36 protein-coding genes and 4 pseudogenes (1 of these 40 cut by a window edge) are annotated in these 40,846 nt (G+C 34.2%); 23 read left to right on the top strand and 17 right to left on the bottom strand.

The window, feature by feature from the left end:
- Positions 1-28: 28 nt before the first annotated feature.
- On the bottom strand, positions 29-736 hold the full coding sequence (locus MHH66_RS28490; RefSeq protein WP_340868115.1) for an IS6 family transposase: 708 nt from the start codon (positions 734-736) through the stop codon (positions 29-31).
- Positions 737-1,249: 513 nt separating this feature from the next.
- Here MHH66_RS28490 and MHH66_RS28485 point away from each other — a divergent pair.
- The 7 genes from MHH66_RS28485 (at position 1,250) to MHH66_RS28455 (ending at position 6,228) form a co-directional block, all read left to right on the top strand.
- Positions 1,250-3,070 carry a VirD4-like conjugal transfer protein, CD1115 family gene (locus tag MHH66_RS28485; RefSeq protein ID WP_078185995.1) on the top strand — a complete coding sequence of 607 codons (1,821 nt, stop codon included), beginning with the start codon at positions 1,250-1,252 and terminating at the stop codon, positions 3,068-3,070.
- Positions 3,071-3,309: 239 nt separating this feature from the next.
- The gene (locus tag MHH66_RS28480) at positions 3,310-3,837 is read left to right on the top strand and encodes a hypothetical protein (RefSeq protein WP_078185994.1); all 528 of its coding nucleotides are present in this window, start codon (positions 3,310-3,312) and stop codon (positions 3,835-3,837) included.
- Positions 3,838-3,889: 52 nt separating this feature from the next.
- Positions 3,890-4,183, top strand: coding sequence for a hypothetical protein (locus tag MHH66_RS28475; RefSeq protein WP_234803765.1), 294 nt, complete (start codon positions 3,890-3,892; stop codon positions 4,181-4,183).
- Positions 4,184-4,245: 62 nt separating this feature from the next.
- Positions 4,246-4,416, top strand: coding sequence for a hypothetical protein (locus MHH66_RS28470; protein WP_165689487.1), 171 nt, complete (start codon positions 4,246-4,248; stop codon positions 4,414-4,416).
- 14 nt (positions 4,417-4,430) lie between these two features.
- A complete protein-coding gene (locus tag MHH66_RS28465; protein WP_078185993.1) occupies positions 4,431-4,685 on the top strand; it encodes a hypothetical protein in 255 nt (84 codons plus the stop codon).
- A 176-nt stretch (positions 4,686-4,861) separates the two neighbouring features.
- Positions 4,862-5,725: an ArdC family protein gene (locus MHH66_RS28460; RefSeq protein ID WP_078185992.1), complete on the top strand. Its 864-nt coding sequence runs from the start codon at positions 4,862-4,864 to the stop codon at positions 5,723-5,725.
- 254 nt (positions 5,726-5,979) lie between these two features.
- Complete coding sequence (locus MHH66_RS28455) at positions 5,980-6,228, top strand: hypothetical protein (RefSeq protein ID WP_078185991.1); 249 nt, start codon at positions 5,980-5,982, stop codon at positions 6,226-6,228.
- Between the two features lie 454 nt (positions 6,229-6,682).
- On the opposite strand, the gene MHH66_RS28450 is transcribed toward MHH66_RS28455, so the two are convergent.
- Positions 6,683-6,853 carry a hypothetical protein gene (locus tag MHH66_RS28450; protein ID WP_234803764.1) on the bottom strand — a complete coding sequence of 57 codons (171 nt, stop codon included), beginning with the start codon at positions 6,851-6,853 and terminating at the stop codon, positions 6,683-6,685.
- A 185-nt stretch (positions 6,854-7,038) separates the two neighbouring features.
- On the opposite strand from MHH66_RS28450, the gene MHH66_RS28445 reads away from it, so the two are divergent.
- Together MHH66_RS28445 and hfq are read left to right on the top strand one after the other, a co-directional pair.
- Positions 7,039-7,320, top strand: coding sequence for an AbrB/MazE/SpoVT family DNA-binding domain-containing protein (locus MHH66_RS28445; RefSeq protein WP_078185990.1), 282 nt, complete (start codon positions 7,039-7,041; stop codon positions 7,318-7,320).
- A gap of 21 nt (positions 7,321-7,341) precedes the next feature.
- Positions 7,342-7,575 carry an RNA chaperone Hfq gene (hfq, locus tag MHH66_RS28440; protein WP_078185989.1) on the top strand — a complete coding sequence of 78 codons (234 nt, stop codon included), beginning with the start codon at positions 7,342-7,344 and terminating at the stop codon, positions 7,573-7,575.
- A gap of 52 nt (positions 7,576-7,627) precedes the next feature.
- On the opposite strand, the gene MHH66_RS28435 is transcribed toward hfq, so the two are convergent.
- A complete protein-coding gene (locus MHH66_RS28435) occupies positions 7,628-7,906 on the bottom strand; it encodes an HU family DNA-binding protein (protein ID WP_001043043.1) in 279 nt (92 codons plus the stop codon).
- A gap of 150 nt (positions 7,907-8,056) precedes the next feature.
- Between MHH66_RS28435 and MHH66_RS28430 the strand changes: the two genes are divergently transcribed.
- From MHH66_RS28430 to MHH66_RS28420, 3 genes are all read left to right on the top strand, one after another.
- Positions 8,057-8,248: an ArsR/SmtB family transcription factor gene (locus tag MHH66_RS28430; protein ID WP_407060713.1), complete on the top strand. Its 192-nt coding sequence runs from the start codon at positions 8,057-8,059 to the stop codon at positions 8,246-8,248.
- Between the two features lie 69 nt (positions 8,249-8,317).
- Entirely contained in the window at positions 8,318-8,626 is a 309-nt protein-coding gene (locus MHH66_RS28425; protein WP_078185988.1) for a 50S ribosomal protein L7ae, read from the top strand.
- 367 nt (positions 8,627-8,993) lie between these two features.
- The gene (locus MHH66_RS28420; RefSeq protein WP_078185987.1) at positions 8,994-9,887 is read left to right on the top strand and encodes an Rpn family recombination-promoting nuclease/putative transposase; all 894 of its coding nucleotides are present in this window, start codon (positions 8,994-8,996) and stop codon (positions 9,885-9,887) included.
- 402 nt (positions 9,888-10,289) lie between these two features.
- Here the strand turns inward: MHH66_RS28420 and MHH66_RS28415 are convergent, their stop codons facing one another.
- Together MHH66_RS28415 and MHH66_RS28410 are read right to left on the bottom strand one after the other, a co-directional pair.
- Positions 10,290-11,252, bottom strand: a complete 963-nt coding sequence (locus MHH66_RS28415; protein WP_078185986.1) for a tyrosine-type recombinase/integrase — start codon at positions 11,250-11,252, stop codon at positions 10,290-10,292.
- A 48-nt stretch (positions 11,253-11,300) separates the two neighbouring features.
- Entirely contained in the window at positions 11,301-11,510 is a 210-nt protein-coding gene (locus MHH66_RS28410) for a hypothetical protein (RefSeq protein WP_078185985.1), read from the bottom strand.
- 416 nt (positions 11,511-11,926) lie between these two features.
- Between MHH66_RS28410 and MHH66_RS28405 the strand changes: the two genes are divergently transcribed.
- Positions 11,927-13,138, top strand: coding sequence for an ETX/MTX2 family pore-forming toxin (locus MHH66_RS28405; protein ID WP_078185377.1), 1,212 nt, complete (start codon positions 11,927-11,929; stop codon positions 13,136-13,138).
- 179 nt (positions 13,139-13,317) lie between these two features.
- Here MHH66_RS28405 and MHH66_RS28400 read toward each other — a convergent pair whose 3' ends face one another.
- Positions 13,318-13,926 carry a recombinase family protein gene (locus MHH66_RS28400; RefSeq protein ID WP_078185378.1) on the bottom strand — a complete coding sequence of 203 codons (609 nt, stop codon included), beginning with the start codon at positions 13,924-13,926 and terminating at the stop codon, positions 13,318-13,320.
- A gap of 188 nt (positions 13,927-14,114) precedes the next feature.
- Here MHH66_RS28400 and MHH66_RS28395 point away from each other — a divergent pair, with 188 nt between their 5' ends.
- The 3 genes and pseudogenes from MHH66_RS28395 to MHH66_RS28385 form a co-directional block, all read left to right on the top strand.
- Positions 14,115-17,063 carry a Tn3 family transposase gene (locus tag MHH66_RS28395; protein WP_078185379.1) on the top strand — a complete coding sequence of 983 codons (2,949 nt, stop codon included), beginning with the start codon at positions 14,115-14,117 and terminating at the stop codon, positions 17,061-17,063.
- Between the two features lie 305 nt (positions 17,064-17,368).
- The gene (locus MHH66_RS28390) at positions 17,369-18,076 is read left to right on the top strand and encodes an IS6 family transposase (protein WP_340868115.1); all 708 of its coding nucleotides are present in this window, start codon (positions 17,369-17,371) and stop codon (positions 18,074-18,076) included.
- A gap of 64 nt (positions 18,077-18,140) precedes the next feature.
- Positions 18,141-18,731, top strand: a pseudogene (locus MHH66_RS28385) (IS6 family transposase); the annotation flags it as partial.
- Between the two features lie 61 nt (positions 18,732-18,792).
- Here the strand turns inward: MHH66_RS28385 and MHH66_RS28380 are convergent.
- The 3 genes and pseudogenes from MHH66_RS28380 to MHH66_RS28370 form a co-directional block, all read right to left on the bottom strand.
- A pseudogene (locus MHH66_RS28380) lies at positions 18,793-18,918 on the bottom strand (IS6 family transposase); the annotation flags it as partial.
- 464 nt (positions 18,919-19,382) lie between these two features.
- A complete protein-coding gene (locus MHH66_RS28375; protein WP_078185954.1) occupies positions 19,383-20,252 on the bottom strand; it encodes a transposase in 870 nt (289 codons plus the stop codon).
- A 582-nt stretch (positions 20,253-20,834) separates the two neighbouring features.
- On the bottom strand, positions 20,835-22,649 hold the full coding sequence (locus MHH66_RS28370) for an acyltransferase family protein (RefSeq protein ID WP_078185953.1): 1,815 nt from the start codon (positions 22,647-22,649) through the stop codon (positions 20,835-20,837).
- Positions 22,650-23,497: 848 nt separating this feature from the next.
- Between MHH66_RS28370 and MHH66_RS28365 the strand changes: the two genes are divergently transcribed.
- Both MHH66_RS28365 and MHH66_RS28360 read left to right on the top strand, forming a co-directional pair.
- Positions 23,498-26,224 (top strand): collagenase, encoded by a 2,727-nt coding sequence (locus tag MHH66_RS28365; protein WP_078185952.1) that lies wholly within the window; start codon positions 23,498-23,500, stop codon positions 26,222-26,224.
- Between the two features lie 282 nt (positions 26,225-26,506).
- The gene (locus tag MHH66_RS28360; protein WP_078185951.1) at positions 26,507-26,932 is read left to right on the top strand and encodes a hypothetical protein; all 426 of its coding nucleotides are present in this window, start codon (positions 26,507-26,509) and stop codon (positions 26,930-26,932) included.
- Between the two features lie 552 nt (positions 26,933-27,484).
- On the opposite strand, the pseudogene MHH66_RS28355 reads toward MHH66_RS28360, so the two are convergent.
- Together MHH66_RS28355 and MHH66_RS28350 are read right to left on the bottom strand one after the other, a co-directional pair.
- Positions 27,485-28,582 (bottom strand): annotated as a pseudogene (locus MHH66_RS28355) (GerAB/ArcD/ProY family transporter).
- Positions 28,583-28,688: 106 nt separating this feature from the next.
- Positions 28,689-29,828 carry a Ger(x)C family spore germination protein gene (locus MHH66_RS28350; RefSeq protein WP_078185950.1) on the bottom strand — a complete coding sequence of 380 codons (1,140 nt, stop codon included), beginning with the start codon at positions 29,826-29,828 and terminating at the stop codon, positions 28,689-28,691.
- 751 nt (positions 29,829-30,579) lie between these two features.
- Here MHH66_RS28350 and MHH66_RS28345 point away from each other — a divergent pair.
- Positions 30,580-31,521, top strand: a complete 942-nt coding sequence (locus tag MHH66_RS28345; RefSeq protein WP_069356903.1) for an Rpn family recombination-promoting nuclease/putative transposase — start codon at positions 30,580-30,582, stop codon at positions 31,519-31,521.
- A gap of 300 nt (positions 31,522-31,821) precedes the next feature.
- On the top strand, positions 31,822-33,258 hold the full coding sequence (locus MHH66_RS28340) for an IS4 family transposase (protein ID WP_078185949.1): 1,437 nt from the start codon (positions 31,822-31,824) through the stop codon (positions 33,256-33,258).
- Between the two features lie 366 nt (positions 33,259-33,624).
- Here MHH66_RS28340 and MHH66_RS28335 read toward each other — a convergent pair whose 3' ends face one another.
- The 4 genes from MHH66_RS28335 to MHH66_RS28320 form a co-directional block, all read right to left on the bottom strand.
- A complete protein-coding gene (locus MHH66_RS28335) occupies positions 33,625-33,855 on the bottom strand; it encodes a hypothetical protein (RefSeq protein ID WP_232339790.1) in 231 nt (76 codons plus the stop codon).
- 140 nt (positions 33,856-33,995) lie between these two features.
- Entirely contained in the window at positions 33,996-34,331 is a 336-nt protein-coding gene (locus MHH66_RS28330) for a hypothetical protein (RefSeq protein ID WP_165689486.1), read from the bottom strand.
- Positions 34,332-34,731: 400 nt separating this feature from the next.
- Positions 34,732-35,433, bottom strand: a complete 702-nt coding sequence (locus tag MHH66_RS28325; RefSeq protein ID WP_078185947.1) for a DUF6060 domain-containing protein — start codon at positions 35,431-35,433, stop codon at positions 34,732-34,734.
- A 1,195-nt stretch (positions 35,434-36,628) separates the two neighbouring features.
- A complete protein-coding gene (locus tag MHH66_RS28320; protein WP_234803760.1) occupies positions 36,629-37,111 on the bottom strand; it encodes a recombinase family protein in 483 nt (160 codons plus the stop codon).
- A 37-nt stretch (positions 37,112-37,148) separates the two neighbouring features.
- Here MHH66_RS28320 and MHH66_RS28315 point away from each other — a divergent pair, with 37 nt between their 5' ends.
- The 3 genes and pseudogenes from MHH66_RS28315 (at position 37,149) to MHH66_RS28305 (ending at position 39,402) form a co-directional block, all read left to right on the top strand.
- Entirely contained in the window at positions 37,149-37,856 is a 708-nt protein-coding gene (locus tag MHH66_RS28315; protein ID WP_340868115.1) for an IS6 family transposase, read from the top strand.
- A 64-nt stretch (positions 37,857-37,920) separates the two neighbouring features.
- A pseudogene (locus tag MHH66_RS28310) lies at positions 37,921-38,547 on the top strand (IS6 family transposase); the annotation flags it as partial.
- Positions 38,548-38,772: 225 nt separating this feature from the next.
- Positions 38,773-39,402, top strand: a complete 630-nt coding sequence (locus MHH66_RS28305; protein ID WP_234803767.1) for a DUF2726 domain-containing protein — start codon at positions 38,773-38,775, stop codon at positions 39,400-39,402.
- Positions 39,403-39,689: 287 nt separating this feature from the next.
- Here MHH66_RS28305 and MHH66_RS28300 read toward each other — a convergent pair whose 3' ends face one another.
- Both MHH66_RS28300 and MHH66_RS28295 read right to left on the bottom strand, forming a co-directional pair.
- On the bottom strand, positions 39,690-40,559 hold the full coding sequence (locus tag MHH66_RS28300; protein WP_078186026.1) for a hypothetical protein: 870 nt from the start codon (positions 40,557-40,559) through the stop codon (positions 39,690-39,692).
- A 33-nt stretch (positions 40,560-40,592) separates the two neighbouring features.
- Positions 40,593-40,846, bottom strand: partial view of a hypothetical protein gene (locus tag MHH66_RS28295; RefSeq protein ID WP_078186027.1) — the 3' portion only. The gene runs 787 nt beyond the window's last position; 254 of the gene's 1,041 nt are visible here — the last part of the coding sequence; the start codon falls outside the window, past its right edge — the gene reads right to left on this strand; its stop codon occupies positions 40,593-40,595.

The raw sequence follows: 40,846 nt of genomic DNA, 5'->3' as shown, positions 1-40,846 counted from the left end.
CAATGAGGATTCCTACCGGAATCGTTCTTTACCCTGTTAATCCAAATAATTGATGAATGAATTGTTTTTGATTTTGAACAGACTGATCCCGTAAATCAATCTGTTCTTTTTTTATCATATGCATGGCTTCTACTCCTGCAAGAATCAATGTAGCTGTACGAAAAGATTTAAGTCCTAACATAGAGCGTATACGTTTTTTAATGAAACGATGATCTTGCTCTACGATGTTATTTAGATATTTTATCTGTCGGATTTGAATGCCTAACAGTATCTGTTTTTCTTTCTTTAACCCTGTGATAGCAATTGGATAAGCCGGGTTTTTATCAACTGTGATTGCACGAGGTTTTGAAGCATGAAAAGACCGCAAAGCTTTTTTGAAGAATCTCTTTGCAGCCTTATGATTTCTGGATTTACTTAGATAAAAATCAATCGTGTTTCCTTCAGAATCAACAGCACGATATAGGTACATCCATTGTCCTTTTACTTTTATGTACGTCTCATCTACTCTCCAGGAATCATTCGTTTGTTTGAGATGACGTCGAATTCGCTTATCTAATTCAGGCCCATATTGATGGACCCATCGCATAATCGTTGTATGAGCTAAGGATAGTCCTCTTTCCTCCATCATTTCTACCAAATCACGAAAACTGAGATTGTACCGCAGGTACCAGCGCACAGTTAACAAAATAATATCTGGCTGATAGTGCTTCCATTTAAACGAAGTTTCCTTTTTCATACTGATCACACACCTTTTTAAGAATAATAGTATCAGTATGTCCAAGTTTGAGAGATTATTTGCAAGTGGCCTGAAGTTTTTGCACCAGAACCTGAGATTGTACCGCAGGTACCAGCGCACAGTTAACAAAATAATATCTGGCTGATAGTGCTTCCATTTAAACGAAGTTTCCTTTTTCATACTGATCACACACCTTTTTAAGAATAATAGTATCAGTATGTCCAAGTTTGAGAGATTATTTGCAAGTGGCCTGAAGTTTTTGCACCAGAACCCTTGTTCCTTCATTAAAAAATTTATTTAGCTAAGTCAGAGTTAAACAAAAAAAGGGCGAGTAATTTTACACGCCCTTCCTTTATATATAAGATCCATAAAAGTAGGGGGGAAAACGCTCTATTAAGAACGTCAGAAAGGTTTTTTAACGCAGGTAAAGTCATTTGCATTCATATAGGATAACAACGATATAATAGGCGTTCAATACGGTATAATTCAAAATGGTAAAGAAGGAGTATCGAAATGGAAAAAATCAAGGAGAATAAAACTTATATTATTCTTGGTGTAATTGTATGTATTCTATTAAATTACCTTTTTTATTACTTTAGAGTGACTTTTGAAGGTAATACACTTGCAGCAATTGACTATTTGTTTTCAGAACCTCAATATCTTTTATACGCCTTTCCTTTGTCTTTCAACGTTATTGACTTGTTTGTTCCCCTGTTTACAGTAGTATTTGCTGTATTTGTTTTGATTGATAAGAAAAATAATAAAAAGAAGTACAAAAAAGGTATTGAACATGGTTCAGCACAGTGGGGTAACGTTCAAAAGGATTTGAAAGATATGTATGACGAAGAAGACAAATACAATAACATTATATTTTCACAAAATACAAAAATTAGACTAGATGATAAAGATGCTCCTTTCGTTGCAAGACGTAATAAAAATGTGCAAGTTGTTGGTGGGTCAGGTAGTTTAAAAACAAGAAGTATAGTTAAACCAAATATGTTACAAATGAATGCAAGTTATGTATGTACTGATCCCAAAGGTACGATTGTTAATGAAATAGGCATGGCGTTAAAAAATATAGGGAAGTATAAAATTAAGATATTTAACACCGTAAATTTTTTAAAAAGTATGGGATATAATGCATTAAAATATGTTCATAATGAACAAGATATTTTAAAACTTGTCCATACTATTATTGCAAACACAAGTGGGGAAGGACCAAAAGGAGATCCCTTTTGGGAAAAAGCAGAAAGTTTGTTATATCAAGCATATTTAAGTTTAATCGTTTCGAAATTTCCACAAGAAGAACAACATTTAGGAACATTAATGGATTTGATAATGTACTCAACAGTAAAAGAAGATGACGAGGATTATAAAAATCCTATGGACTACCTTTTTGAGGAATTAGAAAAAGAAGATAGTAATCACTTTGCTGTAAAACAATATAAATTATATAAACTAGCAGCTGGTAAAACAGCAAAAAGCATTTTAATCTCCTGTGGTGGAAGGTTATCTCCATTAAACATTCCTGCATTTCGAGATTTGATTTCAAAAGATGAATTAGAGCTTGATACACTTGGAGATAAAGGGCGTAAGACAGCACTATTTATAATAGTGCCTGATACTGATGAAACCTTTAATTTTATTGTTGCTATTATGTATTCACAACTTTTCAACATGCTATGTACAATTGCTGACGATAAATACAAGGGCGAGTTACCTACTCATGTTCGATTTATGTTAGATGAATTCGCTAATATTGGATTGATTCCAAGGTTTGAAAAGTTAATTTCAACAATCCGTTCACGTAACATTTCAGCAACTATTATTTTACAATCACTTTCGCAATTAAAAGCAATTTATAAAGAAAAAACGGATATAATAACGGGTAATTGTGATACCTCTGTATTTTTGGGTGGTAAAGAAAAAACAACAATAAAATCATTGAGTGAAGAACTTGGCAAAGAGACAATTAATGATTATAACGAAAGTAAAACGCGATCCAATAATGATAGTTACGGTCAAAATTATTCAAAATTAGGTAGAGAATTAATGACACAAGATGAACTATTAACAATGGAACGTGATGAGTGCATTGTCCAAATAATTGGTAAAAAACCATTCAAAGATAAAAAGTATGATTTAACTAGTCACCCAAGATATAAATTCCATTCGGACGGAAAAAAATATTGGTTTGATATTGAAAAGTACTTAGAAGCACTTAGAACGCCAAAAAATCAGCAAAAAAGAAACACAACGAAGAAACAGGAAAAACAAAGAGAAGAACTCAAGCTAATCCTAACAACGGTGCATGGTAGTCGAGAAATAACCTGAAAAGTGAATGGAATGGAAGTATGGTAACGAAAATGAATTTTAAAGTTAGAATAATAGGATTAAGTGATTTTATGGATTGAAGCCTTTTTCGAACAGGAAAACTCATTGTCTGTAGATATGTGATGAAAGTGAGATGGTTTTTTTTAGCAACGGAGGACAAGGAATAGAATTATCGGAAAAGTAATATCCATTCTTCTAAACAATCTAGAATATATAAAACGAAAGGTAGCGTGGTAATTGTGAACTGTCCATACTGTGCAACTCCCATACAAGTTGATAAGAATGGTGTTGTACAAGAGATTTGTGAATTCTGTGGTGGTAATATGCGGGAACAACAAACAGGTATGCTACAGATTTGTCAGAATGGTGAGCGTTTTGAATTTACAAAGATGCAACAGCATATCTTCTTGGAGCATATTAATCAGTCTGTAGGTGAGTTGAAACAGTATCACACGTACGATTTGTATTTGTTGCTAAAAGAAGTGAGAGAAGCGAGAAGCCAGACTTATTATGGTTTGCACTTGCTCAATAAAGCATCTAAAACAGAAAGAACCTTACAGGAAACTGCGAATGAAGCGGGTGGAGAATATGAGTATTACACAAGAAAATCGTGGGTGATTGAGAATATTCTTTTAGAACGTCAAGGATTCTTTCCAGAAAAGATTACAACTCGTGTTCTTCAATATTTGGAAGAACAAATTCAAAAATCGAAGAAGAAGACCATGAAGATATCAAAGGTACAACGACAGCATAGAAGAGAAGCTTGAGGAATCTTTATACAATTTGAATTTTATAGAGAAATGGCAAAGAGGTGAGAGAATGGAAATGAAAGATGCGCTAAAAAAAAGTGGAGAAGACAATCTTTTGAAATATAAAAAATTTAAAAAAGAAATATACCAAAAAGAGCGGTTATTAATCACATGCACATTGATCTCCTTTGTAACCCCTTTGGCTGTATATTGGTTAGACAAATATTTTGAATTAGGTAATTGGTTTTCTTATGGAGTTACTTTTGTAATTGTGTTGCCTTATTATTTGTATGTTCTGAATATCAATATCAAAGTGGCAATAAAGCGATATAAATACCACACCACTGGAAGAATCGAAGAGTAATTTATAATTAAAGCGTTAATGTAATACAATTTGAATTTTATTAAAAAATGGAGGAATGAATTATGAATATAGTAACTATTAAATTTGGTGAAGGTACAGAAGCGTGGAGAGATATGCAAGAGGTTGCTAAAGTTTTACAAGAGAAAGGGTATTCCGTTGAACCTTATGAAGAAATTGGAACGGTGAAATTAGTTAAGAAAATCAATGATGAAATAGAGGATAAAACAAATTAAAGGGGAAATGAAAGATGAATAAATTTCAAACTATGAAAGATTTGAAAGAAGAACTTAGGGATAATGTTTTATCTTCATTTTTTATTTCACTCGGTACACTAATCAGTATTATTTTTGGTCATTTAACTAAGAATCTGTTTGATACTAATCTATATGTGTGGGTATATATTATAGCATGTTATGTTGTGCCGTTTATTTTCATGTTATTAGGAATTTGGCTAGTTGTAAGAACGAAACGAATTGTTAAGGAAATAAGCAATTTACAATGAAAAATCATAGCAACATCTTGTTAAATAGAAAATTATTCAGGAAAGACTCTACTTAATTAGTAGGGTCTTTTTTGTCGAAAAGTAATTAAAAAAACAATCAAAAAGACTTGTAAGTCTAAGTTATTCATGAGATAATAGACTTGTAAGGTTAAATAATAACGAAAGGGGAAAATCAAATGACAAATAACGTTTATGAGATCGTAACAAACAAAATTATTGAGAAACTAGAACAAGGAACAGTGCCTTGGCAAAAGCCTTGGATAAACGGAAATGTAGCTGTAAACTGGAAAACTCAAAAGCCGTATAGAGGGATTAATACAATGCTTTTAGATTCAGGTGAGTATCTAACTTTCAAACAAGTACAGGAAGCAAAAGGAAAAGTCAAAAAAGGAGCAAAATCAGAAATTGTGGTCTTCTGGAAGTGGTTAGAAAAAGAAGACAAAGTATCTGGCGATGTTGAAAAGATTCCAATGTTGAGATATTACAGAGTCTTTAACATAAATCAGTGTGAAGGAATTGAAAGTAAACGAAAAGAGGAAGAGGCTTTCGAACATAATCCAATTGAAGAAGCGGAAAATATCGTAAAGGGATATATAAATTCACCGAGTCTCAGCTGGAATAGTGGAAGCGCATATTATCATCCAGTTTTGGAGTATGTAAATGTACCTCCAATGAAGGATTTTCCGAAAGTTGAAGGTTTCTATAGCACATTATTTCATGAATTAATTCACTCAACCGGTCATTTTAGCAGATTAAACAGGGATGAAATCACCTCAGCAAAAGCTCATTTCGGTTCTGAAGATTATTCAAAAGAGGAATTGGTTGCTGAAATTGGGGCCAGCATGTTAACTGGATTATCAGGGTTTGTAGATGTAACATTTGATAATTCAACGGCTTATATACAGTCCTGGTTACGAAATTTAAAAGACGATAAAACATTAATTGTTAAGGCAGCCAGTCAAGCGCAAAAGGCTATAGATTATATTTTAGGAGTTAGCTATAACGAAGAAAATAAAAATGAAAAAGCCATCCGCCGCTAAACGAATGACTAGGGTGTAAAAGAATCTCGAACATTCTTTTATACCCCCTTATTATAACATATAATGAAGGGGAGAAGAAAAATGAAAATAAATACACCAGAATGGCTTTCGCTAAGCCAAGATATTAAGATAAAGCTTATCAAATTAGCAATTTTAGAAAATAGATTCAAGCAATAAACTACATTGAAATTTAAAAGAAAAGGGATCGTCTTTTTTTCCCTTTTCTTACTTATAATATTAAAGGAGTAGTTACCATGAAAGAAATAGAAAAGTATATGACGCCTGCTGAAGCATCTCATAAATGGGGAATTAAGCGAGCTACTTTAAAAAATAAAATTAGTCCATCTACATTAAATGAAGAACAGAAAGAAGAGTTACACAAAATGATTGAGGAAGGGCTAATTAAGTTCTTTTTAGCTCCAAATGGTACAAGAAAAGAATGGATTATTTCCAGTGATTCTATGTTTGTATGGTTTGGAGAACCACGAATTTCTAAAGAATGAAACCTTCTTTTTAGATTTGGATGAAAAGGTTTTCCCTTGCCTTTTGGGATAGAGGTTGGCTCGTCGTGTGGGGACGAGGCCCCACGGTTTGAAACGTCTGGTGACGACGGATGAAAAACTAAATAGGAGGACGAAAGGCTAGCGGTTTGGCTCGTATACTGGAAAGATCAAGCCGATAGAGAAAACACTTGCTTTTGGGTATGTCGGCTTGGCGACGCCATTTCACGAGCCAAAAAAAGTTGGGCAAGGATTATTTTTACTGCAGTAACGGAGTGAAGCAGTAAAAATAAAAGGTGGAGATTTTCTGAAGCATAGCGAAAGAAAATACGACCTGTTCCTTGCGGAACTTTTAGCATTTAAGGGGAAATGTTATTTTGTTTATATTTTTAATATTTAAAAACGTAAGAATTATATTTATGCAGAAGTTTCTTTATTCAGCCCACATAAAGTCCAGTTATGGTAAAATATAGAGGACATATGTATAATGAGATTCCAATTCTATTGATGAATTGGAATCATTTTTTACATTTAACTGTTCGATGAGAGTAATCACGTACACGAATTGATCTAGTTCTTGGCTAGATGCAAGAACAATGGGATCTGTATATCCGTGTGCTTTTACCAACTGTCGCAGTGGTTTCTTTTTTATTCCATTTGTTTTTGTTAGTGGAGAACATCAGATGTAGACATGGGAAACCTCTCTATTTATACAGATTAAAATCAACTTTTTATAGTATATATAGTTTTTAAAAATGAAAACGGTCACATAAGATGTGAGATATTCTATGTGTACAAAAGGAGGGCATTTCTATGAGAGCGACAGGAATTGTACGCAAAGTAGATAATTTAGGACGGATTGTGATACCAAAAGAAACAAGACGAATTTTACAAGTAGATTCTGGAGACGCTCTAGAAATTTTTGTAGAAGAGGATGCTATAATTCTACAAAAATATACATCTCATGGTATGTGTCCTATCACGGGAGAAATATCTGCAAGGAATGTAAAACTGGCAGGTGGAAAGCTGACGCTGAGTCCAGAGGGTGTAAAACAACTGTTAGCTGAATTAGAACAATACAAAGTAACGGTATGAGAAGAATAGGGGGCGAACGCTTTGGAAACGAAATTACAAGCATTTCAAAAGGATAGAAGTAAGAACATGATATCTTTGCAGGAACAATTGTTACAAGAGGCGTTTCAAAAGAGGAAGGATATCACTTTAATTCTGTTAAAAGGATTGCATGTAAAAGGAATAATAAGAGGATTTGATACTTATTCTGTTTTAATAGAAGTTGAAGGAAAGCAACAGCTTGTATATAAACATGCGATCTCCACGATTCGATTCTAAAATAAAACAGTAGCATGAAATCCTTAGAATTCATGCTACTGTTAAAGATATATTATTTAGCTTTTACAGCTTCTTTTAATGCTTTCCCCGCTTTAAAGGCAGGTGTTTTTCCCGCAGGGATTGTAAGAGCTTCACCAGTATGTGGATTGCGTCCTTCACGGGCAGCACGTTCCCTTACTTCGAATGTGCCGAAGCCAAGTAGCTGTACATGTTCCCCATTTTGAAGAGCATGTTGAATAGATTCTAATACTGCATCTACAGCAAGACTCGCTTGTGGTTTTGTTAGTTCGGATTGTATTGCAACTTGTTTGATTAATTCTGATTTGTTCATAAGGCACCTCTTATTGTTATGTATACTTGTTTCAGTATAAAGGTGTAAATGAAATGGTGCAAGATAGTTTGTGAGATGTAAATTCTATAACAGAAAAATGTATTATACAGAGCGAATACTCTGTATAAAAGGAATGGGGGAGGAAAAAAGATGAAAAATGTCTTTTACACGAAGCCAAATGAATTACAACGGTATCTCGCCATACCACAACCCACTGTTTCACAACATCTTGGCAGGCTAAAATTACATAAAGTCGTAGCATATGAGCGAAAAGGATTAGAAGTATTTTATCGAGTGGACGATGAAAAAGTGAAACAAACGCTGAAGATACTGCTAGGCTAAACAAATAGCTTCGTTTATTTGTCTAGTCATGTGCGGATAAAAATAATGACCGAGGAGGGGTATTCTTCTATGAGCGGAAATTCACATTACAATTATATAACAATAAAAGAACTTATCTTTATCCATGCCTATGTAACAGGGGAAGAAATCCCTTCTTCACAAGCATTACAAATACTCAAACAGTTTGCTCCTGAAGAAATACCAGGTACAATCAGACAAGCGCGTCGGTATCGTATACGGAAAAATGGAGAAGAATTGTTTGGATACTATAGAAAGAAACATCCGAAATTATTTGATAAGCAAAAGTTATACACGTATGAAGAGTTGAAAAATCGAGCGGAGAATTATTGTTCGTCTCATTTGGTGATTCATCTCTAATCCAGATAGGTCACTATGTATGCATTATGTTCTGAAAAACAGATAGAACGCCTATTTTTCTGTGAAAAGTTTAAAAAAGACTGCTCATATTGATTTTTAAAGAAAGAAGACGAGCAAGATAATGCATTACTATGTAAAAAACGTTAAACGCTAAAAATAAGGTAATAAAGGCGTTTAACGTAATTAAGAAAAAACAAGCTGATTATGCAGGGATATATGCCTGTTTAAGTGGCAATACATATAATTTCATGTACCGTAAGGTTTAATAACTAATAATCACAAACAATCAATTTTCAAGGGTTGCGTCCTCTCTTCCGTATCCGCTACAATAGAGATAGAATACACACAAAGAAAGGTGACTCACTCTATGAATCAACCTTTAGTAAATTTACGAGTCGATTTTGCTTTTAAGCAATTATTTGGTGTACAAGGACAAGAGGAATTACTGATTTCTTTTTTAAATGCAATCTTGCATGAATCCTTATCTACACCGATTGTATCCTTAAAAATTGAAGACCCACATTTACATAAAGAATACGAAGAAGATAAATTATCCATACTAGATATATTAGCTACACTTCAAGATGAGACCAAGGTAAATGTGGAAATCCAGTTACGAAATACACAAGAGATAGTAAAACGTTCCCTGTATTATTGGAGTAAACTGTATACATCTCAATTAGAGCAAGGAATGCCCTATCGTTCTTTACGGAAAACGATTGCGATTAATCTATTAGATTTTGATCTCTTTCCTCAATATGATGATATGCATACAGTCGGACAATTTTGGAGTCAACAACACAAGGAAGTGTTACTCGAAGATTTGGAAATCCATTTTATTGAAATTCCGAAATTGCTACAGCAATGGAGAGAAGAAAAAATTAATCCGTGGGAAAATGAATTCGCTCGTTGGTTACTTTTACTACCAGCGCATGAAGATGAACATTTAACCCACACGTTGGAGGATATCGCCATGAAACAAGATCCAATGTTACAGAAGGCAATCCACAAATGGGAAAATATGAGTCAGAGTAGCTCTTTCCGTCTCGCATATGAAGCACGGGAAAAAGTGCTATTTGATGAACAAGCAAAATTGGCACATGCTCGTGAGATTGGTATAGAAGAAGGTATGGAAAAAGGGAAAGTAGCCGAAAGAGAGCAACTTATCCGAGGCATGCATAAAAATGGCATGGATATCGAAGATATTGCGAAGTTTACAAATATGGAACTGTCGGAAATACGCCATATTTTAGACAAGTAAAGTGTACCGTACACTTTTTCACAAGGTTAGATGATTCTTTAGGGCCATCTGAACCTGAAGAACTAATATCGAAAAATAAATTGAATATTCAGAAAAAATAGACCGAATGAATCCAGTTATGTTATAATTAGCGTAACCGATATACTGTACTACCTTTTGCTCCCTGATTTGTATAACAAGTCAGGGAGCTTTTCGTATGCTTTCATTTTCTACGATTCTTTTTTCAGTAGATTCCTATATAAAAGTAATATATTTAAAATACTGATATTTTTGGCATTTATATATATAAGGACTAATAGTGATGACGACTATTATTTCTCCATCACAAGAGATTCAATTGTTACATTTTTAAAGATAAACTTATATTATTTTAGTATGTCATAAAAAGGGATTCTTTTCAGATTATTTTCCATTTGAATATTGATTTGCATATTTGACATAACGCTTTACTGATAGATGAGAAAGGAATCCTGTTCTTTTTATGACTTCCTCTGTAGACATATTTCTTTCTAGACAGCGTAGAATATAGGTATTCCGTAAGTGCTGTGCTGAAATTCCTTTTCTCAGTTGCGCTCTGGCTACTTCTAATCGAATCATCTTTTGTACAGCAATGGCTGTTAGTGCTTTCGGAGCATCATTGTCATACACCCAACGAAATGTCCCCCGTTTAAAATCAAATGCAACCAACAACGGATCTGCACTGTGATATCTAGGACGAACTGGTTCAGGTATCGTTTTATAGTACGTAAATAAACGTATTTTATCCTCTTCCTTTAACATGATCCTTCTCTCTGTCCCTTTGTTATGTAAAACAGTAATCATGTTCTTTCCAAAGTGCACCTGTTGCATCTTTAACGATACGAGTTCTTGTAGTGTGAGCCCATAATCCAAAAGAAGTGATAGGATGGATACATTTCGATCTATGAGAAGCGGTCGAACGGAAAGTTGTTCTTCTGACAATCCTTCAGAAGAACAAAGAATGTTTTTCAGCTTTTTTTCTTCTTCCTTCGTAATAAAGTCCTCCTTGCGTAGGGCCCGATTCGGTGGAGTGATTCCCTGCATTTCTACAATAGGACTTGGAATATCCAAGAACTGATACAATTTCTTTAAAACGACTGCAATGCGATGAATGGTTTTCTCTCCATACTTTCGTTTGTATATAAGTTCCTGAAAGTAGGCTTCAAAATCCTCTTTATCTATCTTGTTCCATAAGTTCGTTTCTTGAAAACGATTCGATGCTTGCAGCCATCTTCCAAAGTCCTCAATATCATAAACATATCGTTTAATTGTGGATGTCTTCCTTCCACGACTAGATAAGAAGAAAGAAAAATTTTGCAAGGTATCCTCAAATTCTGCTTTATTCATGTACTTATCATCTCACTTTTTCTGTATGATCTTAGTCTTGTACAATTTTTATTTCAGCTTAGCTGGGTATTTCCAATCTCGCTTATCTTGTTTATCAAGTTTTGTTTTTGGCTTCTTTCTCTCTACTTTATTCTTCACCTGATTTTGTTGTTCTAATGTATCTAACTTTTTTTGCATTTTCTCCATCTGTTCTTTTACTTCTTTAAGCTCCAACTTAATTTCAGATAGCAATCTTAAAATTGCATCACCTTTATTCATAAAAAAATAACCTTCCTTTGTAGGATGAAAATTTTCTCAATGTTAAGCAGATTTAATTTTCAGTATTTTTAGGTATAATAAAGAAGAATAACTTTCATTATTTCCTTCTCAAAGGACGGACTATGCCAATAGAACCGTTCTTTTTTTATGTTGATTCTTTTTATTATCTAGAAATTCATTATACTATGAATTTGAGTGACTTTGGGGTACAGCCGAGATACGTGTAAAAACAGGCCACAAGCTTACTTTTATTTCCAATGCGACGTAAGTATACATCGCATTTTATACTTTTAGAGAACATTGCATATGCTCATGTATTGAAAATGTCCTTTGCTAACTCCGCATTTCCTTCTGTTCCTCCTTTGAATTCATTACTATAATTTTAAGTATAGTAATAAATTAAGGAGGAATATATTTTGAAAACAAACAAATGGTTACGTACAATTCCTACAGCATGTTTATTAAGTTCCGCTATACTGGTATTACCAACTTCTTCATTTGCAGCAACTGATATGAGTAGTTGTAGTAAAAATGATTATTCTCAAAGTTGCGTGGAACAAACAGATCCAGGTGTAAATAATCGAACTCATGCGATGTATGAAACGATCAATAGGTTAGTAGAAATGGATGATTTAAATGAACAAACCAATTGGAGCGGAAAGAGTTGGTATAACTTTATTCGCTTTAATTATTTAATTTTACCAAGTCAAGAGCAAGATGTTTTAAATCAACTAAATTCAATTCCAAAAGATAATGTGGAATTAAAACAAGTTCTTAAAGCCTTAAATGGGTATCATAATCGAACAAATACAATTACGGATACCAACACACTACAGATTTCAAACGTGAATGTAAATAAATATATCGAAGACCCTAAACCAGATCCTAACTCAGATCAATATAGAGAAATTAATACAAAAGCAATTAATGAAAGTTATAGTCAAACATTAACAAAAAAAACACAAAACATAACGGAAAGCATGCAATCAAGTAAACAATTAACCGTCACGCATAGCTTGAATACAGGAGCTAAGGAAGGGTTAAAATCTTCAATCGGCGTCAGTGTACCACTGATTGGTGAAGTAAAAGGTGAATTATCATTTGAATATTCCGTAAATTACGGTTATACAAATGCATCTGCGACAATTGATACCATCACACACACTGTCACCTCTCCACAAGAAGACATCTCGCTAGCTCCGCGTACAGGTGCAGTAGTAACTGCAAAACTAAGTACACCTGTATATAAAACAAAATTATTAGGAACTTCTAAAATTAAAGGATATTATACAGATCAAGTTAATAGTTATCCAACTTGGGTACAACTAGGTATCTATAATAAATTTAAAGTGATTTCTCAGCATAACCCAACAGTTTGGAATAAGTTGAAAGAATTAGGATTTTCTCTAGATGACCAAACAAAAGAAGTCATTTTCAATGGTGTGATAGATTTAACAGACCGTCATGCACCAGGATCTACGTTTGAATCTCGTACTCAAATCTATGAATTAGATGCAAACGGAAATATTAATTACAATAAACCTGTAGGTAAACCACAAACAAAAACAGGACAAGTTCAAAAATCCAACGTTTCCAACTCTACATCCCGATTATTACTTGTAAAGTAATGTTGTTAAGGTGTGAAAATCTATACGGATATAACTTGGAAATATTTTGAATAGTAAAAAGAAACAGTGACGATTAAATTCACTGTTTCTTTTTATCTAACCGTTTAATAATTCCCGTCATTTAGATTTTTGTGAATATGTCCAATGAGAGATACATTGAAATTACTGTGTAACATCCCTTAATAACTAGCCACCTCATATTTTATTCTGTAGACGGTTTGCCTTGTTATGCCGTTTTCTTTTGCAATATGAGAAATGGCTTCGCCATTGTTTAACATTTCAACCACCCGATTATATACCAACCTTTTTTGTGGATCTTTTGCTTTTGGAGAATAGAGGGTCGGTCTCCCTTTATAGACACCTTTCTGTTTAGCAATCGAAATTCCCTGTGCTTGTCTTCTTTTCGTTTCTGCTCGTTCTTGTTCCGCAATCATAGCTAAAATTTGAACGATTAAATCTTTAATAAATTTGTCTAATAAGGAATTCCCAATAACTTCTGCCATAATAGGTAAGCTCGTGATAATTAATTTTACTTCCCTTTTCTTTAAATAATTAACAGTATGAATAATTTCATCATAATTACGTCCAAGTCTATCAATTGCTTCTACCATAAAAGTATCTCCACTTCGAACAAATTGTAGCGCCTCCTGAAACATTTCTCTATTATGAACAGATGCTCCAGATTTTTGTTCCGTAAATATTTTTTCCGCTCCAAATTCTTTTAAAGTTTCTATCTGTCTATTTAAATTTTGATCTAATGTGGAAACTCTAGCGTAAGCAATTTTCATTTTTCAAAATTCACCTCATTTTCCATCCTATTATCATACACCCTAATCATACGTTCGAAACTGAATGTTTTCAACAACTCATCAATGTACGATTAGAGTCTACCCATAATAGACAATTTTAAATGTTTTATCGTAAGATGAAAGAATCAACGATTCCATTGCGATAATTTTAATCAGGAGGAATACCGGTGACTTCAATTGAGCGTACCGCATATCCCAGGTTCAAACAAAATATATCTAAGAAAGAACTTGCAACAATTTATACGGTTACACATGAAGAAAATATATTTGCACATCGTATAGCCCGTGGAGAAAGCTCCGTTTTTATTTGTTTAGTTATGTTGAAATCTTTTCAGCGGTTAGGATATTTTCCACGACCTAAGGAGATCCCGACGATTGTGTTGCAACATATTCAATCCGGTCTCCATATCCCTGATGAAGTAGAGATTAAATTCAATTCAAAAGTGATGTATCGACATCAAAAAGAAATCCGTCAGTATTTACAAGTTTCTACATTTGGAAAAGATGCTTTACATGTAGCAACAAAAGCTATTTATAAAGCTGCCTATGTGATGGATCACCCACCAGATTTAATTAATGTTGCCATTGAAGAATTAATTAAAGGACATTATGAGTTACCAGCATTCAGCACTTTGGATAGGCTTGTTCGTCGCGTCCGCACGTTAGTTAATAATCAATTGTGCCATACGGTTATGAACCGATTATCAAATCAAGAAAAACATAAACTGGATGAGTTATTACGCACTTCACAAGAAACCAAGCATTCCAGTTTTAATTATTTTAAAGAACTACCTAAAAGTCCCTCAATATCTCACATGAAAGAGCTACAAAACAAATTAGATTTTATTACATCGTTTATGTCAAACATCGAAGAATTGTTAAAAGAAGTTCCAAATTCTAAAGTCAAAAATTTCGCATTAGAAGCATTAGCTTTAGATGCATCGGAAATGAAAGATTTTACTATGGCGAAAAGATATACACTCCTATTATCAGTCATTTATCGTTCGCAAATTATAACAAGAGATCACTTAATAGATATGTTTTTAAAAAGGATTGCTAGGATACATAAAAAGGGAAAAGAAGAATTAGCTCTTTTGCGAGAAAAACAGCGCTCGATAAGTGAAAATCTTATTTATATATTGAGTGAAGTTTTACATACGACTCATATGCATGACGATACGAATATAATAGGAAGTGAAATAACAGAATTATTCGAAAGAAGAGGTGGCATAGACTCTTTACAACAAGATTGTTTAGCCCTTTCTTCGTATAACGGGAATAACTATCTTCCTCTACTAGAAAAATTTTATAACAGTCATAGAAAGACCTTATTTCGATTGATTTCATTATTAAAATTAGATTCAACAACTCAGGATGATTCTCTCATAAAAGCTTTACAATTTTTATTGTTAAATGAAAATCGAAGGGTAGAACACCTTCCTACTAGTATTGATTTATCATTTGCTAACGAGCAATGGAAACAAACTCTTCGAGTTGGAAAAGGTTCTAATTTATTGTATCGTAAACGGCTTGAAATCTGTATATTTTCCTATTTAGCTTCAGAATTAAAGACAGGTGATGTGAGTGTACAAGGTTCTGAAAAATACGCCGATTATAGGAAACAGTTATTATCTTGGGAAGAATGTGAACCGTTAGTTAAAGAATATTGTAAAGAACTTAACTTCCCTTCCTCTCCTACTCAATTTGTTAAACAACTGAAACAGAACTTAACTTCTGTTGCGAATACGGTAGATTCAAATTATCCGAATAATGGCCAGGTTATGATAACAGAAGATGGGGAACCAATTTTAAAACGATTTGTACGAAAAACTGTGTCAATAAGTAGCAAATTGTTGGAAAAAGAAATTATACAACGCTTACCTGAGAGAACTGTATTAGATATCCTTTGTAATGTAGAACATTGGACTCATTGGACAAAACATTTTGGTCCTTTATCTGGTTCAGATTCTAAACTAGAAGATCCAACGGAGCGTTATATTGTGACTACATTTGGATATGGATGTAATTTAGGTCCTACACAAACAGCTAAACATATGCGTAATACAATTACACCTCATATGCTTTCTTTTGTGAATCGCAGACATATTCATATTCCAAGATTAAATGCAGCACTTCAGGATGTTTTAAATCAATATCATACATTTAGTTTACCAAAACTATGGGGAACGGGGAAAATAGCTGCAGCTGATGGAACAAAACATGATATGTACACAGAAAATTTAATATCAGAATACCATATTCGTTATGGTGGGTATGGAGCTCTGGCCTATCATCATGTTGCGGATAATTATATTGCTCTTTTTAGTCATTTTATTCCTTGCGGTGTTTGGGAAGCAATCTATATTATTGATGGATTATTAAAAAATAAATCTGATATTCAACCAGATACCCTTCATGCGGATACACAAGGACAGTCCACCCCTGTATTTGCCTTATCTTATCTATTAGGAATTCAACTTATGCCTAGAATTCGTAATTGGAAAGATTTAAAATTTTTCCGTCCAGATAAACATACGCAGTATAAACATATAGACCCCTTATTTAAAGATGTAATTGATTGGAGGTTGATTGAAACTCACTGGAAAGACCTGTTCCAAGTAGTTGTTTCTATTAAAATGGGAAAAATACTACCTTCAACACTTCTTAGAAAGTTAAGCAGTAATAGCAAGAAAAATCGATTATATCAAGCATTTCAAGAGCTTGGAAGGGTAATTCGGACAATCTTCCTTCTTCAATATATATCGGATATGAAACTACGTGAACAAATTACAGCTAGTACAAATAAAGTTGAAGCCTATAATGGATTTTCGAAATGGCTGTTCTTTGGTGGCGATGGTATTATTATGGAAAATGATCCAATCGAACAAGAAAAACGTATAAAATACAATGAGTTAATCACCAATTCTGTAATTTTTCAAAATGTAGTAGATATCACAACAATTTTATGGCAACTAAAAAATGAAGGTTATCGCTTTTCACGCCAAGATTTAGAAAGGATAAGTCCCTATATAACTAGACATATCAAACGATTTGGTGATTATGTAATTGACTTACAAAAGATCCCTCATCCAATAGAAGAAGAAATACCTCTATAAAAGAAATGGGTCATAGTTGGAAATAAAAGTAAGCCTATGACCTATTTTTACACGTATCTCGGCTGTACCCCACTTTCATTTCATCTTTTATCTATGGGCAGATTATTTCAATAGTCTGTTCTTTTTTATTCGTAAAGGTACACCTTTTGATACTATGGAAAATATACGAAAAATTTGTTCCTAAACATCAAATTCTTAATTTAGGAACGTTTCGGTTCTGGTGCAAAAACTTCAGGCCACTTGCAAATAATCTCTCAAACTTGGACATACTGATACTATTATTCTTAAAAAGGTGTGTGATCAGTATGAAAAAGGAAACTTCGTTTAAATGGAAGCACTATCAGCCAGATATTATTTTGTTAACTGTGCGCTGGTACCTGCGGTACAATCTCAGTTTTCGTGATTTGGTAGAAATGATGGAGGAAAGAGGACTATCCTTAGCTCATACAACGATTATGCGATGGGTCCATCAATATGGGCCTGAATTAGATAAGCGAATTCGACGTCATCTCAAACAAACGAATGATTCCTGGAGAGTAGATGAGACGTACATAAAAGTAAAAGGACAATGGATGTACCTATATCGTGCTGTTGATTCTGAAGGAAACACGATTGATTTTTATCTAAGTAAATCCAGAAATCATAAGGCTGCAAAGAGATTCTTCAAAAAAGCTTTGCGGTCTTTTCATGCTTCAAAACCTCGTGCAATCACAGTTGATAAAAACCCGGCTTATCCAATTGCTATCACAGGGTTAAAGAAAGAAAAACAGATACTGTTAGGCATTCAAATCCGACAGATAAAATATCTAAATAACATCGTAGAGCAAGATCATCGTTTCATTAAAAAACGTATACGCTCTATGTTAGGACTTAAATCTTTTCGTACAGCTACATTGATTCTTGCAGGAGTAGAAGCCATGCATATGATAAAAAAAGAACAGATTGATTTACGGGATCAGTCTGTTCAAAATCAAAAACAATTCATTCATCAATTATTTGGATTAACAGGGTAAAGAACGATTCCGGTAGGAATCCTCATTGTTCTTTGGGATATATCCTTTATTTGCACCAGAACCGGAAAGAGGACTATCCTTAGCTCATACAACGATTATGCGATGGGTCCATCAATATGGGCCTGAATTAGATAAGCGAATTCGACGTCATCTCAAACAAACGAATGATTCCTGGAGAGTAGATGAGACGTACATAAAAGTAAAAGGACAATGGATGTACCTATATCGTGCTGTTGATTCTGAAGGAAACACGATTGATTTTTATCTAAGTAAATCCAGAAATCATAAGGCTGCAAAGAGATTCTTCAAAAAAGCTTTGCGGTCTTTTCATGCTTCAAAACCTCGTGCAATCACAGTTGATAAAAACCCGGCTTATCCAATTGCTATCACAGGGTTAAAGAAAGAAAAACAGATACTGTTAGGCATTCAAATCCGACAGATAAAATATCTAAATAACATCGTAGAGCAAGATCATCGTTTCATTAAAAAACGTATACGCTCTATGTTAGGACTTAAATCTTTTCGTACAGCTACATTGATTCTTGCAGGAGTAGAAGCCATGCATATGATAAAAAAAGAACAGATTGATTTACGGGATCAGTCTGTTCAAAATCAAAAACAATTCATTCATCAATTATTTGGATTAACAGGGTAAAGAACGATTCCGGTAGGAATCCTCATTGTTCTTTGGGATATATCCTTTATTTGCACCAGAACCCTCTTTCCTCCATCATTTCTACCAAATCACGAAAACTGAGATTGTACCGCAGGTACCAGCGCACAGTTAACAAAATAATATCTGGCTGATAGTGCTTCCATTTAAACGAAGTTTCCTTTTTCATACTGATCACACACCTTTTTAAGAATAATAGTATCAGTATGTCCAAGTTTGAGAGATTATTTGCAAGTGGCCTGAAGTTTTTGCACCAGAACCGATCCCTTTATCTTCGTATGAATTAAATAAATCAGGTATAAAAAATATCGCCTATTTATCAATGGGCGATGTTTTTTATTTTATCACGCTGTTTTTGAGAGTGTGTAAGCGATCGAATAATCACCCCTTTAGGTGGAATAGCAATTGAAACTTGTTACTTTAAAGCCCACTGCTTTGGGCTTAGTGACAGGGTGTCTGCTGTAGTCTGTAGAGTGATTTCTATAAAAAGTAAAATATACACACATATTTTGAAGCACACAGTATTTCATCAAATGTATTCGATTTTCTGCTGTTTATAAACATAAGTTATGACAACCTACATTTACTGAATAGAAAATTCAGATTCAAAACTTTAAGGAGGGTGTTGCAAAACTAAAATAAATATGCAATGTTATGAATCAGAAAAACTAGCTGAACATGTAATAAATAGCGATTTTGACCATACCACCGTGGCTGTTCCAGCCCTTTATCTTTGAGATTACCAAACTGTTGTTCAATTTTCCCACGCTCTTTCATCAACTGTTTGCCAAAGATGGTTTGTGCAAAATGAGATAATACACGGCGATGTGTATTTTTGCTTTGTTCGACATTACGTGGGTTAATTGGATTCACCGCAAAAATATCACATGTTTTTGCAATTTCATAAATGCGCTGACTATCATAAGCAGCATCTGCAATGGAAAATAACACATTTTGACTTTGTATATCTTGAAGCAATACAGGGGCCATTTTGCTATCATGTACGTTCGCTGTTGTAAATGCATACGACAATACAACACCTTCTGGTGTAGAACAGACATGAGCCTTATATCCCTTATACCAACCATAACGAGTAGATTTCCCCCATTTTGCTTGGGAATCATATAAACTACTCCGTAAGGCAGTGCTATCAATTAAAACACACGGAATCAATCCTAAATTCATTTCTTCAAGAGTTTGTTTATGAATCAACGGAATACCTTCGTTGCGAAACCAAGTACCTACACGTGAAAAAGTGGATATATGTGGAACAAAGGAAAGGCCACAAGATACACGAAATGAAGGATATTGATGCAAAAAGCGAGTTAACTTGCGTAATGAATTGATTTGGAATACCGTTTTCACAAAAAAACATTTGAGTAAAGCTTTTCTACAGATAGGTGGGCGGCCTGTAATAGGCGGAACGCCTCCAATGGTTAAACTATCTACGTAGGCAAATAAAATTTGTAAAATGGAGTGATTCTGATCAAAATTGGTTATCATACTAGTAAATCCGTCCTTTCTGGAGATAGTTTGGGTTACTATCATTCTTCCAGGAAAACGGATTTTTTTATGCATTTATTTTTGAATATTTATGAGTTTTGCAACACCCTCTTTAAGGTTATGGACTCTGTATTTTATAAGAATGATAATTTTTAAGCTACTTGGGTGTTTTGCCCAACCCCCGAAAAACAATACTATAATCAAGGAGCGTTCTGAGCGTATTAACCGAACAAGATTGTTCTTTTTTATTTTCTTTAACAAATAAATATCTGTATTGAAAAAATAACGTAAATAAAGTACGTGGAATCTGTGTAGTAGTGGAACAAGAACGGCAATCAAATTTAATAACATTATCAAAAACACTGGTTTTTGATAATGTTATAAACTGTGTTAAATAAGGTTTTGTTGCGTTAATCCTACGTTATAAAAGCTATTATCATAATTAAATTAACAATAACAACCGTTTCTGTTCGATTACTACATAACCCACGAAATTCTCGCTTATATCATTTATTTGCACCAGAACTGTATTTTATTTTGTTAGCAATGTGGTGGAACCAAAAATTAATAAAACAAATTTCATTATTGCTTCACCGCTTTGGCTACAAGTGCTGCGTATGCTTCTGCACCTAATTTGGTTAAATGCACACCATCAGGTGCAAAGTAGTCTCTCTTCCCAGTACTTGCTGCATACCAATCAACTAGAGTTACATTCGGATATTCAGATGCCGTTATTTTCAGTCTCTCATTCACGATTGATTCCCACGGACGTGGTACTCTCGTATTAATAAATATGATTTTACGTTCGTTTCCAATTAATTTTATTAATGAAACAAGTTGCTCCGTAGTAAAGGCTCCATTTGTACCTAATCCAATAATGACATAGTTTCCTAAGTTCCCTTCGTTTTTTAACTGTTTAACTTCCGGAATCGCTTTTGACAGCTGGCGACCAATTTGCGCATCAATCCTAATATCAGGAAAAGTATTTTTTAAATACGGAGTAATATCAATCATAACAGAATCGCCTATCGCAGTAACTGTGAGTGAATTTTTAGGTTGCGCAGAATTTCCTTCGCTGGATTCCCCTTGTTTTTGAGGCGTCTCTTGATTTGGATTTTCCCAAACTGCAACTGGATGTGGCGCCGATTGTGTTTGTGCTGCCGCCCCCTTATCTTGTTGAGAGTGTTCCTTAGCCTTACTAGCTTTGGATAACCCTACGACGGCTATCGACGAAACGGATAATGTACAAATTAAAGCTAACTTAACACCTAAAGTGAAATGTTGAAGTCTTAAGTTCCTAAACTGAATATTCTGGAGCGCACCTTGTCGGATTGGTTTTTCAATAAACTTCCATGAAATTTGCGCAATCAATATAATGAGAAGAAATTGAAGGAGTGCTCGTATTAGTGAAAAATCCCCGGCATTTGCCTTTGGAGTCGTTAATGTAAGAATTGGATAATGCCAGAGGTATATGCCATACGATCTTATCCCGATCCAACGTAAAGGTCTAAATCGTAAAAATTGAGCAATACGACTAGCTGGATGAGCTAAATTTGCCACTAACAATGCTGTTGCAATGGATAAGAGAACCATTCCTCCCTTGTATAGAAATGGATCATATTGATTGGTCTTCCAAAACATAACCAAAATAATAATAAGGGCAATGCCCCCCACTACATCAAGAATGAAACGCGCCTTTGGGATAATTTTATTTGCTAGCCTATTGCTTGGCCAAACTAAGGCAAGTACCGCTCCGATAAGTAAGGAAAAGGCCCTCGTATCTGTACCATAATATATTCTGCTCGGATCAGCCCCAGGTTCATACAAAATTGCCATCGCTACAGCTGAAGCAACGGCTCCCAGACAAATTAACAAAATCATACGGGATTGTTTTTTTATGTAGTAAAGCCCTAAACTAATGATAAACGGCCAAACAACATAGAATTGTTCCTCAACTGCCAACGACCAAAAATGATTCAATGGAGAAAGCTGGTTAAAATTATCAAAGTACGATACTTTATGATAGATATACCACCAGTTACTTACATAAAATAATGCCGCTAATGAATCTCCGCGCATTTTTTCAAGTAAAGAGCTATGAAAAATCGTAATCCATGCCAACGTTATAACGAGCATAACAAGCATTCCTGGAATTAATCTCCTTGCCCTACTAAGCCAGAATTTTTTCAAATTAATTCTCTTATTTCTTTTCCACTCCATCGCTAGAATATCTGTAATTAAATAACCTGAAAGCACAAAAAATACAGTAACTCCTAAAAATCCTCCAGGCATCCAATTAAAATTAATATGATACAACATAACACCTAGTATAGCTAGGCCCCTTAGACTGTCCAACCCAGCCATATAACGACTATTTTTTTTAAAAGTTTTAGTCATCCTACATTCACCTCTATTTCTTGGAAATTAGGTGAAAAATAACGTCATAAAATGCTATTAATCCCCTAAAATCGTATAAGCTGAACTATTACAAATAGCATTTCGTAAGACTTTTTAATTGCATGCACAGCAATTATTCAGGCTTCCTTAAACGTTAACCATATTTTGCAAATGGGTTTATGTTTTTTCAAACTTTGCAGCAAAAACTAAAATCCTACACTTGAAAAAATTGTAGCCCACTATGGTTATTTCGTATGCACCTTTTTATAAAGATGCCTGGTATTCCATAACTGAAGAAGAATTTATACGTATTTTATCGTATTCGAATATATATGACAATCAAAAATGGTCAAAGAAAAAACACTCTTACGAGTGTTTCCCCTTGACTTGATAACCACTTCAATTTTAATAATATATGATTTTATAGATATATATACGGAATTAGCCCATCCTATATCCATTCTATCATAGATGTTTCGTGTTTTTGTTGAGAAAATGATAAGAGGAATGTTTTCATTACACACAGTATCTAGCCATTTAAATAGAATATATTTCTCAATACACTGGCAAAGGTTAAAAAAATGATTTGCCATATATATAAGTACTGTTGGGATGATTTTAAACCAATAAACGATAGGCCAAAAGCTCATACAAGTTAGATACCTTTATATTGGTACAATCCCAACAAGACAAAAAAGAAGAATGGAGGAATAGTTATGAAAACTATTTGTGTTTTTCATGAAGCCTTTCCATAGTCAAACCATTTGGTTTCCATACTCTATGAAAAAATCTGAACCATCATGTGACAGTCAGCTAGAATTTTTTGATTTTTGAAATGGAGGAATTGGATGAAACGTATAAGTAAAATTATACTCATGTTGTTGTGTTGTACGATGTTAGGTTCCATACATGTTGTACAGGCAAGTTCTATACAAGTTTCTAGTAAACCAATCGTATCTAGGCCGGTTAGTAGTGTAGCGCAAGGTATGCTTGGGAGTTCATTGGTACCACCACCTAATCCAAGCCCATATGGTTTCCATGTAAATTCATCAAAAATCAAAAGACAATATATGTCCCAAAAAACTTTCCATAAACCATATCCATATACTTCAAATTTGTTCCCTACACCATTTCAAATCGACCGATCGATTCAACCACCTAATGAAAAAATAAACTTTGCAACGCTCACTACTACATCAGCAACTCAACAAACATATACGATGGCACAATTACAAGCACTTAGCTATGGAAACCTTGTACAAGTACTTTCAACCATACGTTGGAGTGACATTACGGATTTATTTCAATTTAATACAGACTCACTCGCATTCTATCAGGATAAAAGTCGTGTTCAATTCTTAATTCAAGCATTAGAAAAAAGAGGAGCGACGTATACCGCAACCAATTCAAATGGAATAGAAACGTTAGTGGAAGTATTGCGTTCAGGATTCTATTTAGGCTATTACTATAAAGAGCTTGCCTATCTCAATGAGCGAACGTTTCATGATACCTGCTTACCTGCTTTACAAGCAATCGCAAGCAACCCCGCTTTTCGACTTGGAACAATGGAACAAGATCGAGTCGTGGCGGCTTATGGGAATTTAATTGGAAATGCCTCGAGTAATCCAGAAATTATATCGTTAGCTGTTCCCATTTTAAATCAATTTAATCAAAATTTACAAATGTACGCGAAAGAATATTCAAAAGGAACAGCGGTATACAGTCTCTTAAGTGGCATTGACTATGATCTTCAAACGTATTTGTACCAAACTGGTACATCACCTAACCAATCACCTTGGTATGGGAAAATAAACACCTTTATCGATGAGATTGGAAAAATGGCATTATACGGTCAAGTCAATGCCGACACGGGATGGATTATTAATAATGGAATTTATTATACAAGTAGAATGGGTGTCTTTCATACCACGGCACAAAAGGGATTGCAAGTTATTACGAATGCATTACAAGTGTATCCCTATTTAAGTGAAGCATATCTAACTGCCGCTCAACAAATTGACGAAAGATATAATGGAAAAGATTATAAAGGAAATCTGATTTCGTACAAACAAATCCAAGAAGCAGGGAAGAAAAAATATATACCGAAAGCTTACACATTTGATAACGGATCTATGATCATTCGAACGGGCCAACAAGTAACAGCAGAGAAAGCCCAAAGACTCTATTGGGCTTCTAAAGAAGTCCAAGCCCAATTTTATCGAGTCGTGGGGTCGGATACAGCATTAGAGCAAGGACATCGCGATGATATTTTGACGATGGTGATTTATAATAATCCAGAAGAATATCGGTTGAATCGTTTATTATATGGGTATGATACGAATAATGGTGGGATGTATATTGAACAAGATGGAACCTTCTTTACGTATGAGCGAACACCACAGGATAGTATCTATAGTTTAGAAGAGTTATTTCGTCATGAGTATACACACTATCTTCAAGGACGCTATCTCGTTCCAGGGTTATTTGGTGAAGGGAAGTTTTATGAAAATGAGCGTTTAACTTGGTTCGAAGAAGGGGGTGCAGAATTTTTTGCTGGCTCTACTCGTACACATCAAGTTGTACCAAGAAAAACAATCGTTCAACAGTTAGCAGTGAATCCTTTGAATCGATACACCTTACAGCAGACGTTATACGCCACATATGGAAGTTGGGAGTTCTATAATTATGCATTTGCCTTGCAGTCCTATCTGTATGAGAATCGATGGGATCTATTTTCTCAATTGCACCATATTATAAAAAATAATCAAGTGATACAATATGATCAATATCGTGAAACAGTAAGTAAAAATGTGACACTCAATACAGCGTATCAAAACTATATGCAGATATTAATTGATCATCAAAATGAATATACCACTCCAGCTGTTTCCGATGAATATTTACAACAACCCACAGCAAAGTCTTTGACGGAAGTGCAAAAGGAAATCACCCAAATCATACCACTTCAAAACACCAATATGACAGAGCAAACATCTGACTTCTTTCATACGTTTACCTTACGAGGTACGTACACAGGAAAGAAAACAGCAGGTGTTGAGTCCGATTGGAGAAATCTAAATACTGTATTAGATACCATACTGCAACAGTTATCTACGAAATCTTGGAATGGCTACAAAACAGTGACCGCCTATTTTACAAACTACCGAGTCAATACCAATAAGCAAATAGAATGTGAGATTGTTTTTCAAGGTATTGCAAATAATATAGTAGAATCCAAAGAACCAAATGAATCCATTCAAGATGCAACGTCACTACCTTTTCGAACAAATTTTATAGGTCACTTTGATGCAAATAATTCCTTAGATATTTATCAATTAGATGTGCAATCACCAACCAAATTGGCTATTGAGGTAATCAATCAAAATCAGATTCAAATGAATTGGATCCTATACTATGAAAAAAACTTAAAAAATCCAGTAGCGTATGCCAAGTTTCAAGGACAACGATTATTTGAAACATATACGGCACAACCAGGAAAATATTATTTGTATGTATATAGTTATGATAATCAATCAGGTGCAGGTGGGTATCAGGGGCTTGTTACAATAGAATAGAAAAAGTTTGAATCGTTATTCTTGTACAGTATGGAGTGTATATCCATACTGTTTTTTAGTTTTCTCCTCTTTTTTATGAATTTATTTCTCAACTTCAAAGGATTGCATCTTTTTTACTCGTTTTATATGATTCACATAGAGTTTTGCTGTGAAAACCTTGGAATTATCCCATTATTCGTTCACTTACCTGTTTTGCAGAAAGTAAAATAGGTAAGATAATAAACTATATGTACTACATTCTATTCTGAATTGTTACATAATGAAAAATATAGGAGGGTTCTTATGAGTAAAAGAAAAAAATGGTGTAGTAGTTTATTCATCTTGTTAGCCATAAATTCTATACCAGGTATGTCTGCACAAGCTGATGAGAGGCATGTACAACATACCTATAGCACACAAGATGAATATCTATATATGGGAACGACCTTTTTACAGTTACAAGACATGTTTCAACAAAATGGAAACGTATATTATCGATTAGCACCACCAGGTGCAATGGATGCACCAGCCCCAGTTGCATTACCGCCTCATATTGGAGAGAAGTATCTGATACGCCCAGATTCTTTGCAAGGATGGGTAATTCAAACCTATATGAAGCAAAAGGAAGTTTTGCCAGGAAGATGGGTACAAGAAAGAAAATTAGATTTTTATAATCAATTTAGACAGTATCAAGGAACTGCGTATCACCAATATACAGTTCCCCTATAAGATGACAAATAAAACCGTTTATTTATCCAGTCCATATAAGAAATAGCCGTATGATTTTGTTCGATATATTACAATAAAAAGTCCCTAATAGTTTTTATACCTAAAATACAATCAAAAAATAACTCGGCACAAAAGTTCCGAGTTATTTTTTGATATCTAATGGTGGAATTGAACATTTATGTATGAAGAAAAATTATTGGAATTAGAAATGCTAAAACAACAGTAAGAGAAAAGGAATGTCATTCAGGTGGAGTTAATAATGGACGTATTCAAACAAGAGATGGCCGAATAGATGTTTAAAGGAATGTACCATTGTTTATTTTCTCTTTTTTATAGACCATAAAGCTTTTTTGCAGATACGGTACATACACTGTGTTCTCCTTTTGTCTCCCATTAAAAGAAGAAACGTTAAAAAGGAAACATTCGTTGTTTTGTGCATCACACTTGCGTTCATATTTGCACAAAGATTTTGATAGTATGTAATAATTTCCATTTGAATGTGGGGAAGTGTACATAGCCACTCCTTGAGAACACCCTATATAGATTGAATCCTTATAGTGTATTCTCTTTCTTTTGATATTGTGTCTTCAAACAAAACAACAAAAAGAGTATAGGAATATAGATATAAATTAAGTAAAATGTAAAACGTGAAGTTTGTGTAATAAATGTATTAATACTATGCCGATCTTGGATCAAACAGGCGATGATAATATTCAAACCCAACAAGATTAGTAACGTATATCTTTGACGAATCCCCGCTATTTCTCGCATACCCCGTGTACAAGCCCACAGGGGTAAAATGATACTTGTCACCATCTGCCAAGCGTATGTTGATACCATAAGGGTTTCAAACCTTTGTAGGAAAGGACATGTAATCACTTGAGAAAGTGACAGTTGGGACCAAATGAGATGCGAAAGTTGTTTTTCATTAAAACATGCCAATGCAGAAACAAAAGTTAAGACATATAACAGATTCGAAAACAGCAAACCATATTGTGCGAATTTATGAGATTCTTTAGGAGTGTGAAGAAAAGGAAAAATCATAAGAATGATTTCGGAATCTGCCATCGTATAAACGGATTTGTGCATCGCATCCGCAATATCCAAATAAGAATGATTCAAAATAGGTGTAAAATCCTCCCAATTCCCATATAATCCTAAACAGTACACACAGAGAGCGGCATAAAATATGGATACAAATATAGAGGCAATACAGATTGCAGTCATTACCCGAAATCTTGATGAAATAATGTAATATACTAAAATAGACAAAATAATCGCAAGTATAAGAGTAGAAGCAGTAGGAAACATCCATACTTGTACGATTTCAATATAAGTTCGTAAGATAGAGGCACTTACAATAAAGAAATAAACGAGAAATAGGAAATTCAAACACGTTCCGATAAATCCGCCAAACATATACGTTTGAAGTTTTAAAATGCTTCCTTTAACCCCAAGAGAGCATACGATACATCATCCACATTAAAATATGTAAAAAAACCCTGCCAGTACGACTCCAATCCAGCCATCATATCCTGCTTTTTTTGCGATAATTCTAGAATACCCCAGTACACCAGCTCCAAATTGCGCACTATGTATCAAAAAGAAGACATAAATTGGAGATACTTGATATGCCTGATTAATCTTCATTGTTTTTAACTCCCGCTATATGGTATGTGATACAAATGAAACAATATCCAAATAAAAAAATAAACGACAAATGCTTTCCTGATAGATGTGTTATATAGAGGCGGTGCTATTTGGGCAATGTCGATCCAGATCGTGTAATCTGGGGTTGTACGTGAATACGAATTTGACAAGTAGAGAAATATTGTTTGCCATTCTCCCAATCATCCTCTATCTCTTTCCATTTTTTGAAGTGTTGTCGTTGATACTTGTCTCCAATTCCCATAACATCTAATTTATATTGCTTTTGTAGACGCTTCGTCGTAGTTTGTAGTTGTTTTTTCATGCTTTTTGCCAATACCTGATTGAGCTGTTCCATTGAAAAACGGTGAGCTAGGGATGGATGAAGCTCTGCAATCTTTCCATCTACTGTTACATATATATCGACCTTAGGGTACCTGGGATTTGTAATATTGAGTTCCGTACGCTGGTGTACACGGTGAAATTCATAGGTGATGCGTTGTTTGTTCATAGGGACAGTAACAATTCCCCTTACTTTTGGGGCAGCTATATATTGTAAAGCCGCTGTATCCGTTTCATTTAACATGGAAACTAAACGATTATCCTTGCCCCTAAATAGGGCAGAACCACTTAATTCTACTCCTTGTTTTGTTCGAAATACAACCGGAAGGAAAAAGCTTTTCTTTGCAATGATTTTACTGTGAATATCGCCAATTCGCTTTTTCTCCACCATTTGTGCGTTTTTTTTCGTATGTTCCGATAACATCCAAACGTACTTAGCAGGTAAATATTCAGGGCCTGCGTTTTGTGCTAAAATTGGTTCTGCACGCCCCTTTGATACAAATAACCGAATGTTTCTTCGCATCGCCTCATCACGTGTATATACATCTAAAATATTTTGCAGCATATAGGGTGTTTGTAATACCTTTTCAGAAAAGATAATCACTTGTATATGTGGAAAAAATAAAGGACGACTAATTCTTTTGGCAATCATGCGGAAATGTGCAAAAATACTTTCACCTGTAGAACTTAAATTTATGAAATTTTTTTGTGTAGCTGTTCCACGCTCTGAGCTATTAAGTGTGTTGGGTAATACCATTTGATAGGTTCCTTTAATGGCTGACTGCGGTGCTTGATCATAGGCAGCACCAACAACAAATCCTAATTCTTCGATTTCTCTTCGTTCCGCACAAGCACACAATAGACAAAAAAGAGACCCAATAAAAATGAGTTTCAGAATAGCGTTCATATCTACTCCTTATGTTAAGAATTGGTATGTATAGTAGCGTGTGTTGTTTGAATCATAATTATGTAAAAAAGAAAAAATATGACTAGTATCAAACAAAGTTCATGCAATAAAAATGGGGTGATTCTATTGTTTATCTATAAGATCTCACCATACCATTTTGGGAAAATTGTACGTTTAGACACGATTTGAACAAAAATAACCAATTCTTTATACGTTAAGAAGACGAAACATTAGCGCTTTTGAGAAAGAGAACAAAAATAAGGAAAAATATATAAAATAAGAAAATTTTAGTCTTACATTTCATTATGAAACATATATATAATAATATGGGAGGTTCCTGTTCCTCCCGTTGCACCTGTGTGTGTGAAAAGTAGGGATACTATTTATACGTATATAAATATGGCTCTACTTTTATAAGTTTTGTACATAATATCCAGTTTTTAACGGAGGGAAAAAAACGGACACTCAGATTCTTTTCTAACAACACAGAAGGAAGGGGTTAATACATTTACATACCCGAAGAAAAAACGACATATACAACGCGAGGAGGCGTATAAAGGACAGTGAAAATTTTAGGGAATAATTTGAAATTTCACGTACCATAATGTAAAAAAAAATAAAAACCAATAAAAAACTCACAAGGGTTGCTTCTTTCCCCTTTTCTCCGCTACAATGGACATATACATTCTTTGCCCATCTCCCCGAAAAAGGGGAATAACAACAGACATATAGAAGAAAGGTGACTCACGCTATGAATCAACCTTTAGTCAATTTACGAGTCGATTTTGCTTTTAAGCAATTATTTGGTGTACAAGGACAAGAGGAATTACTGATTTCTTTCTTAAATGCAATCTTGCAGGAGTCATTATCTACACCGATTGTATCCTTAAAAATTGAAGACCCACACCTCCATAAAGAATATGAAGAAGATAAATTATCCATACTAGATATATTAGCGACACTTCAAGATGAGACAAAAGTCAATATTGAAATTCAGTTACGAAATACACAAGAAATTGTGAAACGTTCCTTATATTATTGGAGTAAATTATATACATCTCAATTAGAACAAGGGATGCCTTATCGCTCTTTGCGAAAAACGATTGCCATCAATCTATTAGACTTTCAGCTCTTTCCTCATTATGATGATATGCATACCGTCGGACAATTTTGGAGTCAACAACATAAGGAAGTGTTACTTGAGGACCTAGAAATACATTTCATTGAGATTCCAAAGTTATTAAGACAATGGAGAGAAGAAAAAATTAATCCGTGGGAAAATGAATTTGCTCGTTGGTTACTTTTACTACCAGCGCATGAAGATGAACATTTGACCCACACGCTGGAGGATATCGCCATGAAGCAAGATCCAATGTTACAGAAGGCAATCCACAAATGGGAAAATATGAGTCAGAGCAGTTCTTTCCGTCTCGCATATGAAGCAAGGGAAAAAGTGTTATTTGACGAGCAAGCGAAATTAGCACATGCTCGTGAGGTCGGTATAGAAGAAGGTATTGAAAAAGGAAAAAAAGTAGGGCTTCAAGAGGGTATTGAAAAAGGAAAAGAAGTAGGCATTCAAGAAGGAAAAATCCAACTGATCCGTGGCATGCATAAAAATGGCATGGATATCGAAGATATTGCGAAGTTTACGAATATGGAACTGTCGGATATACGCCATATTTTGGGACAATAACAGAGAGGCATCTCGTGTAGGGATGTCCACCTGTTATTGTCTGATTATTTAGAAATTTTTAATTGTATTTCTCTCCTACTAAACAATTGATTGTACTGTTCCTGTATACTTTGGAGTTGTAGGCTTAATCCTTTTGCGAGGGATGTCACCTTGGGGTCTTGTTGTAAGATGAACAACAATTGGGATACTTCTATCAGGGGTAAACCCACATGCCCATCAACTTAAGAATCTTTACTACCCCCAAGTGTAAAAAAACGTTATTCTTTCTAAAAAGCTAAATAGAAAGGATGGCGTTTTTTTATGAATCTTTCGATTCAAGATGAATTACAACTATTTGCTGAAGAACTGCGCTGTCATTTAACCCCTTTTCTTTTAGAAGAACTCGCAAAAGAATTAGGTTTTGTAAAAAGAAAACGAAAATTTTCAGGAAATGAATTAGCTACCATTTGCATCTGGATAAGTCAACGTACATCGAGCGATTCCCTTGTTCGATTATGTAGCCAATTACATGCAGCCACAGGCACCCTCATGAGTCCAGAAGGACTCAATAAGCGCTTTGATAGGAAAGCTGTTGAATTTTTGAAATATATTTTTTCTGCATTATGGAAAAGTAAACTTTGTGAAACATCGGCCATTTCAAGCACGACGTTCATGCATTTTCAACGAATTCGTATTTTAGATGCGACGATTTTCCAAGTACCAAAACATTTAGCTCATGTATATCCTGGATCAGGTGGATGTGCACAAACAGCAGGTATAAAAATTCAATTAGAATATGACTTACACAGCGGACAGTTTCTAAACTTCCAGGTAGGACCAGGAAAAAATAATGACAAAACATTTGGTACGGAATGCTTAGTTACCTTACGCCCAGGAGATTTATGTATTCGTGATTTAGGTTATTTTTCATTGGAAGACTTAGATCAAATGGATCAACGTGGTGTGTACTATATCTCAAGACTGAAATTAAACCATACGGTGTATATGAAAAATCCGTTTCCAGAATACTTTCGAAATGGGACAGTAAAAAAGCAATCACAGTATATCCAAGTTGATTTAGAGCACATTATGAACACGTTAAAACCAGGACAAACGTATGAAATAAAAGAAGTGTATATTGGAAAGGAACAAAAACTATTTACACGAGTGGTTATCTATCGATTAACGGAAAAACAATTGCAAGAACGTAGAACAAAACAAAGCTATACCGAAAGTAAAAAAGGGATTACATATTCAGAAAAAAGTAAACGATTAACTGGTATAAACATATATGTTACGAATACCCCTTGGGAGATTGTTCCGATGGAACAAATACATGATTTTTACTCTCTCCGTTGGCAAATAGAAATTATCTTTAAAACATGGAAATCTCTATTTCAAATTCATCACTGGAAAAATATCAAAAAAGAACGATTAGAATGTCATGTGTATGGAAGACTCATTGCCATTTTTATATGTTCTTCTACGATGTTTAAGATGCGTCAACTTCTATTGCAAAAGAAAAAAAGAGAATTAAGTGAATATAAAGCAATCGGGATGATTCAAGATCATCTATCGCTGTTATATCAATCTATACAGAGAAACACCCAAGACATAACAAAGATGCTGATCCGTCTGTTCGCCCTCCTACAGAAGAATGGACGGAAATCTCATCGATATGAGAAAAAAACTGTCTTTGATATTATGGGTGTCGTCTATGAGTATAATGGGTTTGGAAAACAAAAGAAAGTTGCATAATTTTAAAAATGAAACTCGTTAGAGTTTATTTGGTATGCGTATTTTTAAGAATAAAAAGTATGTTAAGAGTTTTTTAGTTTATTTGAACGAAAGCTCATTTGATCTCTGTTCTTAAGTTGATGGGCATGGGGTAAACCCAGCATCTTCGAACGAATCGGTATTTTTGTAATTTTCTGATAATGTATAGTCATTTTCATGTTTTTTGGGATTGAAATCTAAGTTTCTGAGTTCTATGTCATTTTTTCAAGCTGTTAATCCATTAAATTAGGATCATTTCTTTATGATTTAAGTTAATAAGTGGCACAGAATACTAGTTCTATGACAATTACCTTTTAAAAACAATAAATTCACACAATAAAAATCTGATTATTGCAAAATTCCCGATTTGCTAGTCGATGCTGGTTCTACCCCTATCATCATTTGATGGATCTCATCTACTTCTTCTGTCTGCCAATCCCCAAAAATCTGTTGAAGGATAGACTCGATGAGGTTCATCTTTTGATCGATTTCTTGTAATACCTGCGTAGAATCACTAGGCCATGATTTGTCCACTCTCATCCATCCCCTGTCTTCAGCATTTACGCTTAACATACTCATATTTCTATGTCATTTTGACGGAGTAGGAGAAACAGACATCTGTCCATTTCCCCTACGGAGGTTTGAAAAACGTCAACTATCTATTTTCAAATGGGACCCTTCGATTGAAAAGGATTATATATCTTACTAGTCCTATAGACTTAGTGATATACAGTATGAGCATTCCTAATTTCCAGTAAAATATCCGCAATTCGTTTGCCATTTTTCAAAATCATGCGGTCTTTTGTATATCCATCTATACATTGTCCTAATTCTTGATTTAACATCACTTCTATTTCACCGCTGTCTTGTATGTTACTTGTTAGCAAAGTAGGTTGCTTACTTAAAGAGCAATACAATTGTAATGTTTCAGCCAAAGATGTTACTAATGGTCTCAACAAGACATCATATGGCGGAAGCATATCGGCAACGATTTGTTCATTTAAAACAAAATGAACGCGATTCTCTTGTACATCAAATCGATATAAGAAAATCATAAACACGAGCCCCCCTTTATATATCCTGTGTGGAAATTATAGGAGCGGAATAAGAGTCATATACAGTTGTATCATTCCCTCATTCCCATAACCGAATAAAAGAATGGTATATACTCATTATATATCGTGGGAAGGCACTGTTCAATTTGTTATTTTATTTTGTAGTGACAGGGTATCTGCTCTAGTCCGTAGGTCTTTTCCTAATAATAGTAAAAAAGGGTATTCTTGAAGGTTATGCTCTCTCTCAATTATACTATTTATTACATAAACGTAATGAGATGAGGGGAAATATGGATTTCTCTTCTATTCATGATTTTTAAAGTAAGTATATCTCATTTTCACTAGATAAGTAATATTGTTATACTAAATGTTTTGGTTCGCTAACCTTCTTGCGTGAAAATTATCTTTCTAATCTTAGTGTGATTACACCATCTAATTCTGAAGTACCAGGTACTGCTACCGGCGTACTACCTGAAATCCGATTTGAAGAAATAAGGTTCCCCCAGATGTCACTATACGTATTTACCACTCCAGTAGTATAGAATCTTTTAGCTTCAAAACCAATGAACCCCCTTTGTCCTGGTTTTAAATTAAAACTATACGTACTAGAGTTGGTTAAAGCCTCAGCCCAATGGTATCCTCCATTTAGTTTTACAAATTTTATATCTAATCCGCCTCCAGCATCCCAGGTCTCTGTTTGTGTAATGGCATATGTCTTCGCTATAGAGCAACCATTTCCATTAGCCGGACAGTTCATTGTTGCACTCGCTCTTTGAGAGGGCATATAAAAATTATACTCTCTCTCTGGCTTATATTCTTTTCTATTCGCCATTGCTGCAATAGAGCCTGTATTGTTATTTTGTAGTGCTGCTAATTTTTGTTTATTATTAGATTCCCTCTTTTCTTGTTCATATTGCATAATAGGAACTTTTTCAGCCTTACCGTTTGAAATTTTTATGACTTCAGCTATATACGTATTCGCTTCTGTTAATTCCTTTTTACTATTTTTAGGACCTACATCGGTAGAAGCATTTGCAACTCCAGGTAATACACTTCCTGCAAGACAAGATGCAATAAATAAATTACGAACTGTTTTTTTCATATTAATGATTCCCCTTAATTTTAGTGGCGCCTAAAATTAAGAATAGACTGTTTTTTTAAAAATATATAGTCTGTTTTCCCCGAAATATTTTTGTTATACTTACTTATACACATCAAAAATCATCTTAAAATAATATAATCGTCGATATGTTAAGTCTCCCGATACTTGGGTTTTTCGGAGAAATGCCATTTAATATATGCTTCTATAACCATATAAGGGTCACCATACATGCCCCTCAAAACAAAATGAGCTTTCGTGCATATTAACGAAAAAAACTTAAAATATTTTGTGTCCTTAAAAATGAATATAGCAAATAAACCTAGATAAGTAGCATTTTTAAAAATTATGCTACTTTCTTTTGTTTTTCAAATCCATTATATTGCATAAGCAACACCCATAATGTCAAAGACTGTTTTTGTCTGTTATGTTCGAAATTGTAAGGCATATAAGAATGAGATACAGGAACAATCCAATGAGAAGTATGTATTTTATATAAGTTGGATCATGAAAATCACTAAAAAGAATGATACCGACAATTGTAATCAACATAATAGATAATAAAATGACTGGATGCAAATAGAGTGAGTTGTTGGTTATATATATGAGGTAACAAGAAAAGGAAATAAGGAATAGTAAGAAAGCAATGAAATTAGATTTATACATAAGGGGATTCCTTTCTCAAAAAGTGTATACAAAACATTGACGAATGGTAGCGAATCCGCATTGGTTTCGCATGAAGGATGACGAATCAAACATTTGTTTAAAAATATGGATACGTATAGAATCCCACTATAGTTACTATATAAACATTTCACTATCAAGGGGATCCCCTTGATAGTATCGTGGCTTCGCTACATTTTGCAACCTCATCAGCACCGAAGTCGATGGGGGGGAGAAAACATAAAAAAATTCTTTTATTTGTTATTGCTTTTCATTCAATTGCTCAATGAGTGGCTTTTGATATAAAAATAAACACCACAAGTAGGGGCCTGTGGTGTTTAGGAGAAAGTTATAAAAAGCTAGTATAAATGTTAGCATCTTTTATTTTACTAGAAATTATATATATTGGTATTGAGAAAGTTACTCTCTAAATTCGAGATAACAAACAATACATGCAACGATTATCCCCATGATGAGATAACCCAATAGAATATCTATGCCAAGTACAAACATGATGTTTCTTCCCATCTATCGGTTATTTTGCTAGTTGAGCTTCATATTTTTGAACCAGTCGATAAAATGTAGTTTTGGGCACATTTGCTTTCTCCATTGCTTCCACTGCTGTAATGGCCCCAGTTTTCCAAATATCATATGCAGTGATAAATGCAGGTGTAATTTCCGCTTTGGGTCTACCTAGGTGTTTTCCTTGTTTTTTTGCTAAATCAATCCCTTCTCTTTGACGTGTTTTGATTTTGGTACGCTCTTCTTCTGCCAACCAAGAAAGAATTTGAAGTACAAGATCGGTAATCAGATTTCCCAAATTATCTTTATATTTGGTTGTATCTAACAAAGGCATGTCTGTAATGATAATATGTGCTTTTATACCTTTTGTGATATCTTTCCATTCATTTAAAATTGCTTCTTTATTTCTGCCAAAACGATCAAGTGATTGTACATATAAAAGGTTCTGGTGCAAAAACTTCAGGCCACTTGCAAATAATCTCTCAAACTTGGACATACTGATACTATTATTCTTAAAAAGGTGTGTGATCAGTATGAAAAAGGAAACTTCGTTTAAATGGAAGCACTATCAGCCAGATATTATTTTGTTAACTGTGCGCTGGTACCTGCGGTACAATCTCAGTTTTCGTGATTTGGTAGAAATGATGGAGGAAAGAGGACTATCCTTAGCTCATACAACGATTATGCGATGGGTCCATCAATATGGGCCTGAATTAGATAAGCGAATTCGACGTCATCTCAAACAAACGAATGATTCCTGGAGAGTAGATGAGACGTACATAAAAGTAAAAGGACAATGGATGTACCTATATCGTGCTGTTGATTCTGAAGGAAACACGATTGATTTTTATCTAAGTAAATCCAGAAATCATAAGGCTGCAAAGAGATTCTTCAAAAAAGCTTTGCGGTCTTTTCATGCTTCAAAACCTCGTGCAATCACAGTTGATAAAAACCCGGCTTATCCAATTGCTATCACAGGGTTAAAGAAAGAAAAACAGATACTGTTAGGCATTCAAATCCGACAGATAAAATATCTAAATAACATCGTAGAGCAAGATCATCGTTTCATTAAAAAACGTATACGCTCTATGTTAGGACTTAAATCTTTTCGTACAGCTACATTGATTCTTGCAGGAGTAGAAGCCATGCATATGATAAAAAAAGAACAGATTGATTTACGGGATCAGTCTGTTCAAAATCAAAAACAATTCATTCATCAATTATTTGGATTAACAGGGTAAAGAACGATTCCGGTAGGAATCCTCATTGTTCTTTGGGATATATCCTTTATTTGCACCAGAACCCAATCTCAGTTTTCGTGATTTGGTAGAAATGATGGAGGAAAGAGGACTATCCTTAGCTCATACAACGATTATGCGATGGGTCCATCAATATGGGCCTGAATTAGATAAGCGAATTCGACGTCATCTCAAACAAACGAATGATTCCTGGAGAGTAGATGAGACGTACATAAAAGTAAAAGGACAATGGATGTACCTATATCGTGCTGTTGATTCTGAAGGAAACACGATTGATTTTTATCTAAGTAAATCCAGAAATCATAAGGCTGCAAAGAGATTCTTCAAAAAAGCTTTGCGGTCTTTTCATGCTTCAAAACCTCGTGCAATCACAGTTGATAAAAACCCGGCTTATCCAATTGCTATCACAGGGTTAAAGAAAGAAAAACAGATACTGTTAGGCATTCAAATCCGACAGATAAAATATCTAAATAACATCGTAGAGCAAGATCATCGTTTCATTAAAAAACGTATACGCTCTATGTTAGGACTTAAATCTTTTCGTACAGCTACATTGATTCTTGCAGGAGTAGAAGCCATGCATATGATAAAAAAAGAACAGATTGATTTACGGGATCAGTCTGTTCAAAATCAAAAACAATTCATTCATCAATTATTTGGATTAACAGGGTAAAGAACGATTCCGGTAGGAATCCTCATTGTTCTTTGGGATATATCCTTTATTTGCACCAGAACCGCAAGTTTTCTATTTGGTTCTCGCTGTCCTGAATGTAACCGTAAGGTAATTGGAGATTTAAAAAGAAAATCCCATATTGAGTTCCTTAAAGAGTGCAAGCATTTAGTTGGCGAGGAATATACTGTCCTATCAGAATACATATCAACAAATGTCCATGTACAGATGAAGCATAACGATTGTGGAAATGAATTCACTGTCATGCCATCTAATTTTTTAAGAGGGAAAGGCTGTCCAAAATGCAAAGGTAAAAAAATTAGTAGGGCTAAAACAAAAACACATGATGATTTTGTAGAAAGAGTATTCCAACTAGTAGGGAACGAATACAAAGTTATTAGCTCTTATGAAAAAGCAAGAAAGAAGATACTTATGCAACACACGATTTGTGGTCATACATATCAAGTAACTCCTTCACACTTTGTTACAGGAACTAGATGTCCCTATTGTAATGAAAGCAAGGGGGAACGTATCATTAAAGAATACCTTGAAGCAAAAAATATTGATTTTAAAAGAGAATATACATTCCCAGATTGTAAAAATATTGATTTATTAAAATTTGATTTTGCTATTTTTGATAAAAATAACTCTTTATTAGCTTTAATTGAATTTGATGGTGAACAGCATTTTAAATCAGTTCCGTACTTTGGTGGGAAAAAGAAATATGAAGAGACGAAAAAAAGGGATAAGATAAAAAATAATTATTGTCAAAATAACAATTTGAAATTAATAAGAATCCCATATTATGAAGAAAATATTATTTCTTGTTTAGATCATCAAATACTTAATAAATTATAGACAAATTAAAGCATAATGAATATGCACGTACCTGGGGTCCAAGATACATATAATTTCGGGTCATATACTATATATTATTTCCATCTCCTAATTATCAACTTGCACTATTTTAGTAAAAATTACTTCTATTGAGAAAATAGGAAAACCACTACATGTTCTATATATTTAGTGTATACTACATGTAATCTGTCATTAAAAACCTTTTATAAAAAGAAAAGCGAGCTATTTTATCTCGCTTTTCTTTTTGTTTACATATAACCCCATCGAAACATTTTCAACAACTAGTTTTATTGAAGTACCTTTAAATTATGTTTTTTATTATTGGATTTCGTATCCGTTTCTTTAAATAATAGGAGCATCTTACATTGTTGTACCGTCATTTCCAATGTAGGACAATATTCCACCTTAGAGATGTTATGAATCTGAATAAATGCCCCTTCTAATTTACGAATCATCTCTTCTAAAGAAATTTGATTCATACCGTATGCTATGATTGGTTTAAAAAAGAAATCCAGCTCAATCAAGCTCGGATCAATAATAGACACAATCTCTTTTATTTTTGGTTCTATTTCCGTTTCATAATGTTTTTTTATCGTATCCATGTCACCGTGTATCTCATCTTGCCTATTAAATTTTCTAAACGCCACTACACGAATATCATGTCGTAAAGAACGAATCCTATTTATATATTCTTTTTTGTTAAAACCATTCCCATCATTCACATCAAAATGCAACTTTGATTTTTTTTGTAGACGTTGCTCATAAAACTTAGTTAACAGCTCTGTTTTTTCTTGATACAACATAATAAAAATCGTACGTTGTAAATGAAATACTTCATTCACCAAAGCCAAGGTGTCATCTAAGATTTGATCTCGTTCTTCTTTTTCCATATCCCACAATTGTGGTCTTGTCATGGAATGTAATTTCCGGTACGTTGGATGTTGCTCGAATCCTTTTACTTGAGAAGCACAGAGTAACGGTAAACATGGATTCTCTGCATCCAGAAACAACAAATCTATCATTTCTTCTATATGTTCTTGTACTTCTTGTTTTGCTTGCTCAATGGTTTGGATACTTTTATTTACGTAACCTGGCTGTTTTAATCTTTCAAATATATAGTGCCGTCTACTTTTCAGGTGCTCTTCAGTTACTGACATGTCTATTCGCTCCTTAAATATTATAGTATGGGCTTATGATTGTAAGAGGTCTCGTTTTCCAAACATACGCTCCAATATGTCCTTATGTGTTAAATTAGGATGTTGTATGTCCGCTTCACCATAAGTAGTGCGACCAATATGTTTCATATCGTCCCAATTACTTGTTAATTCTTCGCCTTCCCTCACCATTTCTGTGTAGAATTCTCGGCTTCCATTTATATTCACTGTCGCGACTTTTTGTTCTAAGTTATACCTCATGATAAACATTTTTTCAGAGTAATAAAAAT

Source organism: Bacillus sp. FSL H8-0492 (genome assembly GCF_038006145.1).
Taxonomy (GTDB): Bacteria; Bacillota; Bacilli; order Bacillales; family Bacillaceae_G; genus Bacillus_A; species Bacillus_A mycoides.
The sequence above is the reverse complement of the archived record's forward strand: the minus strand, read 5'-3'. Positions and strand labels throughout refer to the sequence as shown.

Excerpts from the sequence above, each read along its gene's own strand:
- MHH66_RS28490 (WP_340868115.1), bottom strand. The coding sequence starts at position 736 with ATGAAAAAGGAAACTTCGTTTAAATGGAAGCACTATCAGCCAGATATT.
- MHH66_RS28485 (WP_078185995.1), top strand. The coding sequence starts at position 1,250 with ATGGAAAAAATCAAGGAGAATAAAACTTATATTATTCTTGGTGTAATT.
- MHH66_RS28475 (WP_234803765.1), top strand. The coding sequence starts at position 3,890 with ATGGAAATGAAAGATGCGCTAAAAAAAAGTGGAGAAGACAATCTTTTG.
- MHH66_RS28470 (WP_165689487.1), top strand. The coding sequence starts at position 4,246 with ATGAATATAGTAACTATTAAATTTGGTGAAGGTACAGAAGCGTGGAGA.
- MHH66_RS28465 (WP_078185993.1), top strand. The coding sequence starts at position 4,431 with ATGAATAAATTTCAAACTATGAAAGATTTGAAAGAAGAACTTAGGGAT.
- MHH66_RS28460 (WP_078185992.1), top strand. The coding sequence starts at position 4,862 with ATGACAAATAACGTTTATGAGATCGTAACAAACAAAATTATTGAGAAA.
- MHH66_RS28455 (WP_078185991.1), top strand. The coding sequence starts at position 5,980 with ATGAAAGAAATAGAAAAGTATATGACGCCTGCTGAAGCATCTCATAAA.
- MHH66_RS28445 (WP_078185990.1), top strand. The coding sequence starts at position 7,039 with ATGAGAGCGACAGGAATTGTACGCAAAGTAGATAATTTAGGACGGATT.
- MHH66_RS28435 (WP_001043043.1), bottom strand. The coding sequence starts at position 7,906 with ATGAACAAATCAGAATTAATCAAACAAGTTGCAATACAATCCGAACTA.
- MHH66_RS28430 (WP_407060713.1), top strand. The coding sequence starts at position 8,057 with ATGAAAAATGTCTTTTACACGAAGCCAAATGAATTACAACGGTATCTC.
- MHH66_RS28425 (WP_078185988.1), top strand. The coding sequence starts at position 8,318 with ATGAGCGGAAATTCACATTACAATTATATAACAATAAAAGAACTTATC.
- MHH66_RS28420 (WP_078185987.1), top strand. The coding sequence starts at position 8,994 with ATGAATCAACCTTTAGTAAATTTACGAGTCGATTTTGCTTTTAAGCAA.
- MHH66_RS28415 (WP_078185986.1), bottom strand. The coding sequence starts at position 11,252 with ATGAATAAAGCAGAATTTGAGGATACCTTGCAAAATTTTTCTTTCTTC.
- MHH66_RS28410 (WP_078185985.1), bottom strand. The coding sequence starts at position 11,510 with ATGAATAAAGGTGATGCAATTTTAAGATTGCTATCTGAAATTAAGTTG.
- MHH66_RS28400 (WP_078185378.1), bottom strand. The coding sequence starts at position 13,926 with ATGAAAATTGCTTACGCTAGAGTTTCCACATTAGATCAAAATTTAAAT.
- MHH66_RS28390 (WP_340868115.1), top strand. The coding sequence starts at position 17,369 with ATGAAAAAGGAAACTTCGTTTAAATGGAAGCACTATCAGCCAGATATT.
- MHH66_RS28375 (WP_078185954.1), bottom strand. The coding sequence starts at position 20,252 with ATGATAACCAATTTTGATCAGAATCACTCCATTTTACAAATTTTATTT.
- MHH66_RS28370 (WP_078185953.1), bottom strand. The coding sequence starts at position 22,649 with ATGACTAAAACTTTTAAAAAAAATAGTCGTTATATGGCTGGGTTGGAC.
- MHH66_RS28365 (WP_078185952.1), top strand. The coding sequence starts at position 23,498 with ATGAAACGTATAAGTAAAATTATACTCATGTTGTTGTGTTGTACGATG.
- MHH66_RS28360 (WP_078185951.1), top strand. The coding sequence starts at position 26,507 with ATGAGTAAAAGAAAAAAATGGTGTAGTAGTTTATTCATCTTGTTAGCC.
- MHH66_RS28350 (WP_078185950.1), bottom strand. The coding sequence starts at position 29,828 with ATGAACGCTATTCTGAAACTCATTTTTATTGGGTCTCTTTTTTGTCTA.
- MHH66_RS28345 (WP_069356903.1), top strand. The coding sequence starts at position 30,580 with ATGAATCAACCTTTAGTCAATTTACGAGTCGATTTTGCTTTTAAGCAA.
- MHH66_RS28340 (WP_078185949.1), top strand. The coding sequence starts at position 31,822 with ATGAATCTTTCGATTCAAGATGAATTACAACTATTTGCTGAAGAACTG.
- MHH66_RS28335 (WP_232339790.1), bottom strand. The coding sequence starts at position 33,855 with ATGAGTATGTTAAGCGTAAATGCTGAAGACAGGGGATGGATGAGAGTG.
- MHH66_RS28330 (WP_165689486.1), bottom strand. The coding sequence starts at position 34,331 with ATGATTTTCTTATATCGATTTGATGTACAAGAGAATCGCGTTCATTTT.
- MHH66_RS28325 (WP_078185947.1), bottom strand. The coding sequence starts at position 35,433 with ATGAAAAAAACAGTTCGTAATTTATTTATTGCATCTTGTCTTGCAGGA.
- MHH66_RS28320 (WP_234803760.1), bottom strand. The coding sequence starts at position 37,111 with ATGTCCAAGTTTGAGAGATTATTTGCAAGTGGCCTGAAGTTTTTGCAC.
- MHH66_RS28315 (WP_340868115.1), top strand. The coding sequence starts at position 37,149 with ATGAAAAAGGAAACTTCGTTTAAATGGAAGCACTATCAGCCAGATATT.
- MHH66_RS28305 (WP_234803767.1), top strand. The coding sequence starts at position 38,773 with ATGAAGCATAACGATTGTGGAAATGAATTCACTGTCATGCCATCTAAT.
- MHH66_RS28300 (WP_078186026.1), bottom strand. The coding sequence starts at position 40,559 with ATGTCAGTAACTGAAGAGCACCTGAAAAGTAGACGGCACTATATATTT.